54 protein-coding genes (2 of these 54 only partly in view) are annotated in these 56282 nt (G+C 71.4%); 36 read left to right on the forward strand and 18 right to left on the reverse strand.

Annotated elements, in window-relative coordinates; all coding sequences use genetic code 11:
* Positions 1–1040: the 3' portion of an argininosuccinate synthase gene (gene argG / locus ACK4HH_RS05345; RefSeq protein ID WP_409649108.1), read on the forward strand. Its footprint begins 403 nt before the window's first position; the window shows 1040 of its 1443 coding nt (coding positions 404–1443); the start codon falls outside the window, past its left edge; it ends in the stop codon at positions 1038–1040.
* Positions 1041–1060: 20 nt separating this feature from the next.
* Here argG and ACK4HH_RS05350 read toward each other — a convergent pair whose 3' ends face one another.
* On the reverse strand, positions 1061–1585 hold the full coding sequence (locus tag ACK4HH_RS05350; protein ID WP_409649111.1) for a helix-turn-helix domain-containing protein: 525 nt from the start codon (positions 1583–1585) through the stop codon (positions 1061–1063).
* Between the two features lie 83 nt (positions 1586–1668).
* Here ACK4HH_RS05350 and ACK4HH_RS05355 point away from each other — a divergent pair, with 83 nt between their 5' ends.
* The 4 genes from ACK4HH_RS05355 to ACK4HH_RS05370 are packed head-to-tail and all read left to right on the forward strand — an operon-like array spanning position 1669 to position 3809.
* Positions 1669–2031 (forward strand): hypothetical protein, encoded by a 363-nt coding sequence (locus tag ACK4HH_RS05355; RefSeq protein ID WP_409649114.1) that lies wholly within the window; start codon positions 1669–1671, stop codon positions 2029–2031.
* Positions 2028–2918, forward strand: a complete 891-nt coding sequence (locus tag ACK4HH_RS05360) for an alpha/beta hydrolase (protein ID WP_409649117.1) — start codon at positions 2028–2030, stop codon at positions 2916–2918. The genes ACK4HH_RS05355 and ACK4HH_RS05360 overlap by 4 nt, the downstream gene beginning before the upstream one ends.
* Before the next feature lie 44 nt (positions 2919–2962).
* Positions 2963–3310: an ArsR/SmtB family transcription factor gene (locus ACK4HH_RS05365; RefSeq protein ID WP_409649120.1), complete on the forward strand. Its 348-nt coding sequence runs from the start codon at positions 2963–2965 to the stop codon at positions 3308–3310.
* A 10-nt stretch (positions 3311–3320) separates the two neighbouring features.
* The gene (locus ACK4HH_RS05370) at positions 3321–3809 is read left to right on the forward strand and encodes an SRPBCC domain-containing protein (protein ID WP_409649123.1); all 489 of its coding nucleotides are present in this window, start codon (positions 3321–3323) and stop codon (positions 3807–3809) included.
* On the opposite strand, the gene ACK4HH_RS05375 is transcribed toward ACK4HH_RS05370, so the two are convergent.
* Complete coding sequence (locus ACK4HH_RS05375) at positions 3810–5087, reverse strand: RNA polymerase sigma factor (protein WP_409649126.1); 1278 nt, start codon at positions 5085–5087, stop codon at positions 3810–3812.
* Positions 5087–5521: a YciI family protein gene (locus ACK4HH_RS05380; protein ID WP_409649129.1), complete on the reverse strand. Its 435-nt coding sequence runs from the start codon at positions 5519–5521 to the stop codon at positions 5087–5089. The genes ACK4HH_RS05375 and ACK4HH_RS05380 overlap by 1 nt, the downstream gene beginning before the upstream one ends.
* Before the next feature lie 124 nt (positions 5522–5645).
* Here ACK4HH_RS05380 and rlmN point away from each other — a divergent pair, with 124 nt between their 5' ends.
* Complete coding sequence (gene rlmN, locus ACK4HH_RS05385) at positions 5646–6902, forward strand: 23S rRNA (adenine(2503)-C(2))-methyltransferase RlmN (RefSeq protein ID WP_409649132.1); 1257 nt, start codon at positions 5646–5648, stop codon at positions 6900–6902.
* A gap of 3 nt (positions 6903–6905) precedes the next feature.
* Here the strand turns inward: rlmN and ACK4HH_RS05390 are convergent, their stop codons facing one another.
* Positions 6906–7487, reverse strand: a complete 582-nt coding sequence (locus tag ACK4HH_RS05390; RefSeq protein WP_409649135.1) for a hypothetical protein — start codon at positions 7485–7487, stop codon at positions 6906–6908.
* Positions 7488–7578: 91 nt separating this feature from the next.
* On the opposite strand from ACK4HH_RS05390, the gene ACK4HH_RS05395 reads away from it, so the two are divergent.
* Together ACK4HH_RS05395 and ACK4HH_RS05400 are read left to right on the forward strand one after the other, a co-directional pair.
* The gene (locus tag ACK4HH_RS05395) at positions 7579–9114 is read left to right on the forward strand and encodes an SPFH domain-containing protein (RefSeq protein ID WP_409649139.1); all 1536 of its coding nucleotides are present in this window, start codon (positions 7579–7581) and stop codon (positions 9112–9114) included.
* A gap of 59 nt (positions 9115–9173) precedes the next feature.
* Positions 9174–10622 carry a glyceraldehyde-3-phosphate dehydrogenase gene (locus tag ACK4HH_RS05400; protein WP_409649142.1) on the forward strand — a complete coding sequence of 483 codons (1449 nt, stop codon included), beginning with the start codon at positions 9174–9176 and terminating at the stop codon, positions 10620–10622.
* A gap of 7 nt (positions 10623–10629) precedes the next feature.
* On the opposite strand, the gene ACK4HH_RS05405 is transcribed toward ACK4HH_RS05400, so the two are convergent.
* Positions 10630–11793, reverse strand: a complete 1164-nt coding sequence (locus tag ACK4HH_RS05405) for an acyl-CoA dehydrogenase family protein (protein WP_409649145.1) — start codon at positions 11791–11793, stop codon at positions 10630–10632.
* 69 nt (positions 11794–11862) lie between these two features.
* Between ACK4HH_RS05405 and ACK4HH_RS05410 the strand changes: the two genes are divergently transcribed.
* Positions 11863–13008, forward strand: a complete 1146-nt coding sequence (locus ACK4HH_RS05410) for a CaiB/BaiF CoA transferase family protein (RefSeq protein WP_409649148.1) — start codon at positions 11863–11865, stop codon at positions 13006–13008.
* Here the strand turns inward: ACK4HH_RS05410 and ACK4HH_RS05415 are convergent.
* Positions 13005–13787 carry an EI24 domain-containing protein gene (locus tag ACK4HH_RS05415; RefSeq protein WP_409649151.1) on the reverse strand — a complete coding sequence of 261 codons (783 nt, stop codon included), beginning with the start codon at positions 13785–13787 and terminating at the stop codon, positions 13005–13007. The two genes, ACK4HH_RS05410 and ACK4HH_RS05415, sit on opposite strands and share 4 nt — an antisense overlap.
* 180 nt (positions 13788–13967) lie before the next feature.
* Here ACK4HH_RS05415 and ACK4HH_RS05420 point away from each other — a divergent pair, with 180 nt between their 5' ends.
* Together ACK4HH_RS05420 and ACK4HH_RS05425 are read left to right on the forward strand one after the other, a co-directional pair.
* A complete protein-coding gene (locus ACK4HH_RS05420) occupies positions 13968–15338 on the forward strand; it encodes an NAD-dependent succinate-semialdehyde dehydrogenase (protein ID WP_409649154.1) in 1371 nt (456 codons plus the stop codon).
* Positions 15338–16057 carry a spermidine synthase gene (locus ACK4HH_RS05425; RefSeq protein ID WP_409649157.1) on the forward strand — a complete coding sequence of 240 codons (720 nt, stop codon included), beginning with the start codon at positions 15338–15340 and terminating at the stop codon, positions 16055–16057. Before ACK4HH_RS05420 ends, ACK4HH_RS05425 begins: the two co-directional genes overlap by 1 nt.
* Here the strand turns inward: ACK4HH_RS05425 and ACK4HH_RS05430 are convergent.
* From ACK4HH_RS05430 to ACK4HH_RS05445, 4 genes are read right to left on the reverse strand one after another with little or no spacing between them, the layout of a single operon-like run.
* Positions 16054–17409, reverse strand: coding sequence for an FAD-binding oxidoreductase (locus ACK4HH_RS05430; protein WP_409649160.1), 1356 nt, complete (start codon positions 17407–17409; stop codon positions 16054–16056). The two genes, ACK4HH_RS05425 and ACK4HH_RS05430, sit on opposite strands and share 4 nt — an antisense overlap.
* Positions 17406–18368, reverse strand: coding sequence for a nucleoside hydrolase (locus ACK4HH_RS05435; protein WP_409649163.1), 963 nt, complete (start codon positions 18366–18368; stop codon positions 17406–17408). Before ACK4HH_RS05435 ends, ACK4HH_RS05430 begins: the two co-directional genes overlap by 4 nt.
* Entirely contained in the window at positions 18365–19030 is a 666-nt protein-coding gene (locus tag ACK4HH_RS05440) for a hypothetical protein (RefSeq protein ID WP_409649166.1), read from the reverse strand. Before ACK4HH_RS05440 ends, ACK4HH_RS05435 begins: the two co-directional genes overlap by 4 nt.
* Positions 19031–19080: 50 nt before the next feature.
* Positions 19081–21585, reverse strand: coding sequence for an FAD-dependent oxidoreductase (locus ACK4HH_RS05445; RefSeq protein WP_409649169.1), 2505 nt, complete (start codon positions 21583–21585; stop codon positions 19081–19083).
* Between the two features lie 154 nt (positions 21586–21739).
* Between ACK4HH_RS05445 and ACK4HH_RS05450 the strand changes: the two genes are divergently transcribed.
* Positions 21740–22696, forward strand: coding sequence for an L-lactate dehydrogenase (locus tag ACK4HH_RS05450; protein ID WP_409649173.1), 957 nt, complete (start codon positions 21740–21742; stop codon positions 22694–22696).
* Between the two features lie 21 nt (positions 22697–22717).
* Here the strand turns inward: ACK4HH_RS05450 and ACK4HH_RS05455 are convergent, their stop codons facing one another.
* Positions 22718–23113, reverse strand: coding sequence for an RNA-binding S4 domain-containing protein (locus tag ACK4HH_RS05455; protein WP_409649176.1), 396 nt, complete (start codon positions 23111–23113; stop codon positions 22718–22720).
* A 46-nt stretch (positions 23114–23159) separates the two neighbouring features.
* Here ACK4HH_RS05455 and ACK4HH_RS05460 point away from each other — a divergent pair, with 46 nt between their 5' ends.
* Positions 23160–23918 carry an SDR family NAD(P)-dependent oxidoreductase gene (locus ACK4HH_RS05460; RefSeq protein WP_409649179.1) on the forward strand — a complete coding sequence of 253 codons (759 nt, stop codon included), beginning with the start codon at positions 23160–23162 and terminating at the stop codon, positions 23916–23918.
* On the opposite strand, the gene ACK4HH_RS05465 is transcribed toward ACK4HH_RS05460, so the two are convergent.
* Positions 23915–24394, reverse strand: coding sequence for a hypothetical protein (locus ACK4HH_RS05465; protein ID WP_409649182.1), 480 nt, complete (start codon positions 24392–24394; stop codon positions 23915–23917). The two genes, ACK4HH_RS05460 and ACK4HH_RS05465, sit on opposite strands and share 4 nt — an antisense overlap.
* Positions 24395–24408: 14 nt before the next feature.
* Entirely contained in the window at positions 24409–25242 is an 834-nt protein-coding gene (locus ACK4HH_RS05470; RefSeq protein ID WP_409649184.1) for a DUF1295 domain-containing protein, read from the reverse strand.
* Positions 25243–25304: 62 nt separating this feature from the next.
* Between ACK4HH_RS05470 and ACK4HH_RS05475 the strand changes: the two genes are divergently transcribed.
* From ACK4HH_RS05475 to ACK4HH_RS05490, 4 genes are all read left to right on the forward strand, one after another.
* Positions 25305–25958 (forward strand): CDP-alcohol phosphatidyltransferase family protein, encoded by a 654-nt coding sequence (locus ACK4HH_RS05475; protein WP_409649187.1) that lies wholly within the window; start codon positions 25305–25307, stop codon positions 25956–25958.
* A complete protein-coding gene (locus tag ACK4HH_RS05480) occupies positions 25951–26430 on the forward strand; it encodes an FHA domain-containing protein (RefSeq protein WP_409649190.1) in 480 nt (159 codons plus the stop codon). The genes ACK4HH_RS05475 and ACK4HH_RS05480 overlap by 8 nt, the downstream gene beginning before the upstream one ends.
* Complete coding sequence (locus tag ACK4HH_RS05485; RefSeq protein WP_409649193.1) at positions 26430–27131, forward strand: MerR family transcriptional regulator; 702 nt, start codon at positions 26430–26432, stop codon at positions 27129–27131. The genes ACK4HH_RS05480 and ACK4HH_RS05485 overlap by 1 nt, the downstream gene beginning before the upstream one ends.
* Positions 27132–27248: 117 nt before the next feature.
* Complete coding sequence (locus ACK4HH_RS05490) at positions 27249–27794, forward strand: MerR family transcriptional regulator (RefSeq protein ID WP_409649196.1); 546 nt, start codon at positions 27249–27251, stop codon at positions 27792–27794.
* On the opposite strand, the gene ACK4HH_RS05495 is transcribed toward ACK4HH_RS05490, so the two are convergent.
* A complete protein-coding gene (locus ACK4HH_RS05495) occupies positions 27791–28594 on the reverse strand; it encodes a ParA family protein (protein ID WP_409649199.1) in 804 nt (267 codons plus the stop codon). The two genes, ACK4HH_RS05490 and ACK4HH_RS05495, sit on opposite strands and share 4 nt — an antisense overlap.
* 112 nt (positions 28595–28706) lie before the next feature.
* On the opposite strand from ACK4HH_RS05495, the gene ACK4HH_RS05500 reads away from it, so the two are divergent.
* The 3 genes from ACK4HH_RS05500 to def all read left to right on the forward strand — a co-directional run bounded on the left by ACK4HH_RS05500 (position 28707) and on the right by def (position 34030).
* The gene (locus ACK4HH_RS05500; protein ID WP_409649202.1) at positions 28707–32105 is read left to right on the forward strand and encodes a pyruvate carboxylase; all 3399 of its coding nucleotides are present in this window, start codon (positions 28707–28709) and stop codon (positions 32103–32105) included.
* A gap of 94 nt (positions 32106–32199) precedes the next feature.
* Positions 32200–33522 (forward strand): MinD/ParA family protein, encoded by a 1323-nt coding sequence (locus ACK4HH_RS05505; RefSeq protein WP_409649204.1) that lies wholly within the window; start codon positions 32200–32202, stop codon positions 33520–33522.
* Positions 33523–33529: 7 nt separating this feature from the next.
* Positions 33530–34030, forward strand: coding sequence for a peptide deformylase (def, locus tag ACK4HH_RS05510; protein ID WP_409649207.1), 501 nt, complete (start codon positions 33530–33532; stop codon positions 34028–34030).
* 106 nt (positions 34031–34136) lie between these two features.
* On the opposite strand, the gene ACK4HH_RS05515 is transcribed toward def, so the two are convergent.
* The gene (locus tag ACK4HH_RS05515) at positions 34137–35960 is read right to left on the reverse strand and encodes an AMP-dependent synthetase/ligase (protein ID WP_409649210.1); all 1824 of its coding nucleotides are present in this window, start codon (positions 35958–35960) and stop codon (positions 34137–34139) included.
* A 102-nt stretch (positions 35961–36062) separates the two neighbouring features.
* On the opposite strand from ACK4HH_RS05515, the gene ACK4HH_RS05520 reads away from it, so the two are divergent.
* From ACK4HH_RS05520 to ACK4HH_RS05530, 3 genes are all read left to right on the forward strand, one after another.
* Positions 36063–37010, forward strand: a complete 948-nt coding sequence (locus ACK4HH_RS05520) for an ROK family glucokinase (protein WP_409649213.1) — start codon at positions 36063–36065, stop codon at positions 37008–37010.
* A gap of 82 nt (positions 37011–37092) precedes the next feature.
* Positions 37093–37782: a lysophospholipid acyltransferase family protein gene (locus tag ACK4HH_RS05525; protein ID WP_409649215.1), complete on the forward strand. Its 690-nt coding sequence runs from the start codon at positions 37093–37095 to the stop codon at positions 37780–37782.
* 67 nt (positions 37783–37849) lie between these two features.
* Positions 37850–39220 (forward strand): class II 3-deoxy-7-phosphoheptulonate synthase, encoded by a 1371-nt coding sequence (locus tag ACK4HH_RS05530; RefSeq protein ID WP_409649218.1) that lies wholly within the window; start codon positions 37850–37852, stop codon positions 39218–39220.
* Here the strand turns inward: ACK4HH_RS05530 and pknB are convergent.
* A complete protein-coding gene (gene pknB / locus ACK4HH_RS05535; protein WP_409649221.1) occupies positions 39217–41145 on the reverse strand; it encodes a Stk1 family PASTA domain-containing Ser/Thr kinase in 1929 nt (642 codons plus the stop codon). The two genes, ACK4HH_RS05530 and pknB, sit on opposite strands and share 4 nt — an antisense overlap.
* Positions 41146–41205: 60 nt before the next feature.
* The gene (locus tag ACK4HH_RS05540; RefSeq protein ID WP_409649224.1) at positions 41206–42609 is read right to left on the reverse strand and encodes a LysM peptidoglycan-binding domain-containing protein; all 1404 of its coding nucleotides are present in this window, start codon (positions 42607–42609) and stop codon (positions 41206–41208) included.
* Between the two features lie 177 nt (positions 42610–42786).
* Between ACK4HH_RS05540 and ACK4HH_RS05545 the strand changes: the two genes are divergently transcribed.
* Positions 42787–43125, forward strand: a complete 339-nt coding sequence (locus tag ACK4HH_RS05545; RefSeq protein WP_409649227.1) for an Rv2175c family DNA-binding protein — start codon at positions 42787–42789, stop codon at positions 43123–43125.
* 21 nt (positions 43126–43146) lie between these two features.
* Here the strand turns inward: ACK4HH_RS05545 and ACK4HH_RS05550 are convergent, their stop codons facing one another.
* Positions 43147–44268 (reverse strand): polyprenyl synthetase family protein, encoded by a 1122-nt coding sequence (locus ACK4HH_RS05550; RefSeq protein WP_409649230.1) that lies wholly within the window; start codon positions 44266–44268, stop codon positions 43147–43149.
* Between the two features lie 80 nt (positions 44269–44348).
* Here ACK4HH_RS05550 and ACK4HH_RS05555 point away from each other — a divergent pair, with 80 nt between their 5' ends.
* From ACK4HH_RS05555 to murC, 12 genes are all read left to right on the forward strand, one after another.
* Complete coding sequence (locus tag ACK4HH_RS05555) at positions 44349–44723, forward strand: DUF3040 domain-containing protein (RefSeq protein ID WP_409649233.1); 375 nt, start codon at positions 44349–44351, stop codon at positions 44721–44723.
* Between the two features lie 262 nt (positions 44724–44985).
* A complete protein-coding gene (gene mraZ, locus ACK4HH_RS05560; RefSeq protein WP_409649236.1) occupies positions 44986–45417 on the forward strand; it encodes a division/cell wall cluster transcriptional repressor MraZ in 432 nt (143 codons plus the stop codon).
* A 104-nt stretch (positions 45418–45521) separates the two neighbouring features.
* A complete protein-coding gene (rsmH, locus tag ACK4HH_RS05565; protein ID WP_409649239.1) occupies positions 45522–46475 on the forward strand; it encodes a 16S rRNA (cytosine(1402)-N(4))-methyltransferase RsmH in 954 nt (317 codons plus the stop codon).
* Positions 46472–47074 (forward strand): hypothetical protein, encoded by a 603-nt coding sequence (locus tag ACK4HH_RS05570; protein ID WP_409649242.1) that lies wholly within the window; start codon positions 46472–46474, stop codon positions 47072–47074. Before rsmH ends, ACK4HH_RS05570 begins: the two co-directional genes overlap by 4 nt.
* A gap of 22 nt (positions 47075–47096) precedes the next feature.
* Positions 47097–48872, forward strand: coding sequence for a peptidoglycan D,D-transpeptidase FtsI family protein (locus ACK4HH_RS05575; protein WP_409649245.1), 1776 nt, complete (start codon positions 47097–47099; stop codon positions 48870–48872).
* Positions 48873–48895: 23 nt separating this feature from the next.
* Complete coding sequence (locus ACK4HH_RS05580; RefSeq protein ID WP_409649248.1) at positions 48896–50431, forward strand: Mur ligase family protein; 1536 nt, start codon at positions 48896–48898, stop codon at positions 50429–50431.
* Between the two features lie 6 nt (positions 50432–50437).
* Complete coding sequence (locus tag ACK4HH_RS05585) at positions 50438–51085, forward strand: hypothetical protein (RefSeq protein WP_409649251.1); 648 nt, start codon at positions 50438–50440, stop codon at positions 51083–51085.
* On the forward strand, positions 51082–52179 hold the full coding sequence (mraY, locus tag ACK4HH_RS05590; protein ID WP_409649254.1) for a phospho-N-acetylmuramoyl-pentapeptide-transferase: 1098 nt from the start codon (positions 51082–51084) through the stop codon (positions 52177–52179). The genes ACK4HH_RS05585 and mraY overlap by 4 nt, the downstream gene beginning before the upstream one ends.
* A gap of 2 nt (positions 52180–52181) precedes the next feature.
* A complete protein-coding gene (gene murD / locus ACK4HH_RS05595) occupies positions 52182–53705 on the forward strand; it encodes a UDP-N-acetylmuramoyl-L-alanine--D-glutamate ligase (RefSeq protein ID WP_409649257.1) in 1524 nt (507 codons plus the stop codon).
* Positions 53665–54894 carry a putative lipid II flippase FtsW gene (gene ftsW, locus ACK4HH_RS05600; RefSeq protein WP_409649261.1) on the forward strand — a complete coding sequence of 410 codons (1230 nt, stop codon included), beginning with the start codon at positions 53665–53667 and terminating at the stop codon, positions 54892–54894. The genes murD and ftsW overlap by 41 nt, the downstream gene beginning before the upstream one ends.
* Entirely contained in the window at positions 54891–55979 is a 1089-nt protein-coding gene (locus ACK4HH_RS05605; protein WP_409649264.1) for a UDP-N-acetylglucosamine--N-acetylmuramyl-(pentapeptide) pyrophosphoryl-undecaprenol N-acetylglucosamine transferase, read from the forward strand. The genes ftsW and ACK4HH_RS05605 overlap by 4 nt, the downstream gene beginning before the upstream one ends.
* 6 nt (positions 55980–55985) lie before the next feature.
* Positions 55986–56282, forward strand: the 5' end (the start) of a protein-coding gene (gene murC, locus ACK4HH_RS05610; protein ID WP_409649267.1) for a UDP-N-acetylmuramate--L-alanine ligase. The gene runs 1137 nt beyond the window's last position; 297 of the gene's 1434 nt are visible here — the first part of the coding sequence; it begins with the start codon at positions 55986–55988; the stop codon falls past the right edge of the window.

Raw genomic sequence — 56282 nt, forward strand, 5'->3', positions numbered from 1 at the left:
ACGACATCGAGCGCTTTTACCGCTACGGTCTGCTCGCCAACCCGCGCCTGCGCATCTACAAGCCGTGGCTCGACGCCGACTTCGTCACCGAGCTCGGTGGGCGGCAAGAGATGAGCGAGTGGCTCGTCGCCCACGGGTTCCCCTACCGCGACTCGGCCGAGAAGGCGTACTCGACCGATGCCAACATCTGGGGCGCGACGCACGAGGCGAAGACGCTCGAGCACCTCGACGTCTCGCTCGAGACGGTCGAGCCAATCATGGGCGTTCGATTCTGGGATGCTGCGGTCGAGATCGCGACGGAGGATGTGGCGGTCACGTTCGTCGAGGGCAGGCCGACCGCGCTCAACGGCGTCGAATTCGCGGATGCGGTGCAGCTCGTGCTCGAGGCCAACCGCATCGGCGGTCGCCATGGGCTGGGCATGAGCGACCAGATCGAGAACCGCATCATCGAGGCCAAGAGCCGCGGCATCTACGAGGCCCCCGGCATGGCGCTGCTGCACATCGCCTACGAGCGGCTGCTCAACGGCATCCACAACGAAGACACGATCGCGAACTACCACGCCGAGGGCCGACGCCTCGGCCGCCTCATGTACGAGGGCCGGTGGCTCGACCCGCAGTCGCTCATGCTGCGCGAGAGCATCCAGAAGTGGGTGGGCTCGGCCGTGACCGGCACTGTCACGCTGCGGCTGCGTCGCGGCGACGACTACACGATCCTCGACACGACTGGCCCCGGCCTCTCGTACTCGCCCGAGAAGCTCTCGATGGAGCGCGTGGGCGACGCCGCCTTCGGCCCCACCGACCGCATCGGCCAGCTCACCATGCGCAACCTCGACATCGCCGACTCGCGCGCGCGGCTCGAGCAGTATGCCGCCCAGGGCATCATCGGCGGGGCGACCGCCGCGCTCGTCGGCCGCATCACGGCGGGGGAGTCGGACGAGGTCGTCGAGCACGCGGTGCCGTTGAGCGCCGAGCGCGAGGCCCTCGCCGAGGCGATCGACGCCGCCGGCGAGAGCGCCGCGTTCGACTTCGGCACCGACTGAGTCGCTCGCCCAGCGCGGCGTCAGTCGACGGGCAAGCTCACGGTCGCAAGCACGCGGCGTCGGGCGCCGTCGGGTGCGTTCGCCCGCGTCGCGAGCGGTTCGATCGCCGCGCGGATCCCGTGCAGCACCCCCAGCCATTCCTCGTCGGTCGCGTGCACCGCGAGCTGCCGAAAGCTCACGAGGTCGTCATGCAGGCTGCCGTGCGGCGCCGCGAGGTAGTCGTCGAGCATCGAGGCGAGACTGGCCAGGTAGGCCAAGAAACCCGCCCGGAGGGCGTCGTCGTCGCGCTCGAGCGCCTCGGGGTCGACCGAGGCGCGTTCCTCGCGCAGCCGCAGCGACCGTTCCGTCGAGCCCCGCACGCGGCGCTCACTGACCACCTCGAGCACGCCCCCGTCGACGAGCGTGCCGACGTGCCGGTACAGGGTCGCGGGCGCGACATCGGTCAGGCGAGCGGCGAGATCTTTCGTGGTCAGCTCGGTGCGGCCCATCATGGCCTGCACGATGCGCAGGCGCACGGGGTGCAGCAGCAGGTCGGCGCTCGTCATGGCCCCACCCTACCAATCCCAGTTGCGCGAATGTTCTCAAACATGATAGCAATGAGCCATCCGCCCGACTGAAAGGACTCCTCGTGGCGACCACCACCCTCGAGCACGACACCCTCACCATCCGCCTCGCACCTCTCGAGCGGCTCTTCGCTGTGCGCGGCGACCTCACCCTGCCCGTGCGGCACATCCACTCGGCCGAGAGCGTGCCCGACGGCCTCGCGGCCGTGACGGGCCTCCGGGCCCCTGGCCTCGGCGTGCCGGGCTGGGCGAAGTACGGAACGTGGCGTCGTCGTGACGGCGGCACGGTGGCGCTGGTGCGCGGTCGCGGCCCCGCCCTGCGCATCCGTTCGACCACCGGCCGCGCGCGTGACGTGCTCGTCTCGACTCCGCACGCCGCCGAGCTGGCCGCGCAGATCACGGCGGCGCGCACGGCGGTCGGGCAGTGACCGTGCGCACGATCACCGCCGCGGTCGACCTCGCCGTCGAGTCGCACAGTGCGTCGGATGCGCGGGCTGTCGCCATCCTGATCCCCGGCAGCGGACCCGTGGACCGTCACGGGGATGCTCGGCGCCTGCCCCTCGGCATCCAGCGCCAGCTCGCCGACGGGCTCGCGGTGCACGGCATCGGCAGCGTGCGCTGGGACAAGCGCGGGGTCGGCGAGTCGGGGGGCGACTTCCTCTCCACGGGATTCCACGACCTGGTGGGCGACGCGCTCGCTGTCGTGGATGACGCGGCGACCCGTGGGCTGCCGATCGTGCTGGTCGGTCACAGCGAGGGCTCGGCCATTGCCGCGCGAGTGCTCGCCGAGCGCCCGAGCGTCGTGCGCGGGGCCGTGCTGCTCTCGCCCTATGCCCGCAACGGGCTCGAGGTGCTGCGCTGGCAGTCCCGGGCCCTCGGCGACGACCTTCCGGCGTTCGTCCGGGTCGTCTTGCGACTCATGCGCACCGATCTCGAGCGGCAGTCCGAGAAGTCTCGGCAGCGCCTGCTCGCGACGACGGGCGACGTCGAGCGCATCGGCGGCGCGCGCGTCAACGCGCGCTGGTTCCGCGAGTTCATGGCCTACGACCCCACCGTCGACCTCGCTGTTGCGCCGCAGCCCGTGCTCGCGATCGCGGGTGCGTTCGACCTGCAGTCGCCGCCCGATGATGCCGCTCGTATCGCTGAGCTGCGCGCCGCACCGACTCGCACGGTGACTCTCAGCGGAGTGAGTCACATCTTGCGCACCCAGCCTTTGCCGACCGTACGGACCTATCGCGTCGACGTGCGTCGGCCGATCGACGAGCGGATCGTGCCGCTCATTGCGCAGTGGATCAGCGCGCGGCTCGACGCGTGATCGGCCCTTGACGGCGACCTGCATCGCGCGTAACGTGCAACCACATGGTTGTACAAATTGGGCACTTGAGCGACGCCGAGGTCGACGCGATCTTCCACGCCCTCGCCGACGCCACGCGCCGCGACATCGTCGCCCGCGTGATCGAGCGCGAGCAGTCGGTGTCGAGCCTCGCGGCGGGCTACGTCATGAGCTTCGCCGCCGTGCAGAAGCACGTGGCCGTGCTCGAGCGCGCATCCCTCGTCGTGAAGTCGCGGCACGGTCGCGAGCAGATCGTGCGCGCCGACCCCGCCGCGATCGCGCGCGCCCGGGCGCTGCTCGAGCGCTACGAGACCCTGTGGCGGCACCGTGCCGCCGCGATCGACGCGATCCTCGCCGAGGATCCGGAGCAGTAGGGAGACCCCGGTGCCCGTCATCGACGCCATCACCGACCTTGAGGCCCTGAGCCTCACCTTCGTCACCGAGCACGACGCGCCCATCGAGCGCGTCTGGCAGCTGTGGGCCGACCCGCGGCAGCTCGAGCGCTGGTGGGGGCCGCCCGGATGGCCGGCCACCGTCACCGCACACGACTTCACCGTCGGCGGGCGTGTGAGCTACCACATGACCGGCCCGGAGGGGGAGATCGCCGCGGCCTGGATGCGCGTCACCGAGATCGACGCCCCCGAGCACCTGCGCGTCGATGAGGGGTTCAGTCACGAGGATGGCACCGAGAACCCCGCGATGCCGGCGGGGGAGTGCGACGTGCGCCTGGAGGCCCTCGACGGCGGTCGCACGCGCATGACCGTGGTGTTCTCGTACGCCTCGGCAGCCGACCTCGAGCTCGTGACCGGTTTGGGCATGATCGAGGGCTTCACGTCGGCGGCCGGCCAGATCGAGGCCGTGCTCGCGGGCTGATCAGCCCTCGGGATGCCGCGGATCGAGCGCGCGTAGCTTGCCGTCGAGCACGGTGCGCTGCGCCGCGTTGCCGATGAGCGGGATGGCCCGAGCGAACTCGGCCCGCGCTTCGTCGGGCCGCTCGAGCCGCGCGAGCAGTTCTCCGCGCACGCTCGGTAGCAGGTGCGAGTGGGCGAGAGCGCCGTCGGCCGCGAGGCGATCGACGATGGCGAGCGCCTCGGCCGGGCCCTCGGTCATCGACACCGCGACCGCTCGGTTCAGCTCGACAACGGGGCTCGGAGCGAGGCGGCCGAGCACTTCGTAAAGCAGCACGATGCGATCCCAGTCGGTCGCCTCGACGCTCGTCGCGATCGCGTGCTGTTCCGCGATCGCGGCCTGCACCGCGTACGGCCCTCGGCCCTTCCCGAGCACATCGACCTGGCGGAGGGCGGCGCGACCCCGCAGAATCGCCTGCCGATCCCAGCGAGCCCGATCCTGGTCGGCGAGCAGCACGGGCGAGCCGTCGGCGGCTACCCGGGCCGAGAACCGCGATGCCTGCAACAGCATGAGCGCGAGCAGGCCGTGCGCCTCGGGCTCGCGCGGCACCATGGCCACAAGCCGGCGACCGAGGCGCAGGGCCTCGTCGGCGAGCTCGCGGTGCACGGGCGCCGTGCCGCTCGCGGGGGCATAGCCCTCGGTGAAGATGAGGTAGACGACACGCAGCACGCCCGTCAGACGGTCGTGCCACTCTTGCGGGTCGGGGGCCTCGAAGGGCACGGCGGCGACCGAGAGCGAGCGCTTGGCCCGCACGATGCGCTGCTGCATGGTGGCAATGGGGACGAGGAACAGCCGGGCCACCTGCTCGGTCGACAGCCCGCCGACGAGCGTCAGCGCGAGCGCGCACTGCGCCGGGGTCGACAGCACCGGGTGGCACGCGATGAAGAGCAGGCGCAGCACCGAGTCTCCGATCGGCTCGAGCTCGTCGTCGCCCGACTCGCGGAGGGTCGACGCGATGCGCGCGTACCGCTCGGCGAGGGCATCCTGTCGCCGCCACGCATCGATCGCGCGCCGCTTCGCGACGGCCGTGAGCCACGCGCCGGGGTTGGCGGGAACCCCATCGCGCTGCCATGACCGAAGCGCCTCCGCGCAGGCCTCCTGCGCGAGATCCTCGGCGAGCCCGACGTCGCGCGTGAGCGAGGCGAGCGTCGCGATGACGCGGGCGCCCTCGATGCGCCAGACGGCTGCGAGCCGGCGGGCGACCGCCTCGCTCACCGGCCCGGCGTGGGGCTCGTGCGGCATCAGCCCTCGTTCTTGCCGGCGAGCTCCTCGCGCCAGCCGACCTCTTTCTGGATGTACTCGTTGTCGGCGAAGTCGGCGAAGTCGCTCTCATCGGTCACGCGTCGCACCTCGAGCTTGTTGCCCGGCCCGAGCGGGCAGCGGCGCGCCCACTCAAGCGCCTCATCGCGGTCGGCCACCGAGATGAGCCAGAAGCCGTTGAAGAGCTCGTGCACCTCGCCGTAGGGGCCGTCGGTGACCACGGGGTCGGGGCTGGAGAAGTCGACGACGAACCCCTCGCTCGGGTCGCTCAAGCCGTCGCCGCCGACCATGACGCCCGCTTGCATCATCGACTCGTTGTAGGCGCCCATGGCGTTGATGATCGCCTCGAAGTCCTGGTCTTTGCTCGCGGCGAGCGCAGCCTCGGTGGTGCGCATGATGAGCATGTAGGTCGGCATGGTGGTTCCTCTCGTCGGGGATCGCCCGGTGCGGTCCTCTCACTATGTCGTCGAACGGCGCGCGACGGAATCGACACGGGCGCCGAAAAATCTGCGCGAGGCGCGAGGCGCGTACCCTGGAGGCATGGCAGGCGAGCGCGGCATCCGGAACAACGGCGCGTCCGCGACCCCGCGATCGACGGTGGATGCCCGCCCGCAGGTGCGCCCGACGACCGAGGGCTGGCAGCAGAAGATGGGCCCCGACGGGCGCCCCGTGCTGCAGTTCGCCGAGCCGAAGCGCGGCAAGCCGCCCGTGCACCTCGCCGATCTCACGGCAGAGCAGCGCACGGCGCGCGTCATCGAGCTCGGCCTGCCGGGATTCCGCGCCAAGCAGCTCAGCACCCACTACTTCACGCACTACACGACCGACCCGGCGGCCATGACCGACCTGCCCGTGGCCGTGCGCGACGAGCTCGTGGCCGGCATGCTGCCGCCACTGCTGACCGAGGTGCGGCGCCTGCGCACCGACAACGGCGACACGATCAAGTTCCTCTGGAAGCTGCACGACGGCGCCCTCGTCGAGAGCGTGCTCATGCGCTACCCGGGCCGCATCACCCTCTGCGTGTCGAGCCAGGCCGGCTGCGGCATGAACTGCCCCTTCTGCGCCACGGGCCAGGCGGGCCTCACGCGCAACATGTCGACGGCCGAGATCGTCGACCAGGTGGTGCAGGCGAACGCCGCCATCGCGGCGGGCGAGCTCGGCGGCAAGAAGCGCGGCGAGACCACCCCCGAGCGCGTCAGCAACATCGTCTTCATGGGCATGGGCGAGCCGCTCGCCAACTACAACCGCGTCATGGATGCGGTGCGCACGATGGTCGAGCCCCAGCCGAACGGCCTCGGCATGAGCGCTCGGCACATCACGGTCTCGACGGTCGGGCTCGTGCCGGCCATCCTGAAGCTCGCCGAGGAGAAGGTGCCGGTGACGTTCGCGCTCAGCCTGCACGCGCCCGACGACCAGTTGCGCGACGAGCTCATCCCCGTCAACTCGCGCTGGAAGGTCGATGAGGCGCTCGACGCCGCGCGCGCCTACTTCGACGCGACCGGTCGCCGGGTGTCGATCGAGTACGCGCTCATCAAAGACATGAACGACCACGCCTGGCGTGCCGACCTGCTCGCGCAGAAGCTCAACGAGCGCGGGCGAGGGTGGGTGCACGTCAACCCGATCCCGCTCAATCCCACGCCCGGGTCGATCTGGACGAGCTCGGAGCCCGCGGTCATGCGCGAGTTCGTGCGCCGGCTGGAGGATTCGGGCATTCCGACGACGCTGCGCGACACGCGCGGCAAAGAGATCGACGGGGCCTGCGGGCAGCTCGCCGCGGCCGACGAGACCGCGACGGCCTAGCCGCTATTCGAAGAGCTCGTACGCCTCCGCTGAGAGACGGAAACCGTAACCCGTCTCGTCCTCGCTGCACCCGATCGACGCGCCCTCGGCGACGCAGGTGACCCCCAGCACGGCGAGGTACCGCTGCTGCGGCAGCGTCGCGACGGCGAACGACGAATCCTCGCCGGCGTAGACGAGGCCCCCGCGGCAGATCGTCGCCGCGGGCGCACCGACCTCGGCCTGGAAGCCGCCGCCGCACGTGATCTCCTCGGTCGGTGCCGGGGGGTCGACGAAGGAATACGGCCCGAGCATGACGCAGCCGTACGTGACCGGCCAGTCCTCGCCGAGATCGTGGATGCCGCACGCGATGTCGCCCGCAGCCGAGACGAAGTCGTAGCCGCCCTCGACGGCGCTGCTCGCGAACTCGGCGGGATCAACCGGCACGAACGCGCCCCCCTCCTCGGGGATCGGACTCGCGCTCGCAGACTCCTCCGTCGCGGGGGCAGGGGGGAGCGCGGGCTCGGGTTCGGCGCCGCCGGCGCTGCATCCCGCGAGCGCGAGGCTCACGGCGATAAGGAGCACGGCGACGGGGCGGGAAGCGCTCATGATCGCGATGCTAGAGCCGCGCGCGGCGCGGCGGAAGGAGCAGAATCGAGGTTCCCTCCGACCCGGCCCCCGCATCCGACATACTGGGGCCATGCTCCTGGATCAGATCAACGAATTCTTCACGCAGATCGTCGGCATCAGCGTCGCCGTCGTGCTCGCGATCATCGTCATCATCGTGCTGCTGCGCGGCATCAAGGTGGCCAAGCCCGATGAGGCGATCATCGTCACGTCGCGGCAGCGCACGCCGAAGGAGCGCGCGCAGAACGCCGAGATGGAGAACGTCGGCCAGCGCGTTGTGTTCGGCTCGCGCGTCTTCGTCAAGCCCATCGTCGAGGCCTACTTCAAGCTCAGCCTGCGCTCGCGCCAGCTCAACGTGCAGGCCACCGCGCAGACGCGCGACGCGATCACCATCAAGGTCAACGCCGTCGCCGTCGTCAAGGTCGGCGGCTCGGAGGCCATGGTGCGCGCCGCCGCCCAGCGGTTCTTGAACCAGCAAGACCAGATCGAGTCGTCGACCGAGGAGGTGCTGAGCGGCTCGGTGCGCTCGATCGTCGGTCAGCTGACCGTGACCGAGATCATCACGAACCGTTCGGCGCTGCAAGAGCAGGTGCTCGAGGCCGTGCGCGAGGCGCTCGATATTCAGGGTCTGCAGATCGACACCCTGCAGATCAAAGAGATCGACGACGAGAACAACTACATCCGCGACCTCGGCCGTGCCGAGGCCGCCCGCGTGAAGCAGGTTGCCGAGATCGCCGAGGCGCAGGCGCAGCAGGCCTCGGAGGAGGCCCGCATCGCGGCCGCGCAGAAGATCGCCGAGAGCCAGCGCGCCCTCGACCTGCGCAACGCCGAGATCCAGAAAGAGACCGACAAGGCGCGTGCCGAAGCTGCGGCCGCGGCCCCGCTCGCCGAGGCCATCGCGCAGCAGGAGGTCGTGAGCCAGCAAGAGGTCACCGCGCAGAAGCGCGTCGGCCTGCGCAAGCAAGAGCTCGACGCCGAGGTGCGCGCCGTCGCCGACGCGCAGGCCTACGCGATCGAGAAGGAGGCCAACGCCGCGGCCCTCGCCTCGGTCGCGGGCGCCAACGCCGAGCGAGACGCCCGCAAGGCCGCGGCCGAGGCCATCGAGGCCGAGGGTCTCGCCGAGCGCAACCGCCGCAAGAGCGCCGCCGAGGCCGTCGAGGCCGAGGGCATCGCCGAGCGGGCGCGTCGTATCGCCGCCGCCGAGGCCCTCGCGGCCGAGGGTGAGGCCGAGGCCTCCGCCATCCGTTCGAAGGGTACGGCCGAGGCCGACTCGACGCGCGCCCAGGCCGAGGCCCTGGCCGAGCGCGCCGAGGCCCTGCTCAAGCAGCGCATCATCGACCAGCTGCCCGAGATCGTGCGCGCTGCCTCCGAGCCGCTCGGGGCCATTCAGAACATGACCGTCATCTCGTCCGACGGCACGGGCACCAACCAGCTCGGCGAGAACGTCGCCGGGCAGCTCGCCACCTCGACGAAGATCATCAAAGACCTCGTGGGCATCGACATCGCCGAGCTCATCAACGGCAAGGTGGTCGGCGAGGCGACCGGGGCCGCCGTCGCGAAGGGCGCGGCCACCGCGACTTCACCGCGGCGCAAGAACCCCGAATCTTGACGCGCTGAGACGACCGTGCGGGCCTGAACGAGGCCCGCACGGTCGCTAGCGTTGGGCGCATGACCGACGCCGCAGTCGCCCAGCGCGAGGCCTGGAAGGCCCGCGAATCCCTCGCCGAGCAGTTCATCCCGCTCATCGGCCGCCTCTACCGCGAGCACGGGGTCGTCACCTCGATCCACGGCCGGCGGCTCATCAACCAGTCGCCCATCGGCGTCATCAAGGCGCACCGCTACGCCCACCACGTGACGGGCTCGGTGCTGCCGCTCGAGCAGACCAAGCAGGTGCTGGATGCCCTGCTGACGCTCGACCCCGGCCCGGCATCCCTCGACATCGCGCGGCTGCTGAGCGACTTCGAGCGGCACGCAAGCGGGCGCTCGCTCGCCGACTACCTCGGCGAGGTGCTCGCCGCCACGCACCGCGCGGCGCCGGCCGCGGGCGGCACCGACGTGGTGCTGTACGGCTTCGGCCGCATCGGGCGGCTGCTCGCGCGCATCCTGATCGCCCATGGCGGTCACGGCGCGGGGCTGCACCTGCGCGCGATCGTCGTGCGGCGCGGCGGCGCGAACGACCTCGTCAAGCGCGCGAGCCTGCTGCGCCGCGACTCGGTGCACGGGCCCTTCGAGGGCACGATCACGGTCGACGAGCAGGCGAGCACGATCCTCGCGAACGGCACGCTCATCCAGGTGATCTACGCCGACGACCCGGCGAGCATCGACTACACGGCCTACGGCATCCGCGACGCGATCGTCGTCGACAACACGGGGCGCTGGCGCGACGAAGAGGGGCTCTCGCAGCACTTGCGCTCGACGGGGGTCGCGCGCGTGCTGCTGACGGCGCCCGGCAAGGGCGCCCTGCCCAACGTCGTGCACGGCATCAACCACGAATCGATCGGGCCCGAGCAGCGTATCGTCACGGCGGCCTCGTGCACGACCAACGCCATCACGCCCGTGCTCAAGGTGCTGCACGACGAGTACGGGGTCGTGCACGGCCACGTCGAGACCGTGCACTCGTTCACCAACGACCAGAACCTCATCGACAACTTTCACCAGGGCGACCGCCGCGGGCGCTCGGCGGCGCTCAACATGGTCATCACCGAGACGGGGGCGGCGAAGGCCGTGGCGAAAGCCCTGCCGGTGCTCGAGGGGCGGCTCACGGGCAACGCCATCCGCGTGCCGACGCCCGATGTGTCGATGGCCATCCTCAACCTGCGCCTCGAGCGCCCGACGACGCGCGACGAGGTCAACCGCTTCTTGCGTGAGACCTCGCTGCACTCGAGCCTGCGCCAGCAGATCGACTACATCGAATCGCCCGAGGTCGTCTCGACCGACTTCATCGGCTCGCACCGCGCGGGCATCGTCGACGGTCTCGCCACGATCTGCACGGGCGACAACCTCATCGTGTACGTCTGGTACGACAACGAGTTCGGCTACAGCTCTCAGGTCGTGCGCGTGCTCGAGACGATGGCGGGCACCCATCCCACGGTCGTCCCCGAGCGGGCACTCGCCTGACCCAGGCTCAGCGGAACGCGGGGATGCCCGTGATGGCGTTGCCGAGCACGAGCGTGTGCACCTCGTCGGTGCCCTCGTAGGTGCGCACCGACTCGAGGTTGTTGGCGTGCCGCAGCGGCGAGTGCTCGAGCGTCACGCCGTTGCCGCCGAGCATCGCCCGGGCCTCGCGCGCGATTGCGATCGCCTCGCGCGCGTTGTTGAGCTTGCCGACCGAGATCTGGTGCGGCTGCAGCGTGCCGGCGTCTTTCAGGCGCCCGAGCTGCAGGGCGAGCAAGAACCCCTTGTCGATCTCGAGCGCCATGTCGACGAGCTTCTGCTGCGTGAGCTGGTAGGCCGCCACGGGCTTGCCGAACACCTCGCGCTGCATGACGTAGGCGAGCGCGGCGCGGTAGCTGTCGAGCGCGGCGCCCATGACGCCCCACACGATGCCGTAGCGGGCCTGGTTGAGGCACGTGAACGGGCCGCGCAGGCCCTCGGCGCCGGGCAGCTGGGCGCTCGCGGGCACGCGCACCTCGTCGAGCACGATGTCGCACTGGATCGAGGCGCGCATCGAGAGCTTCTGCCCGATGGGCGTCGCCGTGAAGCCCGGAGTGCCGGTCGGTACGAGGAAGCCCCGGATGCCCTGCTCGGTCTGCGCCCAGATGACGGCGATGTCGGCGATCGACGCGAGGCCGATCCAGCGCTTCGACCCCGTGATGACCCAGTCGTCGCCGTCGCGGCGTGCGAAGGTCTGCATCGAGGCCGGGTCGCTGCCGGCCTCGGGCTCGGTGAGGCCGAAGCATCCGATCGCCTCGCCGGCGGCCATGCGGGGCAGCCACTGCTGCTTCTGCTCCTCTGAGCCGAAGGTGTGGATCGCGGTCATCGCGAGCGAGCCCTGCACCGAGACGAAGGTGCGCAGTCCCGAGTCGCCCGCCTCGAGCTCGGCGGCGGCGAGCCCGTACTCGACCGCCGAGCGACCGGCGCAGCCATAGCCCTGCAGGTGCATGCCGAGCAGGCCGAGCGCGCCCATCGGCTTGATGATCTCGGTCGGGAAGACCCCGGCGTCGTACCACTCGGCGATGTGCGGGCGCAGCTCGGCGTCGACGTAGGCGCGCACGCGGTCGCGCGTCGCGCGCTCGTCGGCGCTCAGCAGCGCGTCGAAGCCGATGAGGTCGAGCGGGGAGTCGGTCATGACGGTCCTTCCGGGAACAACCTCATCGTGCCGCGCGCCCCGCCTTTTGTCCACTTGTACAGTAGGCGCATGATCCGACCCCTCGACGGGATGCTCGTGGCCGACCTCAGCCGCGTGCTCGCCGGCCCGACCGCCGCCGTCATGCTCGCCGACCTGGGCGCGCGCGTCATCAAGGTCGAGCGCCCCGGCGCGGGCGACGAGACCCGCGCGTGGGGGCCGCCGTGGGCAGGATCGTCGAGCGCCTACTTCGAGGCCGCCAACCGTTCGAAGCAGTCGATCGCCCTCGACTTCGCCGATGCCGACGACCTCGCCCTCGCGCGCGAGCTCGTCGACCGCGCCGACATCGTGCTCGAGAACTACCGCACGGGCGCCCTCGACCGCTTTGGCCTCGATGCGGCGAGCGTGCTCGCGCGCAACCCCCGCGCCGTCTACTGCTCGATCACGGGCTTCGGCTCGAGCGGCGAGGGGGCGGCGATGCCCGGCTACGACTTTCTCGTGCAGGCCGTCGGTGGGCTCATGAGCATCACGGGCGACCCCGGGGCAGAACCCCGCAAGGTCGGCGTGGCGATGGTCGACCTGCTCGCCGCGAACCACGCCGTCATGGGGGTGCTCGCCGCGCTGCTGCACCGCGAGCGCTCGGGCGCCGGTCAGCACGTCGAGGTGGCGCTGCTCTCGAGCCTCATCGCCTCGCTCGCCAACCAGGCCGGCTCGTACCTCGCCACGGGGGTCGCGCCGCGCGCCCTCGGCAACCGGCACCCCTCGATCGCCCCCTACGAGACGCTGCGCTGCCGCGACGAGCTCATCGCCGTGGCGGTGGGCAACGACGCGCAGTTCGCGGCCCTGTGCGCGGTGCTGGGCGATCCGGGGCTCGCGCGCGACCCGCGCTTCGCGACCAACCCCGCGCGGGTCGAGCACCGCGACGCCCTGCAGGCCGCGCTCGAGGCGCTGCTGGCCGCCGACGACGCCGCAGTGTGGGCGGCCCGGATGCTCGGCGCCGGGGTGCCCGCCGGCACCGTGAACAGCATCGACGGGGCGCTCGCGCTCGCCCGCAGGCTCGGGCTCGAGCCGACCGTGGGGGTGGGGCCGGAGCATCCGGAGCAGCTCGCGCACCCCGTGCGCTACTCGGCCTTCGCGCCGGCCCCGCCGACGGCGCCACCCGCGATCGACGAGCACGGCGCGGCCCTGCGCGCGTGGCTGCGCGCCCCGCGCGGCTAGTCGGCCGAGGGCTCGGGCGCGGGTGCCGCGGGCTGGGCCCGCTCGATCACCGATCGCGCGAGTCGCGTCGCTCCGACGACGGCCGCGGGCATCACGGCGATGGCGCCGCCGGGGATGAGGAAGAACAGCTGCGTCGCGATGCCGAAGCCCAGTTCGCGGGCGCGCGACCCGCGCAGCAGGCGGGCGCGCTCCGACGCCGTGATGCCGCGCGCCTCGAACGGCCGGGTGGTGAGCTCGCGCGCGATGAGGTGCCCCGCGAGCACCGGGCCGAGCACGGCCGCGGTCACCGAGCCGACGACGGGGATGAGCCCGACGATCCAGGTGATGAGGGCGAAGCCCATCGCGCGCAGCACGAGCAGTAGGCCGTCGCCGAGCGAGCGCCAGAACCGCAGGGGCGAGGGCGTGAACTCGCCGAGCTCGCCCTCTGCCGCCCGCCAGATGCGCTCGTAGAACGGGTCGCCGATGAGCAGCGTGAGGGTCGTGAAGGTGTAGACCGTGCCGATGATCGCCCCGGCCACGATCACGAGCGCGAGCAGGGTGCGCAGCACGCCGCGATCGCGCTCGGCCCACCCGTCGGCGAAGGGCGTGATCGCCTGCGCGAGGGCCTCGACGTTGAGCCCGAGGGCGATGAGCACGCTACCGATGAGCGCGGCGGCGATGACGGCGGGCACCATGCCGAGCGCCATGACGCCGGGCCGCCGGCGCCAGAAGCCGAAGCCGCGGGGCACGAGCGCCGCCCCCGCAAGCAGCTCGCTCACGACCCCGCGCACGCGCCTCATGACGGCCACTGTAGACGGCGTGGAGATGCGCTGTACGGTCTGGCGAAGAATGCGCCGGGAATCTCCACCGTGGCGATGCGTGGCGCCCTCGCCTGACCCTAGGCTGGGCGCACGTGCGCACCGCGGCCACCGCGAACAGGAGAGCGCCGCGTGCACCATCGAATCAACGAGGAGCCCCCCATGAGCAAGTACGCAGTGATCAACCCGGCCACCGGCGAGATGCTCCGGTCGTACCCGACCGCGACCGACGCCGACGTCGCCGCCGCGATCGACGGCGCGTTCACCGCCTACCGCGGCTGGTCGCGCTCGACGACCGTCGAGGAGCGCGCCGAGCTCATCGCGAAGGTCGCCGACCTGCACCGCCAGCGCCGTCAGCACCTCGCCGAGATCATCGTGCGCGAGATGGGTAAGCCGATCGGCGACGCCCTCGGCGAGGTCGACTTCTCTGCCGACATCTACCAGTACTACGCCGACAACGGCCCCGAGCTGCTGAAGGACGAGCCCATCGCGCTCGCGGAGGGCAGCGAGGGCTCGGCGTTCATCCGCAAGAGCGCCATGGGCGTGCTGCTCGGCATCATGCCCTGGAACTTCCCGTACTACCAGGTCGCGCGCTTCGCCGGCCCCAACATCATCCTCGGCAACACCATCCTGCTCAAGCACGCCGCGCAGTGCCCCGAGTCGGCCATGGCGATCCACGAGATCTTCGCCGAGGCCGGGTTCCCGGTCGGCGCCTACACGAACATCTACGCGACGACCGACCAGGTCGGCACGATCATCGCCGACCCCCGCGTGCAGGGCGTCTCGCTCACCGGCTCGGAGCGCGCCGGAGCGGCGGTCGCCGAGCAGGCGGGCCGGCACCTCAAGAAGGTCGTGCTCGAGCTGGGCGGCAGCGACCCCTTCATCCTGCTGAGCACCGACGACCTCGATGCGACCGTCGAGATGGCGGCGAACGCGCGCCTCGACAACAGCGGCCAGTCGTGCAACGGTGCCAAGCGCTTCATCGTGGTGGAAGATCTCTACGACGCCTTCCTCGAGAAGTTCGTCGCGGCCATGTCGGGCACGCAGGCGAGCGACCCCATGGTCGAGGGCGGCGCCTACGGCCCGCTCTCGTCGAGCAGCGCCGCCGAGGGTCTCGAAGACCAGGTCAAGCGCGCGGTCGCGGGCGGCGCCACGGTGCTCACGGGCGGCACGCGCGAGGGCAACTTCTTCACCTCGACCGTGCTCGCCGACGTCAAGCCCGGCAACGACGCCTACTACGAAGAGTTCTTCGGCCCCGTCGCCCAGGTCTTCAAGGTGCGCAACGAAGACGAGGCCGTCGAGCTCGCGAACGACACCCCGTTCGGCCTCGGCTCGTACCTGTTCACGACCGACCAGGCCCAGGCCGCGCGCGTCGCCGACAAGATCGACGCCGGCATGGTCTACGTCAACTGCGTGCTGGCCGACAGCCCCGAGTTGCCCTTCGGCGGCATCAAGCGCTCGGGCTCGGGCCGCGAGCTCGGCACGCTCGGCATCGACGAGTTCGTCAACAAGAAGATGATCCGCATCGCCTGATGCTGCGGTTCGAAGAGCTCGCCCATGAGCAGACGCCCATGGGCGAGCTCACTCTTCGGCGTCGGCACGAACCCGCGGTCGGCGTCGATGTCTTCGAGGTGAAGCTCGGCGACGAGTACCTCATGTCGAGCCTGTTCACGGTGGCCGAGGAGGCCCTGAGCGACCTCGGCCTCGCCGCCGTGCCCGCGGGCCGCGACGCGCTCGACATCGTCGTCGGCGGGCTCGGGCTCGGCTACACCGCCGTGGCGGCCCTGCGCGATGCGCGCGTCGCGACGATGACGGTCGTGGATGCCCTGCCCGCCGTCATCGACTGGCACGAGCGCCGCCTGCTGCCGGTGTCGGGGCTGCTCGTCGACGACGAGCGCACGCGGCTCGTGCACGCCGACTTCTTCGCCCTCATGCGCGCGGCGCCGGATGCGGCCGGGCCTCTGCCCGTGCGGCTCGACGCCATCCTGCTCGATGTCGACCACTCGCCGACGTTCACGCTCGACCCCTCGCACGCCGACCTGTACACGGTCGAGGGGCTGCGTCGGCTCGCCGCGCACCTGCGGCCCGGGGGCGTCTTCGCCCTGTGGTCAGACGACCCGCCCGAGGAGTCGTTCCTCGCGTCGCTGCGCGCGGTCTTCGCCCAGGTCGCGGGGCACACGGTCGCCTTCGACAACCCGATCGCGGGCGGAACCTCGCGCAACGGCGTGTACGTCGCGGTGCTCGCGGGCTAGAAGACCTTGCCGGGGTTGAGGATGCCCCGCGGGTCGAAGGCGGCCTTGAGGCGCCGCTGCAGCGCCACCTGCTCGTCGCCGAGCTCGTCGGCGAGCCAGCGGCGCTTGAGCGTGCCGATGCCATGCTCGCCCGTGAGGGTGCCGCCGAGCGCGAGGGCGGCCTCGAAGAGCTCGCCCGCCGCGGCCCACACCCCATCGGGCACCTTGTCGCCCTCGTAGACGAGGTTGGGGTGCAGGTTGCCGTCGCCCGCGTGCGCGACGGTCGGGATGACGATGCCGTGCCGCTCGCCGACCTGCCGGATGGCCGCGAACATGGCGGGCAGCTGCGAGCGCGGCACGGCGATGTCTTCGATGAGCACCTGACCGAGAGCCTCCATGGCGGGGTGCATGGCGCGGCGCACGGCGAGCATCCGTTCGCCCTCGTCGGGGTCGGTCGTCATGCTCGCGGTGCCGCCGAGCGCCGTGATGATCGCGAGCGCCGCACGGGCCTCCTCCTCGGCGGCCCCGCCGTCGGTCTGCACGAGCAGGTGCGCGGTGCCGGGGGCGTCGTCGGGCAGGCCGAGGTGCCGCAGGATGGCGGCGAGGGCGACGGGATCGATGAGCTCCATCGCGGCGGGGCGGATGCGCGCCGCCGTGATCGCCGCCGAGGCCGCGGCGGCCTGCTCGATCGTCGAGAAGGTGGCGCCGATCGTCGCGACCACCCCGGTCGGCAGCGGGGTGAGCGTGAGGGTCGCGCCGACGATGACACCGAGCGTGCCTTCCGAGCCGATCATGAGCGCCGTGAGGTCGAGGCCCGTCACTCCCTTGATGGTGCGGTGCCCGAGGCGCATGAGCGTGCCGTCGGCGAGCACGACGTCGAGCCCGAGAACGGCCTCGCGCGTCACGCCGTACTTGGCGCACAGCAGCCCACCCGCGTTCGTCGCGATGTTGCCGCCGACGCTCGAGATCTCGCGGCTCGCGGGGTCGGGCGCCCAGCGCAGCCCGAGCGGTTCGAGAGCGCGATTGAGGTCGGCGTTCAGGATGCCCGGCTCGACCACCGCCACCTGGTCGGCCTCGTTGATCTCGAGAATGCGGGTCATGGCTGCCGTCGAGAGCACGAGCTCGCCCGTGCCGGCCATGGCCCCGCCCGTGAGCCCCGTGCCGGCGCCGCGCGGCACGACGGGCACGCGGTGTTCGTGCGCGAGCCGCAGCGCGGCCTGCACGTGCTCGACCGTGCGGGCCGTGACGACCGCGAGCGGCGCGGCGGCGGTGCGCTGGCCCGACTTGTCGGCGCGCGCCGCCTCGAGCGCGCCGGACTCGGTCGAGACGGCGTCGCCGAGGGCCGCGCGCAGCAGCGCGACGACGTCGCTCACGGGCCGAGCAGGGCGTCGAGGAAGAGCCGCCGGTAGGGCTCGGAGTCGACGTCCAGCACGACGGTCGCCGGCAGGGCGTCGCGGGCGGCGGAGATGTCGGCGCCCACCATCGTGCGCAGGTCGACGATCGTCTGCCCGCGCGTCGCCCCCGGCGCGAGCGCGACCTCGACGGGCGCGACGCGCGTCACGAGAGGGGCGGGATCGATCGCGGCGCACACGGCCCCGGCGTCGCCGATCGCGACGCGGTCGTCGGCCACGCGCTCCTCGGTCGCGTCGATGCCGATGAGGTGGGTCAGCAGCGCGCCCGCGAGCCGCGGGGCCGCGCCCTCGGCGGCGAGCAGCCGCCGCACGTCGTCGTGCGAGACGCCCACGCAGTAGAAGGGCTCGAGGCCGTACATGAGCACGTCGAGGCCTGCGCCGAGCACGATCGCGGCCGCCTCGGGGTCGTGCCACACGTTGAACTCGGCCGCGGCCGTCGCGTTGCCCGTGCCGACCGCGCCGCCCATCATGACGACGCGCTCGATGCGGTCGATCACCTCGGGGTGCGTGCGCAGCAGCAGGGCGATGTTCGTGAGCGGCGCGAGGCTGATGATCGTAAGCGGCTCCTCCGAGTCCGCGAGCGCGCGGCGCAGCAGCTCGACGGCGTGCACGGGCTCGGGCGTGCGGCCCGAGTCGGGCAGCCCGAGGTCGGCCAGGCCGTCGGATCCGTGGATGGCGGCGGCGTGCTGCGGCGCCTCGAGCAGGGGGCGGTGCGCGCCGGCGGCGACAGGGGTAGGGCCGGCGCCGGCCGCATCCAGCACTCGGAGCGTGTTCGTCACCACCTGGGCGAGCGGCGCGTTGCCGCCCGTGCACGTGATCGCGCGCACGTCGAGGGCCGGGTGCCGCACGGCGAGCAGGATGGCGAGGGCGTCGTCGACCCCGGTGTCGACATCGAGGATGACGGGCTTCGCGCCGCTCATCGGTTGCGCGTGCGGTCGGTGAGCCAGAACAGCCCCGCGATCATGAGCATCGTCGCGGCGACGAGCAGGCCCGTCGTGGGCGAGGTCTCGATGTAGCGCGAGACGGCACCGGGCGGCACCGGCGGCCCCGTGAGGGCGACGCGCAGCGCCCCGATGGCGAGCCCGACACCGACGAGCGCGAAGCCCAGGCCGATGCCCGTGAGCGTGATGCCCGCCTCGGTGCCGCGCGCGAGACGCCGCACGCGTGTGCGCGTGAACGCGATCGCGGCGCCGACGACGGCGAGGAACCCGAGGGTGAAGGGCTCGAGCAGCGCGACGAGCAGCGACTGCTGCAGAAGGGTCAGGCGCACGATGATCGACACGACGACAGCCACCACGGCGGCCAGCGCCACCCACCGGAACCGCTGGTCGATCGACTGCCAGCGGAACACCGACAGCAGCACCGCCGCCGCCGCGAACCACAGCACGGGGGCGACGTCGATGTAGAGCAGCAGGAGCTCGCCCGGGCGCGCGAAGACCGTGTCGCCGATGCCGAGCTGGAAGGCGAGGCCGACGATCGCGAGGCCGACGAGGGCGCTCAGCAGCAGCACGCGGGCGACCGAGCCCGAGCGCGTCGGCATGCCGCCGACGGGGATGACGGGGGGCGGGGCATCGTCGCTCATGCCCCGATGCTAGGTCACGCGGCCTCGCGCGCACCGCCCCCGGCGCGTGCTCAGATGAACAGCGTCGTCGTCGACTCCGACGCCTCGCCGAGGAAGGTCGCGACGCCCCCCAGCTCGACCCCGTCGAGCAGGTCGCTCTGCGCGATGCCCAGCAGGTCCATCGTCATGGTGCAGCCGATGAGGCGCGCCCCGCCCGCCTGCGCCGAGGCGATGAGCTCGGGCAGCGAGGGCACGTTGTGCTGCGTCATGACGCTCTTGATCATGAGCGGGCCCATGCCGGCCATGTTCATGGTCGAGAGGGGCAGGTCGTTCGCGCCCGAGGGCATCATCATGCCGAACATGCGGTCCATGAGCTTCTTCTGCCGCTTCGGGGGCTGCTCGCGCCGCAGGGCGTTGAGCCCCCAGAACGTGAAGAACATCGAGACCTCCTCGCCCATCGCGAGCGCGCCGTTGGCGATGATGAACGAGGCGAGCACCTTGTCCATGTCGCCCGAGAACACGACGAACGAGGTCTTGCCCGGCCCCGCGACGGTCGCGCCGCCTGTCGGTCGTGCCGAGGCCATCGCCCCCGCGCCGCCCTTGCGGATGACGGCCACGTAGCCGGGGCCCTCCGGCTCGATCGAGACGAGCTCGTGGCCGTTGCGCTTGACCCAGGCGGGAGCATCCGCCGCGAAGCCGGGGTCGCTCACGTGCACCGTGATCTCGTCGCCGGCATCGGCCGCGGCCGCCGCCTCGGCGAGCTTCATGATCGGGCCGGGGCAGGCGAGCCCCGTGCAGTCGAGGTCGATGGATGCGCCGATTCCGGTGGGGGCGAGCGCGAACAGCGAGTGCGTTTCGGCGTAGTTCTCGATCGCGTCGCGACGCGCGGGAACGTCGGCCTCGTCGAGCTCGTGCCACGAGCGGAACGTGGTCGAGCCGCCCGAGAGGGTCTTGAGGTCGGTGAAGCCGCGCTGCCGCAGCGCCCGGTAGGCCAGGTAGGAGCGGAAGCCCACGGCGCAGTACAGCCGGATCGGGGTGCTCGTATCCCAGTCGCCGCAGACGTTCCGCAGCGTCGCGAGCGGCACGTTCTCGGCCCCCGGCAGGTGCCAGATGCCGAACTCCTCGGGCGTGCGCACGTCGATGATGCGCGCCCCCTCGACGGCCGCCGGGTAGTCCTCGGCGTACCAGAGGTCGAGATCGCCGCGCACGACGTTGCTCGCCACGAACCCGGCCATGTTGATCGGGTCTTTCGCCGAGCCGAACGGGGGAGCGTAGGCGAGCTCGAGCTCTTCGAGGTCGAACACCGTCATGCCCATGCGGACCGCGGTGGCGAGCACGTCGAGGCGCTTGTCGACGCCGTCGAAGCCCGCGACCTGGCCGCCGAGCACGCGCCCGCTCTCGGGGTCGAAGACGAGCTTGAGGTGCATCATCGCCGTGCCGGGGTAGTAGCCGGCGTGCCCCGAGGGGTGCACGTGCACGGCGGGGTGCGCGATGCCTGCGGCGATGAGCTGCCGCTGTGTGGCCCCCGTACCGCCCGCGACCATGTCGAAGACCTTCACGATCGAGGTGCCCTGCGTCGAGCGGTACTCGGTGTCGCGGCCGCAGATGTTCTCAGCCGCGACACGCGCCTGACGGTTGGCCGGGCCCGCGAGCGGGGCGAGCGCTGTGCCGGGCAGCACGGCGCCGGGCGTCTCGACCGAGTCGCCGGCCGCCCAGATGTGCGGGTCGGAGGTTCGCATGCGCGTGTCGACGGCGATGCCGCCGTGCGGGCCGAGCTCGAGGCCCGCCGCCCGGGCGAGGTCGGTGTTCGGTCGTACCCCGGCCGAGAGGATCACCAGGTCGGCGTGCAGCACCGTGTGACTGGTGAGCTCGACGTCGAGTCCGCCCGCTGCCTCGCGCAGCGCTGCCGCCCCGGTCTCGAGGTGCACGGCGACCCCGCGGCTGCGCAGGTGCGACTCAACGGGCACCGAGAGCTCGTGATCGAGCGGGGGGAGGATCTGGTCGGCGCGCTCCACGACATCGACCTCGGCACCGCGGTGCCGCAGGTTCTCGGCCATCTCGAGCCCGATGTAGCCCGCGCCGATCACGACCGCGCGCACGGGGCCGCGGCGGCCGGCGGCCGCCTCGGCGAGCAGGGCATCCAGTCGGGCCTTGATCTTGTCCATGTCGCCCATGCGGCGCAGCACGTGCACGCCCGGCAGCTCGATGCCGGGGATCGGCGGGCGGATCGCCTCGGCGCCCGGCGTCAGCGCGAGGGCGTCGTACGACTCGGTGTACTCGGTGCCGTCGTCGACGCGGCGCACCGTCACGGTCTTCACCGACCGGTCGATCGCGACGACCTCCTGCCCGATGCGCACGTCGAGGTCGAGCGCCTCGCGCAGGCTCTCGGGGGTCTGCACGAGCAGCCGGCTGCGATCGGTGATGACGCCGCCGATGTGGTACGGCAGGCCGCAGTTGGCGAACGACACGTGGTGGCCGCGCTCGAGAACGATGATCTCGGCGAACTCGTCGAGACGGCGGGCACGGGCGGCGATGGATGCTCCGGCGGCGACTCCGCCGATGATGACGAGCTTCACGGTTCTCTCCTGACGAGCGGTGGTGCCCTCAGGCTAGGCAGCCGTGATCGTCGCGCGACAGTGCCGTTCGACCCTGATGCGGCCGGTGTCGATCGCGGGGGACGCAGGCCGAACGGCCCTGGCGCGACGACCACGACTCCGACAGGCTGAGCGCATGCCTGTCATCGAGAACTCCCGCCTGGCCATCATCGGCGCCGGGGCCGTCGGCTCCTCGCTCGCCTACGCCTCCCTCATCCGCGGCTCGGCCCGCGAGGTCGTGCTCTACGACATCGACGCCCCGCGCGTCGAGGCCGAGGTGCTCGACCTCGCGCACGGCACGCCCTTCACGGGATCGAGCACGATCTCGGGCGGCGCCGACCTCGACGTGATCGCGGGCGCGAACGTCGTCGTCGTGACGGCGGGGGCCAAGCAGCACCCCGGGCAGAGCCGCCTCGATCTCGCGGGGGTCAACGTCGGCATCCTGCGATCCCTCATGCCCCAGCTCGTCGAACGCGCCCCCGACGCGGTCTACGTGCTCGTGACGAACCCCTGCGATGTGCTCGCGGTCGCCGCCCAGCGCTTCAGCGGCCTGCCGGCCGGCCGCGTGTTCTCGAGCGGCACGGTGCTCGACAGCTCCCGGCTGCGGTGGCGCCTGGCCGAGCGCCTGGGGCTGGCTCCGTCGAGCATCCACGCCATGATCGTCGGCGAGCACGGCGACAGCGAGTTCCCGCTGTGGTCGCAGAGCCGCATCGGCCCGATCCCCATCCGCGAGTGGACCGACGACGCGGGCGAGACGCTCAGCGTCGAAGAGCTCGACCGCATCGCCTACGAGGTCAAGACCGCGGCCTACAAGGTCATCGAGGGCAAGGGCGCCACGAACTACGCGATCGGCCTCTCGGGTGCGCGCATCGTCGAGGCCGTGCTCAACGACGAGGGTGCGGTTCTGCCCGTCAGCTCGGTGCTCGACGACTACCGCGGGGTCAGCGGCGTCGCGCTCTCGGTGCCGAGCGTCGTCGACGCCGCCGGGGTGTCGCGCGTCATCGACGTGCCCTTCTCGGCCGACGAAGAGCGCGCCCTGCACGCCTCGACCGAGACGATCCGCGCCTCGCTCGCGGCCCTCGATCTGGCCTGAGGATGCCCGCCGCGGGCTCGATCAGTCGAGCTCGTCCGGCGTGCCCCCGCGGCCGCGCAGCCGCTCGATGAGCCGCCGGTCGCGCTTCGTCGGCCGGCCCGCGCCGCGCTCGCGCAGCACGGTCGCCGGGCGCTCCTCCTTCGGGAGGGGCGGGGGAGTGCGGTCGTCGTAGTTGAGCGCGGCCAACGGGGCGCTCGTGCGCTTGGTGATAAGCCCGGTGACGACGACGATGCGCTCGCCCCCGGGCGTGAGCGCGCGCACCTGGTCGCCGACGCGCACCACCTGGGCGGGCTTCGCCGAGGCGTCATTGACCTTGATGTGCCCGGCCTTGCACGCGGCGGTCGCCGCCGAGCGCGTCGCGAACAGCCGGATGGCCCAGACGTAGGCATCGACGCGCACGCCGGTCGCTGAGCTCATCCCCCCAGCGTACGAGGCCCGCGGCGCCGCGGGTTAGCGTGGAGACATGCCCACCGCCCTCATCACCGGAGCCACCGCCGGCATCGGCGCCGAGTTCGCCCGCCAGCTCGCCGCGCGCGGCAACGATCTCGTGATCGTCGCGCGCGACGCCGACCGTCTCGCGGCGACCGCGGCAGCCTTGCAGCACGCGTTCGGCGTGCGGGTCGAGGCGCTCCCGGCCGACCTGCTCGCGCCCGAGGGGCTCGCCGCGGTCGATCGTCGGTTGGCCGACGACCGCAGACCGGTCGACCTGCTCGTCAACAACGCCGGCTACGGCATCCGGGGCGAGCTCGACGAGAACCCGTTCGACGTCGAGAAGCGCCACCTCGACATCCACGTGACGGTGCCGCTGCAGCTGACGCAGACGGCGCTGCGGGGCATGCTCGCGCGCGGACGCGGTCGCATCGTGCTCATCGCGAGCGTCGCGGCGTTCACCCCGCGCGGCACCTACTCGGCGGCGAAGGCCTGGGCCGTGATGTTCGCCCGCGGAGCCAACATCGTCTACCGACCACGCGGGGTGAACGTGACGGCCGTGTGCCCCGGCTTCGTGCGCACCGAGTTCCACGACCGCATGGCGGTCAGCACCGAGGGCATCCCGTCGTTCCTCTGGCTGCAGGCGCCGCAGCTGGTGCGGCTCGCCCTGCGCGCGATCGATCGCGGTCGCTCGGTCGTGATTCCGACCGTTCGGTACCGCATCGTCGCGGCGCTCGCGCGCGTGCTGCCCGATCGGCTGGCGACCTCGGGCCGGTTCCGCTCGCGCGACTAGCGCGCGGCGACCAGCTCGGGTGCGACGGCGCCCTCCTCGGCCGCGAGCTTCGTCTTCCAGTCGACGAGCCCGCGCACGACGGCGCTCGGGTCGTCGGCGAGCGCGGTCATCGCGTCGGCCGGCACGAAGTAGTTGAGCGCCACGAACCCGCGCACGCGCTCGTCGGGGTCGGTCGCGAGACGGCTCAAGATGTCGCACGGAACGTGCTCGTTCTTGGCGATGCACGCCCGCACACCGGCGTCGGGGTCGCGCGACAGCGCCTCGTAGATCTCGACGGGCGCGTGGTACGACAGGGCGGCACTCTCGCGGATCTTCGGGTTCGGGTCGGCGGCGAGGCGCCGGATGCGCGCGACCTTCGAGGCCGTCACGGCGGGGGAGAGGAACTGCGCGACGGGGTCGTCGGAGGGGCGCATGGCGGGGGCGTCAGCCGCGAGCTGGCGCCGCTGGGCGGGAGTGTTGAACCGGATGCACGACATGGGCGCGATGCTAATCACGCGGCGGGAGCATCGGCCGCAGCGCCACGAGGCTCTCGGGGAATCCACGGGATGAGCATCGAGGTGCGCCGCTGGTACTGCGCGTACTCGGGGTACTTCGACGCCGTGATCGATTCGGTGAAGATGGTCGATCCGATGAAGAGCGCGGTGAGCAGCACGGGCCCCACGAGGGTCCAGTGCAGCGCCGCGCCCAGGGCGGCGGCACCCATGGCATAGAACACCCACCACTGCGCCTGCTCGAAGAAGAAGTTCGGGTGGCGGCTGAACCGCCAGAGCCCCGTCGTCACGAAGCGCTCCGCGGGCTCGCGGCCCTCGGCGATCGCCGCCTTCTTCGCCTGGTGAAAGCTCCACTGCTGCTGATCGGCCACGAACTCGCCGATGAGCAGTATCAGGAACAGCGCGGCGAGCCCGAGGTCGAGCGCGCCGACCGGCACGGCCTGGTTCTCGTACGCCACGAGCGCGGGCAGGGCGATGAGCAGCAGCAGGGCGTTCTGGAAGAGCACGATGAAGAGCAGGTTGAACACCTGGAACTGGCCCGCGCTCATGCGCGCGCGCAAGATCGGCCAGCGGTAGTCTTCGACCCCGCTGTACCCGCCCTTGCGCGCGAAGTTGAAGGTCAGCCGCGCGCCCCAGAGGGCGACCAGCACGGTCATGATCGTCAGCCGGGCATCCGTGAACCCGGTGGCAGCCCAGAAGACGGCGACGTAGACCACCGGCACGATCGACCAGAGGCGATCGACCCACGAATGATCGCCCGTCAGCAGCGACGCGACCCAGGTGAACAGGCTGACCCCGGCGGCGATGCCGAGCACGATGACGACAGTGTCCATGGCCGACAGGGTATCGCCGGATGCCCCGCTCGCGTGCCCGCCGGCCTCACTAGACTTGGCTCGTGTCGGAGCCCCTGAGCACTCCTCGACCCGCTGAGCCGGTCGTGAGCGACCGCGTGCTCACGGTTCCGAACGCGCTGAGCGCCCTGCGCATCCTGCTCGTGCCGGTCTTCCTCGTGCTCGTGCTGCTCGAGCTCGACCTCGCGGCGCTCGTCGTCATCATCGTCTCGAGCCTCAGCGACTTCCTCGACGGCATCATCGCGCGCCGGTTCTCGCAGATCACCAAGCTCGGGCAGCTGCTCGACCCCGCGGCCGACCGCCTGTTCATCTTCGCTGCGGTCATCGCGCTCGCCGTGCGCGAGGTCGTGCCGTGGTGGGTCGTCGCCGTCATCGTGGGCCGCGACGTGTTCCTGGCGGTGCTCGGGCTCGTGCTCGCCCAGCACGGCTACGGCCCGCTGCCCGTTCACCACCTCGGCAAGCTCGCGACCTTCGCCCTGTTCTACGCGCTCCCGATCCTCGTGCTCGGTCAGGCCTTCCCCGCCGTGCAAGCCGTGAGCGACCCCATCGGCTGGGCATTCACGCTGTGGGGGGCGTTCCTCTACTGGTGGGCGGGCATCCTCTACCTGCGGCAGACCCTCGAGCTCACGGCCGGCCCGCCGAGAGCCTCGCGCGCATCGGATACGCTGGGCGATCGAAGGAGGTCGACGGATGGCTGACACCCCGCCCGACGCGCGCGACAGCGCGACCCCGGGCGAATACCGCCCGCACGAGACGACGGTGCACTACGGGCCCGAGTTCGCGGCGCAGCTCGCCGCGCTCGAAGCCGGCGTCAACACCGAAGAGCACGAGGTCATCGGCGCGCTGCCCTCGGGTTCCGCACTGCTGATCGTGCGCCGGGGGCCCACCGCGGGTGCGCGGTTCCTGCTCGATGCCGACGTGACGGTCGCGGGCCGGCATCCTGAAGCCGACATCTTCCTCGACGATGTGACCGTCTCGCGCAAGCACGCGGCGTTCCTGCGGCAGGGCACGCAGTTCGCGGTGCGCGACCTCGGCTCGCTCAACGGCACCTTCATGGGCGGCGATCGCATCGCCGACACGGTCGCCCTCGTCGACGGCTGCGAGGTGCAGGTGGGCAAGTTCCACCTCACGTTCTACGCATCGCGCATCGATCTCGCCGCGGGCGCCTGATGGCGGCGCGGTCCGCCGCCGCGTCCCGTCCGTCGACGGCCGGCGGCCTGCTGAGCATCGGCCAGGTGCTCGCCAAGCTGAGCCCCGAGTTCCCCGACCTCACGCCGTCGAAGCTGCGATTCCTCGAAGAGCAGCAGCTCGTCTCCCCGACGCGCACCGAGTCGGGGTATCGCAAGTTCTCGGCCGCCGACGTCGACCGGCTGCGCTTCATCCTGACGATGCAGCGCGACCACTTCTTGCGCCTCAAGGTCATCCGCGGGTACCTCGACGACATCGAGGCGGGGCGCACGCCCCCGCTGCTGGCGAGTGGCGCGGTGCCGACGACCATCCTCGCCACCGAGCGGCGCTACACGCGCGGCGAGCTCGCCCGCGAGGCCGGGGCGAGCCCGACCCTGCTGACCGATGCCATCTCGGCCTCGCTGCTGGCGGCGGCCGACACCTACGGTGAGGATGCCGTGCACGTGCTGCGCGCCCTCGTCGAGCTGCAGCGCTCGGGCATCGAGCCGCGCCATCTGCGGGGCTTCCGTGCCGCGGCGGAGCGCGAACTGGGCCTCATCGAGAGCGCGCTCATCCCCGTCTCGCGCCGCAACGACCCCTCGAGCCGTGCGAAGGCGGCCGAACTGGCGCGCGAGATCGCCGGGCAGCTCGAAGTGGTGCGTTCGAGTCTCATCCGATCGGCCCTCGGCAAGCTACAGTCGTAGTCGGGCCCGACACGCCGAGGTGTTCGAGCGGATGTCTCCTGTCGACGTGAGGCGGCTCGCTACTCTGAACGGCGTGGCACCAACTGTCACGTTAACGATGAAGGTTAGGTAGGGGTCATGACCGACGCTGACAACCGCGACGAGCGCTACGACCTCGGGCTCCTCTTCACCGACGGGCTTCCCGAGCTCGACGACCAGGCGGGCTACCGCGGGGCCGTCGCCGCCCGCGCTGCCGGCATCTCCTACCGCCAGCTCGACTACTGGGCCCGCACCGAGCTGGTCGAGCCCACCGTGCGCGGAGCCGCGGGTTCGGGCACGCAGCGGTTGTACGGCTTTCGCGACATCCTCGTTCTCAAGCTCGTCAAGCGCCTGCTCGACACCGGCATCTCGCTGCAGCAGATCCGCACGGCCGTCAACCAGCTGCGCGAGGCGGGCGTCAACGATCTCGCGCAGACGACCCTCATGAGCGACGGCGCGAGCGTCTACCTGTGCACGAGCGACGACGAGGTCATCGACCTCGTCAGCCGCGGCCAGGGCGTCTTCGGCATCGCCGTCGGCAAGGTGCTGCGCGAGGTCGAGAGCTCGCTCGTCGAGCTCGACTCGACCCCTGCGGCCGACCCGAGCGACGAGCTCGCGGCGCGACGGGCGACGCGCGCTTCTTAGGGTGTTGCGTACTCGCCCATCTTGGCGGTGCGCATGATGCGGTCGAGCAACTGGTCGAAGTTGCGCGCCATCTCTTGAGCGCTGTCGCCCGGCCAGACGTGCAGGGGCTTCGCGGCGCCCTGCGCCTGCTGCAGCGACGTGCGCTCGGGCAGCTGCGGCGCGAGCACGAGCGGGCCGAACATGTCGCGCAGCTCTTTGATGCGGAACTGGTGCTCGAGCGACTGCACCCGCGCGCGGTTGACGATGATGCCGAGCGGCTGCAGACGAGGGGAGAGGCCGCGACGGATTTCTTCGATCGCGCGCAGGGCGCGGTCGGCGGCCGCCACCGAGAAGAGGCCGGGCTCGGTGACGACGACGACCCGGTCGCTCGCCGCCCAGGCCGTGCGCGTGAGCGCGTTGAGCGAGGGGGCGCAGTCGACGAGCACGAGGTCGTAGTCGGCCTCGACATGCGCGAGCGCCTCTTCGAGCTTCCAGATTTCACGGATGCTCGGGTGCGGTCCGTCGAAGTTGATCGCGCTCGGGCTGCCGATCATGACGTCGACCGTGCCGGGGCGCCCGCGGGTCCACCCGCTCGCGGCGATGGCCTGCCGCACGGTGCGCTCCTTGGGCGCCGCGAGCACGTCGGCCACGGTCAGGTGCCCGGCGACCTGGATATCCATGCCGGTCGACGCGTCGGACTGCGGATCGAGATCGACCACGAGCGTGCGCAGGCCGCGCGAGAAGGCGGCCGACGCCAGACCCAGCGTGACCGTCGTCTTCCCCACGCCCCCCTTGAGGGAGCTGACGCTCAGTACGTGCACGAGTAACGACCCTACCTTCACTAGTGTGGAGAAGCGCGCACGCGCACCGACCTCGGCCCGCCACCACCGGAGCCCTGTCGACCCCCACCCGGGCCGATTCCGAGAGGACACGATGTTTCGGAAGATCCTTGTCGCCAACCGCGGAGAGATCGCCATCCGCGCCTTCCGCGCCGCCTACGAACTGGGCGCGAAGACCGTGGCGGTGTTCCCCTACGAGGACCGCAACTCCATGCACCGACTGAAGGCCGACGAGGCCTACCAGATCGGTGAGCCGGGGCATCCCGTGCGCGCGTACCTTGATGTGGCCGAGATCATCCGCGTCGCAAAGCTCGCGGGCGCCGACGCCATCTACCCCGGGTACGGGTTCCTCAGCGAGAACCCCGATCTCGCCCAGGCCGCCGCCGACGCCGGCATCGCCTTCATCGGCCCGCCCCGCTCGGTGCTCGAGATGGCCGGCAACAAGGTCACGGCGAAGGAGAAGGCCATCGCGGCGGGGGTTCCCGTGCTGCGGTCGAGTCCTGCGACGACCGATATCCAGGTGCTGCTCGATGCGGCCGACGAGATCGGGTTCCCCATCTTCGCCAAGGCCGTCGCGGGCGGCGGCGGCCGCGGCATGCGCCGGGTCGAGCACCGCGACGAGCTGCGAGGCGCGCTCGAGGCCGCCATGCGCGAGGCCGACAGCGCCTTCGGCGATCCCACGATGTTCGTCGAGCAGGCCGTCGTGCGTCCGCGCCACATCGAGGTGCAGATCCTCGCCGACGCGACGGGCGAGACCGTGCACCTCTTCGAGCGAGACTGCTCGGTGCAGCGGCGCCACCAGAAGGTCGTCGAGATCGCTCCCGCACCCAACCTCGACGAGGGCACCCGGCAGCAGATGTACCGCGATGCGGTCGCCTTCGCGAAGTCGATCGGCTACGTCAACGCCGGCACGGTCGAGTTCCTGCTCGATACGGCGGGTGAGCGCGCGGGCCAGCACGTCTTCATCGAGATGAACCCGCGCATCCAGGTCGAGCACACGGTCACCGAGGAGGTCACCGACGTCGATCTCGTGCAGTCGCAGATGCGCATCGCCTACGGCCAGTCGCTCGCCGAGCTGGGGCTGTTGCAAGACCAGATCCACCTGCGCGGCGCGGCGCTGCAGTGCCGCATCACGACCGAAGACCCCGCGAGCGGGTTCCGGCCCGACACGGGCAAGATCACCACCTACCGCTCTCCGGGTGGCGCGGGGGTGCGCCTCGACGGCGGCACGGTCGCATCGGGCGCTCAGATCTCGCCGCACTTCGACTCGATGCTCGCCAAGATGACGTGCCGGGGCCGCGACTTCGCCTCGGCCGTGTCGCGCGCACGCCGCGGGCTGGCCGAGTTCCGCATCCGGGGCGTCACGACCAACATCCCGTTCCTGCAGGCGGTGCTCGACGACCCCGCGTTCCAGGCCGGCGACCTGAGCACCTCGTTCATCGACGAGCGCCCGCACCTCGTGCGCACCAACCCCTCGAAAGACCGCGGCACGAAGGTGCTCAACTGGCTCGCCGACGTCACGGTCAACCAGCCCAACGGGGCGGGGGAGGGCGTCATCGATCCGGCGCTCAAGCTGCCCGTGGTCGACCTCGAGGCCGCGGCTCCCGAGGGCTCGCGCCAGCGACTGCTCGCGCTCGGCCCGCAGGGCTTCGCGAGCGCGCTGCGCCAGCAGACGGCCCTCGGCGTCACCGATACGACGTTCCGGGATGCCCACCAGTCGTTGCTCGCCACCCGCGTGCGCACCGCCGACCACGTGCGGGTCATGCCGCACGTCGCCCGCATGACGCCCGGGCTGCTGAGCGTCGAGGCCTGGGGCGGGGCGACCTATGACGTCGCCCTGCGGTTCCTCGGCGAAGACCCGTGGCAGCGCCTCGCGGCGATGCGCGAGGCCCTGCCGAACGTGGCCATCCAGATGCTGCTGCGCGGCCGCAACACGGTCGGCTACACGCCGTACCCCACCGAGGTGACCGACGCGTTCGTGGCCGAGGCCGCGGCGACGGGCATCGACATCTTCCGCATCTTCGACGCCCTCAACGACGTCGACCAGATGCGCCCGGCGATCGACGCGGTGCTCGCGACGGGAACGACCGTCGCCGAGGTCGCCATGTGCTATTCGGGCGATCTGCTCGACCCGGCAGAAGACCTCTACACGCTCGACTACTACCTGCGGCTCGCCGAGCAGATCGTCGACTCGGGCGCGCACATCCTGGCCATCAAAGACATGGCTGGGCTGCTGCGGGCGGGTGCCGCCGAGACCCTCGTCGCCGCGCTGCGCGAGCGCTTCGACCTGCCCGTGCACGTGCACACGCACGACACCGCGGGCGGGCAGCTCGCGACGCTGCTCGCGGCGGCGCGGGCCGGGGCCGATGCCGTGGATGCCGCGAGCGCACCGATGGCGGGCACGACCTCGCAGCCCTCGCTCTCGGCCCTCGTCGCGGCGCTCGAGCACACCGAGCGCGACACGGGGCTCGGACTCGGCCCCGTCGCCGACCTCGAGCCGTACTGGGAGGCCGTGCGCCGCGCCTACGCGCCGTTCGAGTCGGGACTGCCCGGCCCCACCGGGCGCGTGTACACGCACGAGATCCCGGGCGGGCAGCTGTCGAACCTGCGCCAGCAGGCGATCGCGCTCGGGCTCGGCGACCGCTTCGAGGTCATCGAGGACTGGTACGCGGCCGCCAACCGCATCCTCGGACGCCCCACCAAGGTCACCCCGTCGTCGAAGGTCGTGGGCGATCTCGCGCTGCAGATGGCGGCGGCGGGAGCCGACCCGGCCGACTTCGAAGCCAACCCGCAGAACTACGACATCCCCGACTCGGTGATCGGCTTCATGGCGGGCGAGCTCGGCGACCTCCCGGGAGGCTGGCCCGAGCCCTTCCGCAGCAAGGTCCTCGAGGGCCGCACGGTCAAGATCGGCACGACGCCCCTCACCGATGAGCAGCGGGCGAAGCTCACGGGCAGCACCGACGAGCGGCGACTGATGCTTAACCAGCTGCTGTTCCCGCAGCCGACGCAGCAGTTCTTGCAGGTGCGCGAGCAGTACGGAGACCTCTCGGTGCTCGCCACGCCCGACTACCTCTACGGCCTGCGGTCGGGGGTCGAGCATGCGATCGAGATCGAGCAGGGCGTCAGCCTTCTCGTGAGCCTCGAGGCCATCGGCGAGCCCGATGAGAAGGGCATGCGCAGCGTCATGGCGACCCTCAACGGCCAGTTGCGCCCGATCACGGTGCGCGATCGCGCGGTCGCAGTCGATGCGGCCACGGCCGAGAAGGCCGATGCCGCGCAGCCCGGTCAGATCGCCGCGCCCTTCATGGGGGTCGTCACGCTCAAGGTCGCCGAGGGCGACCGCGTCGAGGTCGGGCAGGCGGTGGCGACGATCGAGGCCATGAAGATGGAGGCGGCGATCACGAGCCCTGTCGCGGGCACCGTGCAGCGGCGCGCCATCCCGACCACGCAGCAGTGCGAGGCCGGCGACCTGCTCGTCGTCATCGCCTGAGAAGCGGCTCGGGGCGGTCTCGGCGACCTCCCGTTGTGCGCGCGGGCGGACGGCTAGACTGAGCAGTCGTCCGATACCAGGGAGAGTTGCGACAGTGGCCGAGAAGCGTGGCAGAACCAAGACCGTTGCGGCGACGACCGTCGCCGAGGGGGTCGAGCCTGTCGGCGACGCCGACCTCGCGGCCGCGCTGCCCGGGAGCCTCACGATCGACGTCGAGCTGCCCGCTCCCGTGCGCGAGCGCCCCGAGGACGAGCAGGCGGTCGCCCTGCTCGACACGGGTGTCGACCCGGCGATCGTCGGCGGTGTCGAGCTCGGCACCACGGTCATCGAGCTCGGGCACGACGAGTTGCACGCTGTCGTGACGCCGCCGCCGACCGAGGGTGACGACGACGCGGATGCCGCGATCCCGCCCCTCCCGTCGCCCGAGGGCGTCTACTCGCGGCGCGACATGCTCGACGGCGTGCACCAGGGCCCCGAATCGGCGGCCATGCTCACCGCCGACCGCCTGATCGAGCCCCGCCGACGCAACCGCACCGCTCCCGAGGGCCGCTGGCCCGCCTTCGTGTACGCGATCACCTTCCACCTCGTCAACCTCGGAGACTCGCGCCGCGTGCGCGAGCGCAAAGAGCTCGACGCGAAGATCGCCACGGCGTTCGAGGGCGGCGCGCGCTTCGTGCCCGTGCTGACGCGCAAGGGCGGCGTCGGCAAGACCACGATCACGACCCTGCTCGGCATGGCGCTCGCCTCGGTTCGGGATGACCGCGTCATCGCCATCGATGCCAACCCCGATCGCGGCACGCTGTCTGAGCGCGTCGCGCGGCAGACCCGCGCGACGGTGCGCGACGTCGTCAACCGCGCGCCCAGCATCCAGGGCTTCACCGACTTCTCGACGCTCGTCTCGCGCGACGAGACGCGGCTCGACATCCTCGCCTCCGACACCGACCCCATGCTCTCCGAGGCCTTCGACGAGAACGACTACAACGTGGTCGCCGACCTCGCCGCGCGCTACTACTCGATCGTGCTGACCGACTGCGGTACCGGCATCGTGCACTCGGTGATGCGCGCGACCCTGCAGCGCGCCGACGCGCTCGTCATCGTCTCGGGCGGCAGCGTCGACGAGGCGCGGCTCGCCTCAGAGACCCTCACGTGGCTCGAGGCGAACGGCTACGGCGAGCTCGTGCGCGAGTCGATCGTCGCCATCAACACGGCGACGCAGGGCACGAACCTCGTCAAGCTCGAAGAGATCGAGGCGCACTTCGCCTCGCGGGTGCGCCAGATCGTGCGCATCCCCTATGACGAGCAGCTCGCCGCCGGCTCGGTCATCTCATGGCGAGACCTGCGGCCGCTCACCCGGCAGGCGGCACGCGAGCTCGCCGCCCTCGTGGCGCAGGGCATGCCCGTGCGTCGAGGCGTCTGACCGCACGATGGCCGTCCGCCCCATCCGCCTCTTCGGCGACCCCGTGCTGCGCAGTGCGGCCGACCCGGTCGGCCGTATCGACGCGTCGGTGCGCGCGCTCGTGACCGATCTCATCGACACCGTGCGGGTTCCCGGGCGCGCGGGCGTCGCGGCCCCGCAGATAGGGGTCATGCTGCGCGCCTTCAGCTACAACATCGACGGCGACATCGGCTACGTGCTCAACCCCCGCCTCGTCGAGGTGCGCGGTGAGGCCGAGCCCGTCGACGAGGGCTGCTTGAGCGTGCCGGGGTTCGGCTTCGCGCGTCGACGCCACCCCTGGGCGCGCGTCGAGGGCATCGACCTCGATGGCCGGGTGATCGAGGTCAGCGGCGACGGGCTGCTCGCGCAGGCGCTGCAGCACGAGTGCGACCATCTCGACGGGCGCCTCTACATCGAGGGGCTCGACCCCGAGATCAAGCGCGAGGCCATGCGCGCGGTGCGCCAGGCCGACTGGTTCGCGCGACCGTAGCGGGCATCCCGCATCAGGATCGCGCTCGAGAGCGCCCCGGCACCGCCCCGCACGCCGACGGGCGCCGCGGTCGCAACGACTGTCGGCGCCCGCCGGGAGTGCGCGACTACTGCAGCGAGATGCCCTGCGTCTCGGGAGCGCCGCTGTACATGCCCTCGATGACGTCGGCGAAGTCGGTCGTGATGACGTGGCGCTTGATGCTCATCTTCGGCGTCAGGTGACCGCTCGCCTCGGTGAACTCCGTCGCGAGAACCGTGAACTTGCGGATCGACTCGGCGCGCGACACGCGGCTGTTGGCGGCGTCGATCGCGCGCTGCACCTCGGCGAGCACCTTTGGGTTCTGCGCGGCCTCGGTGAGCGACATCTGCGCATCGAGGTCGTTGTTGTTGAGCCACACCGGCAGCATCTCTGAGTCGAGCGTCACGAGCGCCGAGACGAAGGGCTTCTTGTCGCCCACCACGACCACCTGGCCGATGATCGGGTTGGCGCGGATCGGGTCTTCGAGCGCGGCGGGAGCGACGTTCTTGCCACCGGCCGTGACGATGATCTCTTTCTTGCGCCCCGTGATCGTGAGGAAGCCGTCGTCGTCGAGCGCACCGATGTCACCCGTGCGGAACCACTCGCCCTCCATGACCTCGGCGGTCGCGTCGGGCTTCTTCCAGTACCCGGCGAAGACGTTGATGCCCTTCACGAGGATCTCGCCGTCCTCGGCGATCTTGAGGCCGACGCCCGGCAGCGCCGGACCGGTCGTGCCGATCTTGAACTTGTCGACGAGGTTGATCGTCGCGGGGGCCGTCGTCTCGGTGAGGCCGTAGCCCTCGAGGATGCGGATGTCGAGGCTGCGGAAGAAGTGCGCGAGGCGCAGGCCCAGGGGAGCGGAGCCCGAGACGGCGTACTGCACGCGCCCGCCCATGGCTGCGCGCAGCTTGCCGTAGACGAGCTTGTCGAAGAGCGCGAACCGCAGCGTGAGGCCGAGCGGCACGTGACCGGCGTCGAGCGCCTTGGAGTGCGCGATCGCGACATCGGCGGCCGCGCGGAAGATCTTGCCCTTGCCGCCGGCCTCGGCCTTCTGCTCGGCCGAGTTGTAGACCTTCTCGAACACGCGCGGCACCGCGAGCAAGAAGGTGGGCTTGAACGAGCCGAGCGCGCTCAGCAGCTGCTTGGTGTCGGCCTGGTGGCCGATCTTGACGCCGCCGTGCACGCCCAGCACCGAGATGAAGCGCGCGAAGACGTGGGCCGTCGTGATGAAGAGCAGCGTCGACGACTGGGGGTTGACGATCTGGCTCATCGACACCGTCGCGTTGCGGCACAGCTCGACGAAGTTGGAGTGGGTGAGGATGCAGCCCTTGGGCACGCCCGTCGAGCCCGAGGTGTAGATGAGGGTGGCGAGATCGCTGCCCACGGCGGCCGAACGGCGCGCCTCGAGCTCGTCGTCGCTCACGCCCTCGCCGGTCGAGGCGAGCTTCTCGAGGTCGCCCAGGTGCATCTGCCACACGTGGCCGATGTTCGGCAGGTCGCCCGCCACCTCGTCGAAGCGCGAGAAGTGCTCGGCCGTCTCGACGATCATGTGGTGCGCCTCGGAGTCATCGAGGATGTACTGCACCTGGCTGGGCGAGCTCGTCTCGTAGATGGGCACGAGCGCGGCGCCCGCGAACCACGTCGCGAAGTCGACGAGGGTCCACTCGTAGCGGGTCTTGCACATGAAGCCGATCTTCTCGCCGGGCTTGATGCCCGCGGCGATGAAGCCCTTCGCGAGCGCCTTGACCTGGCGGTGGAACTCGGCGGCCGTGACATCCGACCATCCGCCGTCGGCCGTCGGGAGGGCGAACAGCGCGCCGTTCGGGGTCTGGCGAACGCGGTCGACGAGCAGGTCGGTGGCGTTCGCGTCGGGGTCGGGGGTGACGACGGCCGGGACGAAGAACTCTTTCACGGCAACTCCTTTGGTACCGGACGGGCGGATGATGCCCCCACTCTAGTGCGCGCGACCGAGCACCCTCTCGGAGCACGCAGCGGCTCACTAGACTCGTCGCTCGTGCACTCCATCGGAATCGACATCGGCGGCACCAAGATCGCCGGAGCCCTCGTGAGCGACGACGGCGAGATCCTCGCCGAGCTGCGCGAGCCCACCCCCGCGGGCGACCCCGCGGCCATCACCGACCTCGTCGTGCGCATGATCGAGCAGTTGCGCGACGGCCAGCAGGTCATTGCCGCGGGCGTCGCGGCCGCTGGCTTCATCGATGCGGCGCAATCGGTCGTCTACTACGCGCCCAATATCAACTGGCGTCACGAGCCCTTCCGCGACCGCCTGCGTGAGCGGCTCGATCTCGACGTCACGATCGACAACGATGCGAACGCCGCCGGGTGGGCCGAGTTCCGCTTCGGTGCGGCACGGGATGCGCACGACATGACGATGCTGACGATCGGCACGGGCGTCGGCGGTGCGATCGTCACGGGAGACCGCCTGCTGCGCGGCGGCTTCGGCACGGCGGGCGAGCTCGGCCACCTGCGGGTCGTGCCCGACGGGCTGCCCTGCGGGTGCGGTGCACGCGGCTGCATCGAGCAGTACGGCTCGGGTCGAGCCCTGCTGCGCATGGCGAACGAGATCGCCGATGCGGGCGGTATCGGCCTGCAGCTCGCGGCCGAGCGCGAGCGCGCGGGTGGGCTTACCGGCGACATCCTCGCTCGGCTCATCGTCGATCACGACGCGGGTGCGCTGCATGCGCTGCGGCAGCTCGGCACCTGGCTGGGGCAGGCCTGCGCGAGCCTCAGTGCCGTGCTCGATCCCGAGCTCTTCGTGTTTGGGGGCGGGGTGTCGATCGCGGGCGACCTGCTGCTCGATCCTGTGCGCGAGGCCTACCTGGCTCACCTTCCGGCGCGCGGCTACCATCCCGAGCCGCGGTTCGTCGTGGCCGAGCTCGTGAACGACGCGGGTGTCGTGGGCGCGGCCGACCTGGCCCGCATCCACGCGACCGGCGCCTGAGGGCCGCAGCCGAGCGATCGGCCGCACGGTGCGGCCGGGCAGGGGTTAGGCTGATGCGCGCTGTCGACGAAGGGAATCCCCGGTGTTCTACTGGCTCATGAAGAACCTGGTGATCGGGCCGATCCTGCTCACGGCGTTCCGGCCGTGGGTGCGCGGTGTCGAGAATGTACCCCGCACCGGAGCGGTGATCCTCGCCAGCAACCACCTCTCGTTCACCGACTCGGTCTTCCTGCCCCTCGTTCTCGACCGCCGCGTCGTGTTCCTCGCCAAGAGCGACTACTTCACAGGGCGCGGCATCAAGGGTTGGCTCATCAAGATGTTCTTCGAGGCGAGCGGCCAGCTGCCGATCGACCGCTCGGGCGGCAAGGCGAGCGAGGCCTCGCTCAACACGGGCCTCAAGGTGCTCGCCGAGGGCTTCGCGCTCGGCATCTATCCCGAGGGCACGCGCAGCCCCGACGGCATCATGTACCGGGGTCGAACGGGCGTCGCGCGCATGATTCTCGAGTCGGGCGCACCCGTGGTGCCCGTGGCCATGATCGACACCGAGAAGGTCATGCCCATCGGTTCGAAGCTGCCGAAGGTCGTGCGCCCCGGTGTCGTCTTCGGCGAGCCGCTCGACTTCAGCCGCTTCCAGGGACTCGAGGGCGACCGCTTCGTGCTGCGCTCGATCACCGACGAGATCATGTACGAGCTCGGCCGCCTGAGCGGCCAGGAGTACCGCGACGTCTACGCGACGACCGTCAAGGACAAGCGCCCGGCCAACGCCCGATAGGCTGGTGAGTCGCGGCGCTCACGCGCCGTGCATCCCGTCAGAGCCGCCCTGTGAGGACGTAACGCCCGTGGTCGACCCCTTCGAAACCGTTGTGCACGCCGACCCTGAGGTCGTGGCGGGGCTCGATCACTGGCGCACCCTGCCCATCAAGCAGCAGCCCTCGTGGCCCGACTCGACGGCGGTCTCGGCGGCCTCGGCCGAGCTCGCGACGCTGCCGCCCCTGGTCTTCGCGGGCGAGGTCGACATGCTGCGCGACCGCCTCGCGCGCGCCGCGCGCGGCGAGGCCTTCCTGCTGCAGGGGGGTGACTGCGCCGAGACCTTCGCGGGCGCGACCGCCGACCAGATCCGCAACCGGGTCAAGACGATCCTGCAGATGGCGGTCGTGCTCACCTACGGCGCCTCGATGCCCGTCATCAAGATGGGCCGCATGGCCGGGCAGTTCGCCAAGCCGCGCTCGAGCGACACCGAGACCCGCGGCGACGTCACCCTACCGGCGTATCGCGGCGACATCGTCAACGGCTACGACTTCACGCCCGAGTCGCGCCAGGCCGACCCCGCTCGACTCGTGAAGGGGTACCACACCAGCGCTTCCACGCTGAACCTCATCCGCGCCTTCACCCAGGGTGGCTTCGCCGACCTGCGCATGGTGCACAGCTGGAACAAGGGCTTCGCCGCGAACCCCGCCAACCAGCGTTACGAGGGCCTCGCGAAAGAGATCGACCGCGCCGTGAAGTTCATGGAGGCGGCCGGGGCCGACTTCGACGAGCTCAAGCGCGTCGAGTTCTACTCGAGCCACGAGGGCCTGCTCATGGACTACGAGCGCCCCATGACGCGCATCGACTCGCGCACGGGCACGCCCTACAACACCTCGGCGCACTTCCTGTGGATCGGCGAGCGCACGCGCGAGCTCGACGGCGCGCACGTCGACTTCTTCAAGCGCATCCGCAACCCGATCGGCGTCAAGCTCGGCCCGTCGACGACGCCCGAGACGATGCAGCGGCTCATCGACGTGCTCGACCCCGAGCGCGAGCCTGGTCGCCTCACCTTCATCACGCGCATGGGTGCGAGCACGGTGCGGGATGCCCTACCGCCGCTGCTCGAGGCGATCCGCGGCATGGACGCGACGCCCCTGTGGGTTTGCGACCCGATGCACGGCAACGGGCTCACGACGCCCAACGGCTACAAGACGCGCCGCTTCGACGACGTCGTCGACGAGGTCAAGGGCTTCTTCGAGTCGCACCGCGCCGTCGGCACGCACCCCGGCGGCATCCACGTCGAGCTCACCGGTGACGACGTCACCGAGTGCCTCGGCGGCTCGGAGCACATCGACGAGGAGACGCTCGCGACGCGCTACGAGTCGCTGTGCGACCCGCGCCTCAACCACATGCAGTCGCTCGAGCTCGCCTTCCTCGTCGCCGAGGAGCTCGGCCGCAGCTAGTAGTTCGCGACGACCGTCACGCGGCTGCTGCGCAGCACGCGCTCGCCGCCGGCCGGGTCGGTCGACTGCACGGGCGCGAGGGGCGAATCGCGAAGCCCCGGCGGCACGTTCGTGTCGAGCACGACCTCGAAACCGGCGTCCTCGAGGATGCGGACCGCCTCATTGATCGGACGACCCACCACGTTCGGCACGTCGACGAGGTCGGGCCCGCGCGAGACGATGATCGTGAGGGTGCTGCCGGGGCGCACGGGGGCCTCGCTCGTGCGCTCGACGCGCAGCACGTCGCCGAGCGGCACCTCGTTGTCGAATTCCGACTCCCCGCCGACGATGCCGGTGAGCTCGCGGGCGCTGAGCGCGGCCTGCGCCGCCTCGACCGTCAGACCGCGCACCGAGGGGATCGCCCCGACCGAGACGATGAGCTGCACGGCAGTGCCTTTGAACGAGTCGTCGCCGGCGGCGAGCGGCTCGTCGCCCTCGCCGACGACCGCGATCACCGAGCCTTCCGGCACCTCGCGATCGAACTGGGGGATGCTCTCGCCGAGCTCGAAGCCGGCCCCGATGAGCGTCGCGCGGGCGTCGGCCTCCGGCTGCCCGATCACATCGGGCACCGTCGTCGGCTCCGGGCCCCGCGACACGACGATCGTCACGACCGTGTCGCGATCGATGACCTCGCCGGCCGGGGGATCGGTCGCGGCGACGAGGCCCTCGGCGACCTCGAGGTCGAAGGCGCGCGCGACCTCGTCGGCGATCGTGACGCCCTGCGCCTCGAGCACCAGGCGGGCGGCCTCGACCGAGTCGCCGCGCACATCGGCGATCGTCACGCGGGCGCCCGGTCCTGCCCCGAACCACCATCCGACGCCGCCGGCGAGTCCTGCGAGCGCGAGCACGGCGGCGAAGAGCAGCCATCCCCGTCGACGGCTCGAGGTGCCGCGGCGGGTGAGCTCGGCCGTGGCCGAGGGTTCGGTCGGCCCGCCGCTCGACACCCGCGTGCCGAGCACCTGGGTCTCGCCCGTCGCGGGGAAGGTGGGGATGGGAGAGGTGAGCAGCATCGTGCGCTGGGTCGCCTCGGCGGGTAGCGCGGTCTGCAGGGCGCGCCCGGTCTCGGCGAGCTGGTCGAGCAGCGCCCGCGCGTCGGCCGGGCGGTCGCGCGGGTCGCGCGCGGTCGCCCACAGCACGATCTCGTCCCACTCGGCCGGCACGCGCGGGTTGAGATTGCTCGGCGCGGGCACCGAGTCGTTGGCGTGCTGGTAGGCGATCTGCATCGGCTGCTCGCCCTTGTACGGCTGCTCGCCCGTGAGCATCTCGAACATCATGATGCCGACGGCGTAGATGTCGCTGCGGGTGTCGGCGATGCCGCGCGTCACGAGCTCGGGCGAGAGGTAGGCGATCGTGCCGAGCAGGGCCTTGCCCGTCGCGGTGTTGGCGCTCGCCGCCCGCGCGAGCCCGAAGTCACCGATCTTGATGCGGCCGTCGTCGGCGAGCAGCACGTTCTCGGGCTTGAGGTCGCGGTGCACGATGCCGGCCTTATGCGCCGCGGCGAGCCCGGCGAGCACGGCCTCGGTGATGTCCATCGTCTGCTCGGGCGTGAGCGCTCCGTACTCTTGCAGCAGCTCGCGCAGCGTGATGCCCGGCAGGTACTCCATGACGAGGTAGGCCGATTCGGCATCCTGACCCTGATCGAACACGTTGACGACGTTCGGATGCGCCAAGCGGGCGGCCGAGCGCGCTTCTTGGATGAAGCGCTCTTTGAACTGGCTGTCGTCGGCGAGGTGCCCGTGCATGATCTTGACCGCGACGAGGCGGTCGAGGCGCTGGTCGGTCGCGAGGTAGACCGTCGCCATACCGCCGCGCGCGATGCGTGAGCGCACCTGGTACCGGCCGTCGATCAGGCGGCCGATGAGGGGATCGGTCGTCGAGGTGCTCACTCGAGCGAGTCTAGGTCGCGAGGCCCGCGCGACGGCGCAGGCGCACCCACGAGCACGGGGTCACGTGAGCTCGAAGTACCAGGCCCACGCGCTGGCCTCCCACTTGGCATAGGCGGTCGGATAGGCCGAGATCTGCACGGCCTGAGCGGCGCGCGTGAGCGTCATGCTCTGCCATCCCGAGATGTCGAGCAGGCCGCGGGTGTACCCCGAGCGCCCGACGTAGAAGAGCTTCGCGGCGTGGCTCGGAACCTGCAGGTCGGCGGCCGTGCCCCAGCCCGAGCTCGGGCGCTGCTGGAAGAGCCCGACCGAGTCGCGGTCGCCCCATGACAGGTTGCGCAGCGACGACTCCTGCATCGCCGTCGCGAGGGCGATGACGATGCCGTACTCGGGAACGCCGAGTTGGCGGCCCACCTGGATGATCGTGCTGGCGTGCGTGCGCATCTCGCTCGTGAGCGGCGTGATGGTGCCGCCGCTCGGGGGGGAGGCGGGGGGTGCCGAGCTCGACCCGCCAGGCGCACGCGGCGCAGCGGCCGGGCGTCGCGGCTCGACGGGGAGCACGGGGCGCGACGCCACCGTCATGGCGGCGACCGCGGGCGCACGCGGCGCCTCGGTCTGCTCGTCGGTGTCGGCGGTGCCGCTCGACGGCGCTGCGGCCGCGACGACGGGATCGGCCGCCGGTGCGGGGCTCTCGACGGCGACGTCGGCCGCGAGCCCGACGGCGGGAGCGGGTGCGGGCGTCGGGGCCGGCACGCGCCCCGGGATGACGATGGTCTGGCCCGGGTAGACGATGCTCGACCACTGCAGGCCGTTGGCGTCGAGCAGCGACTGGGTCGAGACGCCGAACCGCGCGGCGATGGCCGAGAGCGTGTCGCCCTTCACGATCGTGTAGACCCCACCGCGGGTCGTGGCGGGGGCACCGCTCGTGGTCTTGACGGGCGCGGTCGTGAGCGCGAGCACCTGGCCGGGGAAGATCGTGGACTTCCATGACAGGCCGTTGAGGGCGAGCACCGAGGCGGTCGAGATGCCGAAGCGCTGCGCGATGCTGCTGACGGTGTCGCCCGCGGCGACCGTGTACACGGCGGGAGCGGTGCGCGTCGCGGCGCTCTGCGCGGCGAGGCCGCCGGGGATGAGCGCGGCGCCGATCTGGCTGAGCGCCGAGCGCAACCCGAGGGGCGTCGGCGACTGCTCGGGCTTGGGTGGCAGCGGCTTGCGGGCGTGTGCGGGCTCGATGGGGCCGGTGAGCCCGATGCTCAGCGCGATCGCCCCCGTCAGCATGACGGGAACAGTCGTGAAGGCGGTCGAGCGGGCCCGGCGTGCGAGGTCGACGCGCAGTGCGCTCGGCGACGTCGTCGGCACGGTCGCGCGCGGCGCGAGCCCGGCGAACACGGTGCGCGCGCGGTCGTCGACCTCGGCGGCGCCCCGGTCGGCCCCCGTGAGCCCGGGCGTGCGGTCGTTCTCGATCATCGTCTCCGGCCCTTCGCAGTGCCTCGATGCGCTCTGTCGAGCGCGAGCGGTTGCCCCCCAGCCGCTGTGACAGGGTACAACGCATGTGTACTGATGGGGAAGATGTTGCACCAGTTTACGTGTTCGTAACATTCACCCGGGGCGCGCGACCCGTGGCAGGCATGGCACGCTTAGACCGTGCCCGCTGAATCCGCCCGTTGGTTGACCGTTCCCGATCTCGTCGAGATGCTGGGCATGAGCCCGGGCAAGGTGCACCGGCTGCTCGAAGACCGGCACCTGCTCGCTGTTCGTCGCGATCGCGTGCTCGTCGTGCCCGAGGAGTTCGTGCACGAGGGCGAGCCCCTCAAAGACCTTCGGGGCACGCTGATCCTGCTCGCCGACGACGGCTTCACCGACGACGAGGCGATGGACTGGATGCTCGAGGTCAACGAGGTGCTGGGCGTCTCGCCCATCGCCGCTCTGCGGGCCGGCCGCAAGGCCGAGGTGCGCCGCGTCGCGCAGGCGCTCGCCTTCTAGCCGCGAGGCCCCCGGCGCGGATCAGTGCGCGCGGCGCGTGACGAGGTCGCTCAGGCCGATGAGCTCCGCGCGCGCCGAGCGGCTGAGCGGAGCATCCTCGAGCGCCGCGACGGCCTCGGCCACCGATCGCGCGATGATGCGCTCGGTGGTCTCGACGGCGCCGCTGTCGCGGATGGTCGCCTGCAGGGTCGCGATCTGATGGTCTGAGAGGGTCGGGTCGCCGAGCAACTCGTCGATGAGACGTACGGCGCCCGCGGGCAAGGCCGCGCGTGCGAGAGCGATGATGACGGTGCGCTTGCCCTCGCGCAGGTCGTCGCCCGCCGGCTTGCCCGTCACCGCCGGGTCGCCGAAGACCCCGAGAAGGTCGTCGCGCAGCTGGAACGCGACACCGAGCGGCAACCCGAACGCGCGCAGGGCGGCGACCTGCTCGAGGGTTCCGCCCGCCATCAGCCCGCCCAGGGCGAGCGGCGCCTCGATCGAGTACTTGGCCGACTTGTACGTGACGACACGGTGCGCGCGCGGCAGCAGCTCGGCTTCGTCGGCGTCGCGCCAGGCGACCTCTTCGCGGATGTCGAGGTACTGGCCGACCATGACCTCGGTGCGCATGGTCTGGAACTCGGCGCGAGCCGCCCGCGCGCTGCGCGGCTCGGCGAGGCGCTCGAGCCCCGCATCGAGCAGCTCATCGCTCCAGCCCAGCAGCAGATCGCCGAGCAGCAGGGCGCTCGAGGTGCCGTAGGTCGCCGCGCTGCCGACCCACTCGCGCCGCGCATGATCGGCCTCGAACCGCCGGTGGGCGGCGGGCATGCCGCGGCGGGTGTCGGAGTTGTCCATGATGTCGTCGTGCACGAGCGCGGCGGCGTGGAACAGTTCGAGCGCGGCGGCGGCGTCGACCACGCTCGTCAGGTCCGGGTGCTCGTCGAGCTCGGCGAGCAGGTCGTCGGGCCGCACGGTCCCGGCGACGGCATGCCAGCCCCAGTAGCAGAACAGGGCGCGGAACCGCTTGCCACCGCTCAGCAGGTCGCGGCTCGCGTCGGTGAACACCGCGAGGTCGTCGGCGATCGCACCCAGCTGGGTCGCCCGCTCGTCGAGGAACTGCTCGAGTCGAGCGTTGACAAGGTCGACTAACCGCAATCTCTCAGGCACTCGCCTAGCCTATCCAGCGCGGCGAGCCTAGAATGAGCGCGCGGAGAGTCTCCGATCCGCCTGCCGCCGAAGGGTTCATCATGCCGCTGTCTGAGCACGAGCAGCGCCTCCTCGAAGAGATGGAGCGCAATCTCTACCAGAACGACGCCGACTTCGTGGCGACCGTCTCCGGCCGCCGCGGCAAGCCCAACTACCGCATGATCGTCATCGGTGCGCTGCTCGCGGTCGCGGGCGTCGGCGCACTCGTGGCCGGCGTCATCGTGCGTCAGCCCCTCATCGGCGTCGCGGGTTTCGCGCTCATGCTCGGCGGCGTGCTGCTCGTCATCACCCCCGGCCGCAGTGAGGCGGGCTCGGCTGCTCCGGCCTCCTCGGGCCGCGCCCGCGCACCGCGCTCGTCGTGGATGTCGACCATGACCGACCGCTGGGAACGCCGCCAGGACGAGCGCGGCGAGTAGCCCTCCACCCTCCTCCACCTCACGGGTCGACCATCCGGTCGGCCCCGTTTTTCGTGCGCCCACGGCCATTGAGCTGCCGATCGCTCCCGAAGTCCTCCACCGCGCGTGCGTGCGTCCAGGCCCGGTTTTCTGCGCATCCATGATCGAAATGGAGCGGGAATCGCGATACAGTGCCCAGGATCCTTTACTTGGTGGAGGAAAGTGGAGTAAAGTGGAGGTCATTACCTGATCTCGGGCCGGAGATGAGAGGGGGGCCAGGACGATGCTTCTCGGCACGCACACCCCCAAGCTCGACGACAAAGGGCGCATCATCCTTCCGGCCAAGTTCCGCAGCGAGCTCGCCGGGGGAGTCGTCCTCACCCGTGGCCAAGAGCACTGCATCTACGTCTTCAGTGCGGCGAAGTTCATGGAGCAGCTCGACAAGCTGCGCACGGCGCCGCTCACGAGCAAGCAGGGCCGCGAGTTCCAGCGGCTCTTCCTCTCGGGGGCGAGCGAGCAGGAGCCCGATTCCCAGCACCGCCTGACGATCCCGACCGTGCTGCGCGAGTACGCGGGTCTCGACCGCGAGCTCACCGTCATCGGCGCGGGCGATCGTGCCGAGATCTGGTCGACCGAGGCCTGGAACACCTACTACGCCGAGCGCGAAGAAGCGTTCGCCACCACCGAGGAGGAGGTGATCCCCGGGCTCTTCTGATCGCGTGACCCCGACTCCCACCCGTGAGTCGCCCTGGCGCACCTTCCCCGGTGCCAGGTCGCACGGATGGGGATCGGGGCCCCGCGCTCAGTCCGGATACGACGATGACCGACAACCTCCGCCACATCCCCGTCATGCTCGACCGCACGCTCGAGCTGCTCGATCCCGCCCTGTGCATCGAGGGCGCCGTGCTCGTCGACGCCACCCTGGGTCTCGGTGGCCACGCCGAGGCAGCACTCGACCGCCACCCCGGACTCACCCTCGTCGGTCTCGACCGCGACACCGATGCGCTCGCGAAGGCGGGCGCGCGCCTGGCGCCCTTCGGCGACCGCGTGCATCTGGTGCACACGATCTACAGCGGCGTGCGCGAGGCGCTCGACGGCCTCGGCATCGACCGCGCGACCGCGGTGCTCTTCGACCTCGGCGTCTCGTCGATGCAGCTCGACGAGGCTGAGCGCGGCTTCGCCTATGCGCAGGATGCTCCGCTCGATATGCGCATGGACCGCACGACGGGCATCACCGCCGCCACGATCCTGGCCGAGTACCCCGAGGCCGAGCTGCGCCGCATCTTCTACGCCTACGGCGAGGAGAAGCTCGCGCCGCGCTATGCGAGCAGCATCGTGCGCGCGCGCGCCGAGCAGCCCCTCGAGCGCTCGTCGCAGCTCGTGCAGCTCATCATCGACGCCACTCCGCGGGCCGTGCAGCGTGCGGGTCACCCCGCCAAGCGCGTGTTCCAGGCGCTGCGCATCGAGGTCAACGCCGAGCTCGCGGCGCTCGAGGCGGCCCTTCCCGCGGCGCTCGACTCGCTCGCGGTCGGCGGCCGCATCGTCGTGCTCGCCTACCAGTCGCTCGAAGACCGCATCGTCAAGCGCGAGCTCGCGGCGCGCTCGCGGTCGACCGCGCCCGCAGGCCTGCCCATCGAGCTGCCCGAGCACCGCCCCGAATTCTCGCTGCTCGTGCGGGGCGCCGAGCAGGCCGACGAGGCCGAGCGCGCGCGCAACCCGCGAGCGATCCCGGTGCGCCTGCGCGCCGCCGAACGGCTGCGAGACGCGGCATGAGCGCTGTTCCCCTCACGAGCGCGCCGCGCCCGCGCCGCATCGCCCCTGCCGCTGCGCCCCTCGAGGTCGTTGCGACCCGGCCCCAGCGGCGCTCGCGCCCGCGCGCCGTCTACGCGATCGCGACCGTCGCCGGCGTGTTCGGCATCCTGCTGACCCAGCTGCTGCTGAGCATCGTGCTGTCAGACGGCGCGTACCGCATCACGGCGCTCGAGGCGCAGCGCATCGAGCTCGACCGCACGGCTCAGATGCTGACCGAGGACCTCAACGTCTTGGACTCCGCGCAGAACGTCGCGGCCAACGCCGAGTCGCTCGGCATGGTCGTGAGCACGGTCAGTCCCGCATTCCTGCTCCTCTCCGATGGCACCGTGCAGGGCTCACCCCGACCGGCGGGGGCCGGCTCGGGAGTGCTCGACGGTCGGGGCGATCTCGTCGGCAATGTGCTGCTGACCGACGTGCCCCTCGTGACCCCGGCGACGACGGGGGGTGCATCGGCGGCCGCTTCGGGCGAGTCTCCGGCGCCGTCGTCGCCGGGGTCGCTAGCCTCTGCCCCGAGCGCACCCGCCCCGGCCGGAGCGCTGCCCTCGCCCGTGACACGCTGATCGACGAGAAGGGGATCCCCGTATGGTGACCGCCGCTCGGCGCACGCGCCGCCGCCTCGCCGCGTGGATGCTCGTTCTGGCGATCGTGCTCTCGTCGTTCATCGTGCGCCTCGTCGACATCCAGGTGGTGCGCGCGCAAGAGCTCGCCGACGAGTCGGAGGCCCGCCGCTCGATCCCGCTCACGATCTACGGCGCCCGCGGCGACATCGTCGATGCGAGCGGTGTCGTGCTCGCCGACTCGGTCTACCGGTACGACATCACGATCTCGCCGCGGTTCGTCAAGGACTACACGCTCACCGATCCCGAGACCGGCGAGAAGACGGCGCACACCGTGGCCGAGGCGCTCGCCGCCGTGGCCGCGATCGTCGAGGGTGATCCTGCGGCGATGCTCGCCGAGATCCAGGCCCAGCTCGCCGACGACCCCGCCGACGACCACGCCTACCTGGCCCGGCGCGTCACGACCGAGCAGTTTCAGGCGGTGCGCGAGCTGCGCATCCCCTGGGTGTACTGGGAGCGCCTGCCCAGCCGCACCTACCCGAACGGCCAGATCGCCGGCAACCTCGTCGGGTTCCTCGGCACCGACGGCCCCCAGACGGGCCTCGAGCGACGCCTCGACGAGTGCCTCGCCGCCACGCACGGCACGTCGACCTACGAGCGCGGGGCCGACGGCGTGCGGCTGCCCGGCACGACGGTCGTGCAGCAGGAGGCCGTCGACGGCGGCACGCTGCAGCTCACGATCGACGCCGATGTGCAGTGGTTCGCGCAGCAGACGATCGCCGAGCAGGCCATCGCGATCGGCGCCGACTGGGCGACTGCCTGGGTCGTGCGCGTCGACGACGGGCACATCATCGCCGCCGCCGACTGGCCGACGGTCGACCCCAACGACGTCGACGGCACCGCGGTCGACAACCTCGGCTCGCGCAGCTTCAGCTCGCCGTTCGAGCCGGGCTCGGTCATCAAGTCGCTCACCTTCGCCGCGCTCATCGACGCGGGCGTCACGACGCCGCGGGATCAGGTGATCGCCCCGGGGCGGCTGCCGACGATCGCGAACTACTCGATCACCGACGCGTGGGCTCACGACGACCTGCGGCTCACGACGACGGGCGTGCTCATGCGCTCGTCGAACACGGGCACCTCGGTGCTGAGCTCGCGCCTGTCGGTGCAGCAGCGGCACGACTACCTCGCCAAGTTCGGCATCGGTCAAGAGACCGCCGTCGACTTCCTCGGCGAGTCGAGCGGCCGCCTGGGAGATCCCGACACGATCGACGGTCACGGCGCCCTGACGCAGATGTTCGGTCAGGGCATGTCGGCCACGAGCGCGCAGATCGCGAGCGCGTACCAGACGCTCGGCAACGGGGGAGTGCGGCTGCCGCTGACCCTCGTGGCCGGGTGCGAGCACGCCGACGGCACGGTCACCCATACGCCGCCGACCGAGGGCGTGCGGGCCGTGTCAGAGTCGGCCGCCGATCAGACCCTCGCCATGATGCAGAGCGTCGCGACCGACAGCGCGATCGCGAGCCTCATCGATATCCCCGGCTACCGTGTCGCCGCTAAGACGGGCACGGCCGAGGTGGCCCGCAACGGCCGCTACACCGATGACCGCATCATCTCGGTCGCGGGCATCGCGCCTGCCGACGACCCGGAGTTCGTCGTTGTCGTGACCTACGGCAAGCCCGATACGATGAAGACGTCGGCTACCGCGGCGCCCACCTTCCGGTCGATCATGACCCAGGTGCTCACGACCTTCCGGGTCGCGCCCTCGAGTGAGCCGGCGCCCCGCCTCCCGACCACCTGGTAGGCGCTCCACGAATCGAGGTTGCGTTGTCCGGTCCTGCCCCCGCCGTGCTGCGACCGGAGCACCTGCCGCCCCGCCCGATCGCCGAGCTCGCCGCGACCTTCTCGCTCGCGCTGCACGGCCCGGCGACGGCGGCCGTGACGGGCATCGCGGTCGCGGCCTCGCACGTGCATCCGGGCGATCTGTACGTCGGCATGCAGGGCGCGCACGCGCACGGAGCAGCGTTCGCGGCCGAAGCGCGCGAGCGCGGGGCCGTCGCCCTGCTCACCGATGCAGCAGGACACGAGCTGGCGGCGGGCGCCGACCTGCCGGTGCTCGTCGGCGATCAGCCGCGCGCCCTGCTCGGGCAGCTCTCGGCCTGGGTCTACGGCACGGTGGATGCTCCGCTCGAGCTCTTCGGCGTGACCGGCACCAACGGCAAGACCTCGACGGCCTATCTGCTCGACGCCGTGCTGCGCCAACTCGGTCTGCGCACGGGCCTGAGCACCACGGCCGAGCGCGTGATCGACGGCGAGCGGTCGGCGAGCCGGCTGACGACGCCCGAGGCGCCCGAGGTGCACGCCATGATCGCGCTCATGCGCGAGCGCGGAATCGACGCCGCGACCCTCGAGGTGAGCGCCCAGGCGCTCACGCGGCACCGCGTCGACGGGGTGCGGTTCGGTGTCGTGGGGTTCACCAACCTCAGCCACGACCACCTCGACGACTACGGCACCATGCAGGCCTATCTCGAGGCGAAGGCCCAGCTCTTCAGCGCCGAGCGCGCGCAGTGCGGCGTCGTCTCGCTCGACTCGGTCTACGGCGCGCGCGTGGTCGAGCTCGCCGAGGTGCCCGTGACGACGATCAGCTCGCGCGCCGGCACCCCCGCCGAGTGGCGCATCGAGGTCACGCGCGAGCTGCCCGAGCGCACCGACTTCCGTCTGACTTGCCCGGGCGGGGAGTCGATCGAGTCGGCTGTTCCCGTCATCGGCGCCCACATGGCGGCCAACGCGGGGCTCGCGATCGCCATGCTCGTGGGCGCGGGGCACGCGCTGGGCGATATTGCGGCCGCGCTCGGATCCGAGCCGATCGACGTGTACCTGCCCGGTCGTGCCGAGCGCGTCTCGGGCGACCGCGGCCCGAGCGTCTACGTCGATTTCGGGCACAGCGCCGACGCGTACGCGACGACGCTCGCGGCGCTGCGCGGGTTCACGCCCGGTCGGCTCATCATCCTGTGCGCGGCGAACGGCAACCGCGACGCGACGAAGCGCTTCGAGATGGGGCGCGTGGCCGCCCAGGGCAGCGACATCGTGATCGTGACCGACCACCACCCGAGGCTCGAAGACCCGGCCACCATCCGGGCTGCGCTGCTCGAGGGTGCGGCGGCCGCCGACTCTGCTGCCGAGGTGCTCGAGATCGCCTCGCCCGAGGAGGCCATCCAGCGGGCAGTCGCGATCGCGCGCGAGGGAGACACGGTGCTGTGGGCGGGCCCAGGGCACCTCGACTACCGCGACGTGGGCGGCACGAAGGTGCCGTTCTTCGCCCGCGACCTCGCGCGCGCCGCCCTGCGCGCCGCGGGCTGGTAGGCCGCCGTGACCGGTTTGGTGACGCTCGATGACGCGCGCCACGACGCGCAGGGCTCGACGATCGATGTGCGCCAGGGCGACACCGTGCGCACCGTGCGCTTGCGCGCGCTCGGCGCCGCCTCGATCGAGCGGGCGTTGCAGTCGCTCGATGCCGCGGTCGAGCGGGGCGAGACGCTCGATGAGGCGATCGCGACCCTGGTGGTCGAGCAGGTCGCTCATCGCACCGAGCCCCGCCGGGCGGCCGACGGTGCGCTGCTGCTCGACGACACGGGGGCGACGGCGGTCGACGATGTTCGGGCCTCGCTGCGGGTGCTCGCCGATCTCGGCCGCTCGGGGTTGCGCACGATCGCGGTCATCGGACCGCTCGCGGTCGACGAGCGCGATCGCTTCGAGGTGCACGACGCCCTCGGGCGCATCATCGTGCGGCTCGACGTGCGTCAGCTCGTCGTCATCGGCCACGCGGCGCGGCACCTGCACATGGCCGCGGGTCTCGAGGGATCGTGGGACGGCGAGTCTGTGCTCATGGACGACCTCGGCAGCGCGTACGATTTCGTGCGTGCGACGAGCGGAGCAGACGCGGTGATCCTCATCTCTGGAGGCGCTGATCTCGATCTCGGCGACCTCGTCGAACGGCTGAGCGGAGACCCCTCGTGATCGCCCTCCTCACCGCCGGTGCCTTCTCGCTCGGCTTCACCCTGTTCATGACGCCGCTCTTCATCCGCTTGTTCGAGCGCATCGGGTGGGGCCAGTTCATCCGCGACGACGGTCCGCAATCGCACCACACCAAGCGCGGCACGCCCACGATGGGCGGCATCGTCTTCATCATCGGCTCGGTGCTCGGCTACTTCTTCGGCCACCTCGTCGCGGGAGAGCGCATCACGGCGAGCGCTCTGCTCGTACTGCTGCTCATGATCGGCCTCGGGGTCGTGGGCTTCATCGACGACTTCACGAAGACCCGCAAGCAGCGCAGCCTGGGTCTCGGGGGCTGGGCCAAGATCGCGGGTCAGGCGATCGTCGCAACCGTGTTCGCGGTGCTCGCCCTCTCGTTCCCCGACGAGAACGGGCTCACGCCGGCCTCCACGGCGATCTCGGCGGTGCGCGACATCCACTGGCTCGACTTCGCCGTGCTCGGATCGATCGGCGCGGTGATCGCCTTCGCGGTCTGGGTCAACATCATCGTCGTCAGCACCTCGAACGCCGTCAACGTCGCCGACGGCCTCGACGGACTCGCGACCGGCGCCTCGATCCTGTCGATCTCGGCCTACATCTTCATCGCGTTCTGGCAGTTCAACCAGTCGTGCGGCAGCGACGCCCTCGACCCGGCGAACATCGGCCGCTGCTACGAGGTGCGCGACTCGCTCGATCTCGCGATCGTCTCGGCAGCGATCGCCGCGAGCCTCATCGGCTTCCTGTGGTGGAACACCTCGCCCGCCCAGATCTTCATGGGTGACACCGGGTCCCTCGCGATCGGCGGCGCGCTCGCGGCGCTCGCGATCCTCACGCGCACCGAGCTGCTGCTCGTGCTCATCGGCGGCCTCTTCCTCATCGTCACGGGCTCGGTGATCCTGCAGCGCGCTTACTTCAAGATCACCAAGGGCAAGCGCATCTTCCTCATGAGCCCTCTGCACCACCACTTCGAGCTCAAGGGCTGGGCCGAAGTGACGGTCGTCGTGCGCTTCTGGCTCATCGGCGGATTCTTCGTGGCGCTCGGGGTGGGGCTCTTCTACCTCGAGTGGGTCAGCCAGTAGCCGTGGCGCGCCCCGACGACCTGCAGAGCTGGCACGACGACTGGTCGGGCCTGCGCGTGCTCGTGCTCGGACTCGGCGTCACCGGCTTCTCGGTCGCCGACACGCTCGCCGAGCTCGGGTGCCGCGTCGCCGTCGCGGCGCACCGTCCCGACGACGATCGCGCGCGCATCCTGCCCGTCATCGGGGTCGAGCTCATCGAGCTCGAGTCGGGCGAGAGCGTGCCGCCGCGGTTCGACGAGCTCGACCCCGAGCTCGTCGTCGTCTCGCCCGGCTACCGGCCCGATCACCCCCAGATCGTCTGGGCGCGCGGGCGCGGCGTGGCGCTGTGGGGCGACATCGAGCTCGCCTGGCGCGTGCGCGACAAGGTCGCACAGGCTGCCGAGTGGCTGCTCATCACGGGCACCAACGGCAAGACCACGACGACCCAGCTGACCGCGACGATGCTGCAGCAAGACGGCCGCCGCGTGGCCCCGTGCGGCAATATCGGCGTGCCGGTGCTCGACGCCATCCGCGATCCCGCGGGTTTCGATCTGCTCGTCGTCGAGCTCTCGAGCTTTCAACTGCACTGGATGCCCACGGCAGGCCCGGGCGCCGTCACGCCGCTCGCGAGCGCGTGCCTCAATATCGCCGAAGACCACTACGACTGGCACGGCAGCGCCGAGGCCTACGCCGCCGCGAAGGCCAAGGTCTACGCCAACACGCGCCTCGCGTGCGTCTACAACCTCGCCGATGCGGCGACCATGCGCATGGTCGAAGACGCCGAGGTTCACGAGGGCTGCCGGGCGATCGGATTCGGCGCCACGGTGCCCGGACCGAGCGATGTCGGCGTCGTCGACGACCTGCTCGTCGACCGCGCCTTCCTCGACGAGCGGCGCACGAGCGCGCTCGAGCTCGCCGAGCTCGCCGACGTGGCGGCGGCCGGACTCGCCACCCCGCACGGGCTCGCCAACGCGCTCGCGGCCGCCGCCCTGGCTCGCGCGGCGGGGGCGGCGCCCGCCTCGATCCGGGATGCCCTCCGGCGGTTCCGCGTCGACGCCCACCGCACCGAGCTCATCGCCGTCGAGTCCGACATCGCGTGGGTCGACGACTCGAAGGCGACCAACCCGCACGCGGCCGCCTCGGCGCTGAGCGCCTACCGCTCGGTGGTCTGGATCGTGGGCGGGCTGCTCAAGGGTGTCGACCTGTCGCCCCTCGTCGAGGCGCACGCGCGCCGGCTGCGGGCCGCGATCATCATCGGTGTCGACCGTGACGCGGTGCGCGCGGTGTTCGCGCGACACGCCCCCGCCCTGCCGCTCTTCGAGGTCGAGGCGCACGAGACTGAGCACGTGATGCCGACCGCGGTGCGGTTGGCGGCCGATGTGGCGCAGGGTGGCGACACCGTGCTGCTCGCGCCGGCCGCGGCATCCATGGACCAGTTCATCGACTACGCCGACCGCGGCAACCGCTTCGCCGCCGCCGTGCGGCAGCACCTGGAGGGGGAGGCCCATGACGACGGTCCGTCCTCCGCGGGGCCGCCCCGCGCCTGAACCGGGGGCCGCGCCGCGCCCGGCCGCCACCGCGCGGGTCGTCGTGCGCCGGCTCTTCGGCGTCGAGCACCCCGACGCCATGATCGTCGTCGGCACGGTGATCTTCCTCGTGCTGTTCGGGCTCGTCATGGTGCTGTCGTCGTCGGCCGTCACCTCGGCGCAGAACAACGAGGGCGACTTCTTCGCGGTGTTCCTGCGCCAGGGGCTGTTCGCGCTCATCGGCATTCCGCTCATGCTCATGATCGCCCGACTGCCTGCGGTGTTCTGGCGGCGCTGGGCGCGCATCGCCGTCATGGTCGGGCTCGGCCTGCAGCTGCTCGTGTTCACGGGCCTCGGCTACGGCTACGGCGGCAACCAGAACTGGATCTCGATCGGCGGGCTCACGGCCCAGCCCTCCGAGTTCTTGAAGCTCGCGCTCGTCGTCTGGCTCGCCACGGTGCTCGCCGACCGCGCCAACGCCTTCACCGACTGGCGCAGCGTGCTCGTTCCCGCGGTGCCAATCTCTGCCGTCGCGATCGGCATGGTGCTCGTGGGGCAAGACCTCGGTACCGCATCCATCATGATCGCCATCGTGCTCGCCGCCCTCTACTTCGCCGGGGCGCCGCTGCGGTATCTCGCCGGCATCGTCGGCACGGTCGCGCTCGGGGCGGTGCTCTTCGCGCTCACCTCGAGCTCGCGATCGAGCCGCATCGACGTGTGGCTCAACGGGTGCGCGCCCGAAGACTACGAGTTCACCTGCTGGCAGTCGGTGCACGCGCTGTGGGCGCTGGGCTCGGGCGGCGTGTGGGGGGTGGGGCTCGGCAACTCGGCCACCAAGTGGCGCTGGCTGCCCCACGCCGAGAGCGACTTCATCTTCGCCATCATCGGCGAAGAGCTCGGCCTCATCGGGGCGATCGTCGTGCTCGTGCTGCTCGCGGTGCTCGCGGTCGGCCTCGTGCGACTCGTGCGCGCTCACGACAACCCGTTCCACCGCATCGCCACGGGCGCGATCATGGTGTGGATCATCGGGCAGTCGCTCGTCAACATCGCGGTCGTGCTCGGCATGCTGCCCGTTCTCGGTGTGCCGCTGCCGTTCATCTCGGCGGGCGGTACCGCGCTGGTCTCGTCGCTGCTCGCGATCGGGGTCGTGCTCTCGCTCGCGCGCGATCTGCCGCTGCCCGTGCGGGCCGCGGCGCCCGGGCCCCGATGACGACGGCGCTCCTCGCCGGCGGGGGCACCGCCGGCCACGTGAACCCCCTGCTCGCGCTCGCCGACCACTGGCGTTCTGTCGATCCCGGCGCGGCGCTGCTCGTGCTCGGAACCGCCGAGGGCCTCGAGGCGCGGCTCGTGCCGCAGCGGGGTTTCGAGCTGCTGACGATCCCGCGCGTGCCCTTCCCGCGCCGCCCGAACCGGGCCGCCCTGCGGTTCCCCGGGCGGTTCCGCGAAGCGGTGCGCGGTGCGCGCGCCGTCATCCGCGATCGGGGGGTGGATGTCGTGGTCGGCTTCGGCGGCTACGCGGCGGCCCCCGCGTACGTCGCCGCTCGTCTCGAGTGCGTTCCGATCGTCGCCCACGAGGCCAACGCCCGGCCCGGCATCGCGAACCGCTTGGCGGTCTGGCTCGGTGCCCGGGCGGGCATCACGATCGCCGGTACGCGCCTTCGCGGTGCGCGACTGGTCGGGATGCCCTTGCGCCCCGAGATCGCACGGCTCGATCGCGCGGCGCTGCGCGACGAGGCCCTCGCCTTCTTCGGTCTCGACGGCACGCGACCCGTGCTGCTCGTGACGGGCGGTTCGACCGGCGCGCACCGCATCAACGAGACGATGGTGGCGTCGGCGGCACGCATCGTCGGGGCCGGCTGGCAGGTCGTGCACCTCACGGGGACGGGGCGGGGCGGCGACGACCCCGGTATCGATGGCTATCGCACGATCGAGTACTGCGACCGCATGGACCTCGCGTTCGCGGTCGCCGACCTCGTGCTCTGCCGCTCGGGATCGGCCACGGTGAGCGAGCTCGCCGCGATCGGGCTGCCCGCGATCTTCGTGCCGTACGCGGTGGGCAACGGCGAGCAGCGGCTCAACGCACGCGAGCTCGTCGCGGTCGGCGCCGCCCGCATCGTCGCCGATGCCGAGCTCACCCCGCAGTGGGTCGCGCGCGAGCTCGTTCCCCTGCTCGGCCGTCGCGGCGAGATCGCGCGCATGGCGGCCGCGGCGCAGCACGTGGGGCGGCGAGATGGCGCGAGCGACCTGCTCGCCCTCGTGCGCGAGGCGCTCGCCTCATCGGGCCGCGTAGGGTGATGGGCGATGATCAAGCCCGACCTCGACCTCGTTCTTCCTGAGTCGCTCGGCCGCCTGCACTTCGTCGGCATCGGCGGCAGCGGCATGAGCGGCATCGCACGCATGTTCCACGCCCGCGGCGCCGTCGTCACCGGCAGCGACCGCTCCGATTCGGCCGCCGTGCAGTCGCTGCGCGAGCTCGGCATCACGGTGAGCATCGGGCACGACGCGGCGAACGTCGGCGCGGCCGACACGCTCGTCGTGACGGGTGCGCTGTGGGAGGACAACCCCGAGTACCAAGAGGCCCTGCGGCGCGGCATGCCC

Source organism: Microcella sp., assembly GCF_046296455.1.
Classification (GTDB): domain Bacteria; phylum Actinomycetota; class Actinomycetes; order Actinomycetales; family Microbacteriaceae; genus Microcella.

Bases quoted from the DNA above. Each gene is read 5' to 3' on its own strand.
- ACK4HH_RS05605 (WP_409649264.1), top strand. From the start codon at position 54,891: ATGACGACGGCGCTCCTCGCCGGCGGGGGCACCGCCGGCCACGTGAAC.
- ACK4HH_RS05470 (WP_409649184.1), bottom strand. From the start codon at position 25,242: ATGGACACTGTCGTCATCGTGCTCGGCATCGCCGCCGGGGTCAGCCTG.
- ACK4HH_RS05490 (WP_409649196.1), top strand. From the start codon at position 27,249: ATGACCGACGCTGACAACCGCGACGAGCGCTACGACCTCGGGCTCCTC.
- def (WP_409649207.1), top strand. From the start codon at position 33,530: ATGGCCGTCCGCCCCATCCGCCTCTTCGGCGACCCCGTGCTGCGCAGT.
- ACK4HH_RS05395 (WP_409649139.1), top strand. From the start codon at position 7,579: ATGCTCCTGGATCAGATCAACGAATTCTTCACGCAGATCGTCGGCATC.
- ACK4HH_RS05440 (WP_409649166.1), bottom strand. From the start codon at position 19,030: ATGAGCGACGATGCCCCGCCCCCCGTCATCCCCGTCGGCGGCATGCCG.
- ACK4HH_RS05400 (WP_409649142.1), top strand. From the start codon at position 9,174: ATGACCGACGCCGCAGTCGCCCAGCGCGAGGCCTGGAAGGCCCGCGAA.
- ACK4HH_RS05575 (WP_409649245.1), top strand. From the start codon at position 47,097: ATGGTGACCGCCGCTCGGCGCACGCGCCGCCGCCTCGCCGCGTGGATG.
- ACK4HH_RS05500 (WP_409649202.1), top strand. From the start codon at position 28,707: ATGTTTCGGAAGATCCTTGTCGCCAACCGCGGAGAGATCGCCATCCGC.
- ACK4HH_RS05380 (WP_409649129.1), bottom strand. From the start codon at position 5,521: ATGCCGACCTACATGCTCATCATGCGCACCACCGAGGCTGCGCTCGCC.
- ACK4HH_RS05435 (WP_409649163.1), bottom strand. From the start codon at position 18,368: ATGAGCGGCGCGAAGCCCGTCATCCTCGATGTCGACACCGGGGTCGAC.
- ACK4HH_RS05570 (WP_409649242.1), top strand. From the start codon at position 46,472: ATGAGCGCTGTTCCCCTCACGAGCGCGCCGCGCCCGCGCCGCATCGCC.
- ACK4HH_RS05420 (WP_409649154.1), top strand. From the start codon at position 13,968: ATGAGCAAGTACGCAGTGATCAACCCGGCCACCGGCGAGATGCTCCGG.
- ACK4HH_RS05350 (WP_409649111.1), bottom strand. From the start codon at position 1,585: ATGACGAGCGCCGACCTGCTGCTGCACCCCGTGCGCCTGCGCATCGTG.
- ACK4HH_RS05390 (WP_409649135.1), bottom strand. From the start codon at position 7,487: ATGAGCGCTTCCCGCCCCGTCGCCGTGCTCCTTATCGCCGTGAGCCTC.
- ACK4HH_RS05375 (WP_409649126.1), bottom strand. From the start codon at position 5,087: ATGCCGCACGAGCCCCACGCCGGGCCGGTGAGCGAGGCGGTCGCCCGC.
- ACK4HH_RS05480 (WP_409649190.1), top strand. From the start codon at position 25,951: ATGGCTGACACCCCGCCCGACGCGCGCGACAGCGCGACCCCGGGCGAA.
- ACK4HH_RS05460 (WP_409649179.1), top strand. From the start codon at position 23,160: ATGCCCACCGCCCTCATCACCGGAGCCACCGCCGGCATCGGCGCCGAG.
- ACK4HH_RS05555 (WP_409649233.1), top strand. From the start codon at position 44,349: ATGCCGCTGTCTGAGCACGAGCAGCGCCTCCTCGAAGAGATGGAGCGC.
- ACK4HH_RS05465 (WP_409649182.1), bottom strand. From the start codon at position 24,394: ATGTCGTGCATCCGGTTCAACACTCCCGCCCAGCGGCGCCAGCTCGCG.
- rsmH (WP_409649239.1), top strand. From the start codon at position 45,522: ATGACCGACAACCTCCGCCACATCCCCGTCATGCTCGACCGCACGCTC.
- ACK4HH_RS05425 (WP_409649157.1), top strand. From the start codon at position 15,338: ATGCTGCGGTTCGAAGAGCTCGCCCATGAGCAGACGCCCATGGGCGAG.
- ACK4HH_RS05415 (WP_409649151.1), bottom strand. From the start codon at position 13,787: ATGAGGCGCGTGCGCGGGGTCGTGAGCGAGCTGCTTGCGGGGGCGGCG.
- ACK4HH_RS05485 (WP_409649193.1), top strand. From the start codon at position 26,430: ATGGCGGCGCGGTCCGCCGCCGCGTCCCGTCCGTCGACGGCCGGCGGC.
- ACK4HH_RS05405 (WP_409649145.1), bottom strand. From the start codon at position 11,793: ATGACCGACTCCCCGCTCGACCTCATCGGCTTCGACGCGCTGCTGAGC.
- ftsW (WP_409649261.1), top strand. From the start codon at position 53,665: ATGACGACGGTCCGTCCTCCGCGGGGCCGCCCCGCGCCTGAACCGGGG.
- ACK4HH_RS05455 (WP_409649176.1), bottom strand. From the start codon at position 23,113: ATGAGCTCAGCGACCGGCGTGCGCGTCGATGCCTACGTCTGGGCCATC.
- mraZ (WP_409649236.1), top strand. From the start codon at position 44,986: ATGCTTCTCGGCACGCACACCCCCAAGCTCGACGACAAAGGGCGCATC.
- rlmN (WP_409649132.1), top strand. From the start codon at position 5,646: ATGGCAGGCGAGCGCGGCATCCGGAACAACGGCGCGTCCGCGACCCCG.
- ACK4HH_RS05410 (WP_409649148.1), top strand. From the start codon at position 11,863: ATGATCCGACCCCTCGACGGGATGCTCGTGGCCGACCTCAGCCGCGTG.
- ACK4HH_RS05365 (WP_409649120.1), top strand. From the start codon at position 2,963: ATGGTTGTACAAATTGGGCACTTGAGCGACGCCGAGGTCGACGCGATC.
- ACK4HH_RS05540 (WP_409649224.1), bottom strand. From the start codon at position 42,609: ATGATCGAGAACGACCGCACGCCCGGGCTCACGGGGGCCGACCGGGGC.
- ACK4HH_RS05450 (WP_409649173.1), top strand. From the start codon at position 21,740: ATGCCTGTCATCGAGAACTCCCGCCTGGCCATCATCGGCGCCGGGGCC.